The sequence below is a fragment of the Parabacteroides sp. D25 genome, assembly GCF_000307475.1.
Taxonomy (GTDB): Bacteria; Bacteroidota; Bacteroidia; order Bacteroidales; family Tannerellaceae; genus Parabacteroides; species Parabacteroides distasonis.
The window spans coordinates 348,772-406,442 of record NZ_JH976503.1; the positions used below are offsets into that span (position 1 = coordinate 348,772).

The window sequence follows — 57,671 nt, forward strand, 5'->3', positions numbered from 1 at the left end:
TCAAGAAATCAAGCAAAAACTAGCGAAGGTACAAAGCGACGAGCCCGTGGTTACCGTATCCGTCATAGCTTACAATGAGGAGAGGCATTTATTGCCTTGCCTATGGGCGCTGAGTGAGATGAGATGCGAATATCCCGTGGAGATCATCGGCGTAAACAATGATTCATCCGATAGGACCGGTGAGATATTCCGTCTCGTAGGCCTCCCGCATTATTTGGAAAAACGACATAGTTGTGGATATGCCCGCCAATGCGGACTAGACCACGCACGAGGCAGGTACCATATCAATATCGACGCAGATACCATGTACCCTCCCCTATACGTCCAGATCCTAGTAGATCATTTGCGGATTCCGGGAAACGTAGCCTGCTGCTCCTCATGGAGCTATATCCCGGATGAGCGACACTCAAGGCTCGACCTGTTCTTCTACGAGTTGTCACGGGATATCTATCTATACTTTCTATCATTCAAGCGCCCGGAACTAAGCGTAAGAGGGCTCGTTTTCGCCTATCATACAGAGCCGGCCCGGAGAATCGGGATTCGGGTAGATATAAAAAGAGGAGAAGACGGTACATTAGCCATGCATCTAAGAGAAGTAGGTAAGATCGTATTCATTCACGATCGCAAGGCGAGGGCCGTCACAGGGTACGGAACGGTGGGTCAAGACGGCTCCTTGCTCAATAGCCTAAAAGTAAGGGTATACAAAGCGTTAAGGAACATACACCAGCTTTTCACCAAACAAGAAAAGTATCAAGACGAGGAATCTAATTTAATTAAATAAGTAACATTATCATATAATAAGAGACGGGATATACCCCGTCTCTATAACAAACATAATTTTTTAAAGATAATAAATTCATTTTTAAGCAAAAGGTTACTCACCCCAATCTAGTCATAATAAAGAATCAAATTAATCATTTAAACCTACATTAGAAAAAATTATACCATGTTATAAAACAAAATAATTAACCAATAATAATGCTTGCATAAACCAAAACATAACCTTACCTTTGTAAAGAAAGTAGGAAATACAAATAAGTTGATTTAATGAGATACAAAATAAATAATTATTAATTCAAAAAAAGAAGGAAACGTTTCGTTTTCTATTCTTTTATTTTTATTATAAATACCTATTTATATCTTATATAGTGCGAAATGACGTTAAAAAGGGCATTCGAAAAATAGATACCTATTCAAGACAAACCACTATTTAACAGATTGTTAATCCTTAAACCCCCCATTCGATCGGGGGTTCGAAACTAGGTTCGATTCTTTATTTTCACCATTCAAAACAATACAAAGTACAATGAAACAGACAGTTAGCGTCAAAGAGTTAAAAAGTGGAGGTTACACACGTTTTCCGAGGTTATTTATCGACCTATTACTGCAAGATTACTATCCGAAGAACAAGACACGCCTTAAGATCGGCGTGTTCATATACATTTTCGGTAAACTAGCCAACAAGCCTTACAACTATCGATACGCCGGCGGCAAGCGGGTATCTATCTACGAGGGGCAGTGCATCATCCATATCACGACCATGGCCAGGGCATTGGGATGTTCCTTATACGCGGCGAGGAAAGCGCTGAACGAGCTGGCCGAGGAAAACATGATCCATAAGATCAAGGCAGGAAACGGCCTCGCCGTCAAGGTACCCTTCTACAAGTCCCTCTTCATCAAGGAGGAGAAGATACAGAAAGATAACGACAAACAAGAACAGGAGTAAAGCATGGCAAACACGAGCAAAAACAAGAGCGACCGCCCGGCGACACTGCCCGACGGCCTCGCCCTCCCGCAGGAGCAGGAGATCGAGAAAGCGATCTTATCGGGGCTTATGGCCTCCCACCGGCATATGCCCACGCTGGCGGCGCAACTGCTGCCGGAGATGTTCACGCTACCGCAAGTGGCGCTGGCCTTCGAGGCGTACCTGAACATCTACAACCGGGGGGAGAGCGCCGACGCCCTCTCCGTGGAGAAGGAGCTGCGGAGGATAGCGCCCGATAAGGAGACGCTGGCCACCGACCTGTACCAGCTGGCGCTGGGCGGACGGTATCTGGAAACCGGCGACGAGTACATGCTTACCCACGCACGCCACCTGCGGGAGGCCTACGTGGCGAGGCAGTTCATACTGAGCTGCTACGACTCGGCCTTGAAAGCCTCACGGCCGGATCGTGACACGGAGGCCTTGCTGAAGGAGATGGACTCGCACGTGGGCCGGCTGATGGAACGGCTCTCGCACGCCACGAACAGCGTAGGCATGAAGGAAGCCACCCTGCTGGCCAAGGAGCGCATGCTGGAGATACAACGCAGGGTGACGGAAGGACGCACGCCGGGCATACATACCGGCCTGGAGGGATTGGACCGGATGACGGGCGGCATGATGCCGGGCACGCTCAACGTGATCGCCGCACGCCCCCGGGTAGGCAAGACGGCCTTCGCCCTCTTCATGGCGCTGAACGCGGCGAGGAACGGGCACCCGGTCTGCCTCTACAGCCTAGAGATGTCGAAGGAGCAGCTGGTGTTCAGGCTGCTGGGATGCATAGCGGACATAGAGCCCTCCAAGATCCTGAAAGGTACCCTCTCCGCCCCCGAGATGAAGAGGATACAAAGGGCCTCCGACGAGCTGGAGCGACTGCCGATATGGATCGACGAGCGCACGGACCTGAGCGTGGCCGACCTGCGTTACCAGATCTCGCTCCGGCGGAAGCAGGGGCGATGCGAGATGGTGATCGTGGACTACCTCCAACTGATGCTCTCGCCTTCCGAGGACCGCAAGAGCACGAACGACCAGATATCGGCCATCACACGGCAACTGAAGCTGATCGCCAAGGAGAACGACATCCCCGTCGTGCTGCTGAGCCAGCTGAACCGGAATTGCGAGGCGAGACCCACGCTGAAGAACATGCTGTCCGACCTGCGTGACTCCGGCTCCATCGAGCAAGACGCCGATACGGTATTCTTCCTCCGCCGCCTCTCCGTGATGAACATCGACGAGGACCCGGAGACCCGTCTCTCCACCGAGGGCCGGGGTACCCTCTCGATCGCCAAGAACCGGCACGGGGAGTCCGGGGAGGTGCGTTTCTGCCACAACAAGGGGGTTACCCGGTTCACCGACGACCGCACGCCGGTGCCGAACGACCGCAGACCGGCGAAAGCGGAGCTGGATAAAGACCTGTTCGGATGATCACGCATGACACTTTACTGCGGGTACGGGAAACCGCCCGCATTGACGAGGTAGCGGCCGGGTACCTCACGCTACGGCGCTCCGGCAAGGACCTCGTGGCGCTCTGCCCTTTCCACGACGAGCGTCACCCCTCGTTCCGGATCAGCCCGGCGCTCAATATCGGGAAATGCTTCAGTTGCGGCGAGGCGGCGGACCCCATACGCCTCGTGCGCCACATGGAGGGATGTGGCTTCGAGGAGGCCGTACGGCTGCTGGCCCGCAAGTATGGCATCGAGGTGGAGGAGGAACGGGGCACGGAAGAGGCCGGACGGCACGAGGCACGACAGGCGATCTTACGCGGCAACGAGGCCTTCGCCCGCTCCCTCCTTCCCTACGATCCCGCCGAGGGGATAACGGGCGAGGACGAGAACGGCGAGGAAGACCTCAGGGCGCTCCGTGAGACCTTTTCCCACTTCGGGGTAGGTATCTGCCCGCCCGACGCCCCCGAGGGCTTCAGGCGCTTCCGGAGGCGGCTTGTCTTCCCGGTAAGGATCACCGGGGGGCAGATAGCGGGCTTCGCCGGGCGGTACCGGGGAACGGAGGGGGCGGGAACGGCCAAATACGTCAACTCCGATGACAGCGAGGCGTACCACAAGGGACGTATCCTCTACGGGCTGTACGAGGCGGTGAGGGCCGTCCGCGCCGAGGGCGACGTGCTGCTATGCGAGGGTTACAAGGACGTGATCGCCTTCCACGCCGCCGGTATCCGTCACGCCGCCGGGCTTTGCGGCACGGCGCTCACCGAGGATCACGTGCGGATGATACGGAGGCTGACGGGGCACGTCACGCTCGCCCTCGACCCGGACCCGGCGGGACAGGCCGCCACCCTCCGCTCCGCCCGTCTCTTGCTGGCACGGGGATGCGAGGTGGGCCTCCTTCCCCTGCCCGGTGGCATGGACCCGGACGAGGTGTTCCGCCGGCAAGGGGCCGAGGCGCTGCGCAGGCTCGTGCGGACAGAGGCGGTGGATTACCTGAGCCACCGCATCCGGGAGGCGGCGGGGCGGAAAGGCGGGCCCGACGCCGGGGGGATACGGGACGTGCTCGGGGAGATCCGTCTCGTAGGCTCTCCGCTGGCCGTGTACCGGCGGATGGAGGAGCTCTCCAAGGCTACGGGTATCCCCCTCGACGTATTGCGTGAGGAGTTGTCCGCCTCTCCCGGCGAGCCTGTCCGGACAGGGCCGGCGGAAGTGGCGACGGGCCTCCCTCCCGCACGCCTCCGTGAAAGGGCCTTGCTGCGTTTCTGCCTCGCCAACCACGACCGGATGTTCTATGCCGGGGATGGTAGCGGTATCTCCCTTCCGGCATGGGTCGCCTCCGAGTTGTCCGCCGGCGGGATGCCCCTGACGGAACCCGCCCATCTCGACCTGCTGGCTCTCCTCTCGGGAGGCGGCCATCCGGACGGGATCACGGACGAGTCTCTCTCCGCCCTCATCCTCTCCCTCCGTTCCTCCTACCCGGAGGAGGGACCGCCGGAAAGGCTCCCCGACGAACTTTTGCCCGACGAGGCCGAACGCCAGCTCTTCCTCTACGCCGAGCCTTTCATACACGACCGGCTACAACGCACGGCCGCACGCCTCCGCTCCGCTACCTCGACCGATGAGCGGGCGACATGCCTGAAGGAACTGAGGGATTGTTTCGCCTTGAGCGACCGGATCGGGAGGGCGCTGGGAAGCCAGAGCGTGAGGCGGGTGGAGGGCTGACCCGCCAACCATCAGCCGCCCACAAAAAAAAACTACTGTGCTTGGCACCGAACACTATTGCGTTGGGAAGCCAACACAGTAGTATCCGAAGCCAAACACAGTAGTGTTCGGACCGGAAACACGATAGTCCTTTTATTTCATGCTATCCAACCAACGCTTGCCGGATGGCGTGTACATCCAAACGATAAACACCACAAGTATCAATAGCATTACCCCGAAAAGAAATGTCAATGGATTCATAGCTCTTTATTATTTCAAGATTTTATTACCACAGAAAGCTAACCCGACAGAGAACAAGATCCCTACCATGAACATTCCAATCATACTTATCTCTATCTTTTCCGATTGGAATAACATAGCTATTCCACCCAGCACCAATGCCGTGAACGTCAGTTTTGACAAATCGTAAAAATATTTGCCCAACGTCTCACGCTGGCACTTCGCCCGTTCACGGGACTCACCTCTCACGTCTCGCCGCTTGTCTTTCTCTTTCATGCCGTAAATTTTTCATGTCAATCGAATTTTGATTGGGCAAACATACGCTTATTTCGTTAGAAAACCAAGCGTTATTCACTCAAAATCCACCTCTTTACCCCCATTCACCCGACCTCGCCCCCCTTCGTCCCCGTTGACCGGAATCCCACCGGCGGCATGTCGTACCTTTACAACGTAATCAAAAAAACACCAGACATTATGCCGATCAAGTACCGATTAGTCTTACGAAAAGACATGACCAAGGGAGCCGCCGCCGGCTCCAAGTTGTATTACGCCGTGAACAAGTCCACCGGCACCTGCGATTTCGAGGAGCTGTGCGACCAGATCGCCGACCGCAGCACCGCCTCCCGGGGCGACGTGCACGTCGTGGTAGACGGCCTTCTCTACATCCTCAAGCAACGCCTCCAGAAAGGGGAAACCGTCCAGCTGGGCGATCTCGGCCACTTCCAAGCCGTGATCGGCAGCAAGGGCACCAAGCTGGAGGCCGACTTCAACGCCTCCCTTATCAAACGTCCCCGGATCGTCTTCCGTCCGAGCGTGACGCTAAAGAGCGTCACCGGCCTCGCCAAGTTCGAGAAGATCGTGCCCGACGCACCCGCCCCGGGAGGAGGCGACAGCGAATCCCCCGACGAGATCTGACTCAGGGCTCCCCTAGATGAGAAACGATGCACTCCCGCTGACGGGGCGATAAGATCCGTTGGCGGGGATGCCATCCGCACTCCTCCAGCCGCTCCATCAACTTTCCGCTGACACGTATCCACCGGGACAGCTTATCCGAGGCTTTCTTCTTCGACAATAAGGGAAAATAACTCATCGCTATATCACAAAAATAATAGGCGCCGACACCGGTCTCCCGCTTTTCCATACTGATGCTGTTTATTTATTAACTTATTCAAAGATAGTAATTTAAGATTAATTTTCCAAGAAAAATCAAACCATAATTCATAGTATATATCATGAAACAAGCCTATATCTCCACCCACCTTGCCGACGCCCAGTCCGCCGGCGACCGCTTCCACCTAAACCCCGTCATCCTCCTTGCCCAAGCCGCCCTAGAAAGCGGCTGGGGCACCTCCCGCCTAGCCCGGGAGGCCAACAACCATTTCGGCATCACCGGCTACGGGGCGAGCAACGCCTTCTGGCACGGGGGCCGCGTCACCGCCCGATACAAGCGGGGCGAGTTGCTGTTCCGCCGCTACGACTCGGCACGCAACTCCTACCTCGACTTCGCCCGCCTCCTCGTCTGCTCCTACCCGCAGGCCGCCGCCATGAGCCGTTTCCCCGCCGACTACGCCAAGGCCATCGCCTACAGCCCCTACATCAGCGAGCTGAACGGCGACAACCGGGAGCGCTACCGGGAGACGCTGGTACAGCTCTGCCACGAGATCGAACCGATTTACTCATCCCTAAAAAACAACAATTGATATGAATAAGATACGACAAATACTAGCCTTCGTCCGTAGCCTGCTGGATTTCTTGCTAAACCTAGGATCTCACACGCCCCAAAAACAACCGCCCCATGACACGACCGACACTCCCACGGAGCCCACGCCCCCCTTTCCCCCACTTCCGCCTGCTCGCCTTGGCCAGCCTCTTCCTGCTGGCGGCACTCTCCCTCCTGCTAGACATGCGGGAGGCGGCGTTGGCGGCTATCGGGGCGATACTCTCGCTCTCGTCCACCCCTCGCCCGGCCCCTTGAACCTGCTGGGCTGGGGGCTGATACTCTCGGCGGCGCTGAGCTCGCTGGGAAAGATATGGCCCCCTTAGGTGAGAAAAAAACGGCAGAATCAAACTCTTATTGAAAATTATAAGTACTTTTGTAAAAAAAAGCGAATGCACTTGTTGATCTACATAGATATCGCCCTATTCATTTTCATCGCCTTTTTCATAGGCTATGACCTATTTTTTACGTTGGCGTCCTTTTTTCGGAGGAGGCACCGGAAGCACCGGAGCATACGGCTCCAGAAGTTCGCCGTCATCTTCGCCGCCTATAAGGAAGACCAAGTCATACAGGAATCCGTGGAGCGCATCCTCCTGCAAGACTATCCGGCGGACAAATACCGGGTGATCGTGGTATCGGACCATATGCGGGAGGAAACGAACCAAGCGCTCGCCAAGCTCCCGATCGAGCTCCTCACGCCGGATTTCAAGCATAGCATGAAACATAAGTCCATCACCTACGCCTTGGAATACCTGAAAGAGGGAATCGATAAAGTCGTCATCCTCGATGCCGACAACCTCACGGATACGGATTTCCTGACCCGGGTCAACGATATCACGCAAGACAACATCGCCCTGCAAGCGCACCGTACCCTCAAGAACGACAATACGCCGATAGCGGTATGGGACGGTATCTCCGAGGAGATCAACAACACCATCTTCCGCAAGGGGCGGGTCAATGTCGGGATCTCCTCCTCCTTGATAGGCTCCGGCATGGTATTCGACTTCGGATGGCTGAAATCCCACATGCCCCAATGCGGCACTTTCGCCGAGGACAAGGAGCTGGAGATCTATCTCGCCACGGAAAATATCTTTGTCGATTACGCCGAGGACATCCTCGTGTACGACGAGAAGACCTCACGCCAAGAGGTCATGGCACGGCAAAGATCCCGCTGGTTCCACGCCCAACTGCTGGCATTCTCTTTGATCATACGGCATCTCGACCTCCGTACCCTCAACTGGAATTATATGGACAAGGCGGTCCAATGGTTCCCGCTCCCGAGAATATTAAAACTGATCATCCCGTCCCTCCTCGCCTTGGCATGGAGCCTCACGGTTTTCCCGCTTGCCCTGAAATGGTATGGGCTAATACTGGTCAGCATCTTGACGTATACGCTGGCTATCCCCCGGAAGATGCATACCCGGAAGCTCTACAGGAACCTGTCGAGGCTCCCTTTTCTCTTTTGCGTCTTGATAAAAGGATATATAGCCTCCTTGCGCCGGGTGAAGGAGAAGGACACCAGCTTCCAGAGTACTCCTCATGACATAACGATAAAAAATAAAGAAAATAATGGCTAAAAAAGTATCCATCATCACCATCAATTACAATGGGAAGGATGATACCGTAGACCTAATCGAGTCGTTCGGTCGGTACGAGACCTATCCTTATGAGATTATCATCATCGATAATGGCTCGAAAAATCACGGCGAACACCGCGTACTCAGTAAATATAGCCCCAAGCCGATAGTGATTCGCAGCGACAAGAACCTCGGGTTCGCCGGCGGGAACAACCTAGGGATTTCATACGCCGACGGTGATTATATCCTGTTTCTCAACAACGACACGATCATCAACCAACCGATACTGGAGAACCTAGCAAGGGCTCTCGACAACAATCCGCAAATAGGATGTGTCTCCCCCAAGATAGCGTGCTGGCCTGAGAAGAAGCAGCTACAGTACGCAGGCTCCACCCCGATGAGCCCGGTTACCCTCCGCAACGAGAATATCGGATTCGGTCAAACCGACACGAGACAATTCAATAAATCCCGCTATACGGCATTCGCCCACGGTGCGGCCATGATGATCCGGACCACGGATATCAAGAAGTTCGGGATGATGCCTGAATTTTATTTTCTCTATTACGAGGAGCTGGACTGGTGCGTGCAAATAAGGCGGGCCGGGCTGAAAATCTGGTACGAGGCTACCTCCACCGTCTATCATAAGGAGAGCATGAGCGTAGGGAAACAAAGTCCGCTTCAGGTCTATTATCATACCCGCAACCGCCTTTTATTTGCCAAACGATCGATCGATAAAAGGGATGAAAGGATTTACTCATACATCTACCAAACCCTAGTGGCTTTCCCGAAACGCCTCTCGATCTATCTCGTAAAAGGGAAATTCCGGCTGATCGGGGCGCTAGGCAAGGGATTAATAAACGGATTAATCGCAATCAACAAGGATATGAATTATGGAAAAGAGCTGTCAAGTCATTGAGATCCTCTTCTGGATCGGGATCGGGATCGTTTTCTATACCTATCTGGGGTATGGGATCGTATTATACCTTATGGTAAAGATCAAGGAGCTGTTCGTTAAACCCCGGCTCCCCCGCCTTCCCGAGACACTACCGGAGGCCACGTTGCTGATAGCCGCCTACAACGAGGAGGCGATCGTGGCGAGCAAGATGGTGAATTGCAGACAACTGGATTATCCGGCGGATAAGCTGAGACTGGTCTGGATCACCGATGGAAGCAATGACAACACGAATGAAAGACTGAAAGAGTACCCGGAGGTCACCGTACTGTACCAACCGCGGCGACAAGGAAAGACCGCCGCCTTGAACCGGGCCCTCCCCTACGTCAATACTCCCTACGTCATCTTCACCGACGCCAACACGATGCTGAACAAGGGCGCCATCAAGGAGATCATACGCCAGTTCAGCGACCCACGGGTAGGCTGCGTGGCCGGAGAGAAACGGGTAGAGATACAAGCCGAGCAAGGAGCCACCGCCGGAGAAGGCATATACTGGAAATACGAGTCCGCCCTCAAGCGACTGGACTACCGCCTATACTCCGCCGTCGGAGCGGCAGGCGAGCTCTTCGCCATCCGTACCTCCCTCTTCGAGCAGATGCCCCCGGATACCCTGCTGGACGATTTCATCCTCTCCCTGCGCATAGCGATGAGAGGCTACAAGATCGCCTACAGCAAAGAGGCGTACGCCCTCGAGAGCGCCTCCCTGAACATGCGGGAGGAGGAGAAACGTAAAGTACGCATATCGGCCGGAGGATTGCAATCGGTATGGCGGCTACGGGGATTATTGAATATCTTCCGGTACGGGATACTGAGCTTCCAATACATCAGCCACCGGGTACTGCGCTGGACGCTGACGCCGATCATCCTCTTCGCCCTCCTGCCCCTCAACCTGCTCCTAGCCTGTACCGGGCATACCCTTTACACGGTCATCCTTGCCCTGCAACTAGCGTTTTACCTGCTGGGATACTTGGGGTATAAAATGGAAAAACGGAACATCCGGAACAAGCTATTATTCATCCCTTATTACTTTTTATTCATGAATATCAATGTCATACGAGGGTATAGCTATCTCGCTAAGCATAAAGGCACAGGCGCTTGGGAAAAAGCCAAACGAGGCGCAGGATAAAAAAATAAAAAAATAGATGGATAAATAGTAGTTATATGTCGACTTTAATTAATACTTTTGCGCTATTGATACTATTTGAATATCAAGAAAACTAGAACACAATTTAGATACAATGGATAAATTGGCCTCAGAGTATAAAGTTCTTATCGTAGATGATGTCCCTACAAACGTCATGCTAGTACAAGCCATACTGAAGAAAGAGGGATATACGCTTTTGACTTGCGACAGCGGGACAAAAGCACTACGCATAGCTAACGAGAAACACCCAAATCTGATATTACTCGATATCATGATGCCTGAGATGGACGGATATGAGGTCCTCCAGCATCTGAAAAGCAATCCCGAGACTACGGATATACCCGTGATTATCATGTCCGCCCTAAGCGATATGCAAAGTATCGTGAAAGGTTACCAATTGGGCGCCACCGAATACGTCACAAAGCCTTTCCAACGTGAGGAGCTGGTGAAGAGGGTGGCCCACCGCTACGAGCTTTACAGCATCAAACGCATCAAGGCCGAGCTGGAGAACACGATCGAGTCTAGGGATACGCTATACTCCGTTATCGCCCATGACCTGCGTTCCCCGCTAGGCTCGTTGAAAATGATGAATAACGCCATCTTGATGATGGTGGACAAGGAGCGGGTAGGCGACGAGGTGTACGAGATGATCCAGATGATGAACAAGACCTCCGAGGAGATCTTCCTCTTGCTGGACAACCTGCTGAAATGGGCCAAGAACCGCTTGAACAAGCAGCACGTATATAAGCAACAGACCGACATAAACAGCATCATCGATAGTACCGCCGAGATGTATGTCCCGATGGCGGCGCAAAAAGGCGTGAAGATTATCCTAGAAAATCTGGATAAAGAGCTGGTAGGCTTGGTTGATATCGATATGCTCAAGACGATTATCCGTAACTTGATCTCTAACGCCATGAAGTTTAGTTTCGAGGGAGGCACGATCACCTTATCCTCACGCTCCGAGGGGGATTTCGTAACCGTTAGCGTGAAAGATACCGGCAAGGGCATCAAGAAAGAGGATCAAGACAAGCTCTTGAAACAAGACTCGCATTTCACGACCTACGGGACGAAGAACGAGAAAGGCTCCGGTCTGGGATTGATGCTTTGCAAGGACTTCGTGGAGCTTCATGGAGGAAAGCTTTGGTTCGAGTCCGAGGGCGAGGGCAAAGGAACGACCTTCCTGTTCTCGATGAAGGCGCTGAACCAAGAGGCATAGCCGATCGACGTACCGCCTGTCTCTACCGATCGTAGACAAGTGTCGTACAAACAAACTAAATATTTCGTATATTTGCATCCCGGATTAATATCCGGGATTTTTTTGTGTGCCGAGGTGACATTAGGTACATTATTATTTATCGTATAAACATTATTATCGTATGTATACCGTAATTAAACGTATGGAGATCTCCGCTTCCCATAGCTTGAGATTGTCCTACCCCAGCAAATGTGAGAATCTACATGGTCACAATTGGATGATCACGGTTTATTGCCGCTCCAAGGAATTAAACGCCGATGGCATGGTGGTCGATTTCAGTCATATCAAGAGATCGGTGAAATCCCTGTTGGACCACCAGAACTTAAACGATATCTTGCCTTTCAACCCGACGGCGGAGAACATAGCCTTTTGGGTATACGAGCAGATCCCATCTTGTTTCAAGGTAGAGGTAAAAGAGTCTGAGGGTAACACGGCGATCTATGAGGAAGATTAACGAAATATTCTACAGCTTGCAAGGCGAGGGGTTCCATACGGGGACTCCCGCCGTATTCGTCCGCTTCTCCGGTTGCAACCTGAGATGTAGCTTCTGCGACACCCGCCACGAGGAGGGCGTAATGATGACGGACGAGGAGATCGTGGAGAAGGTATCTTCCTTTCCCGCACGGATAGTGATCCTGACGGGAGGAGAACCTAGTCTGTGGATCGACAAGGCGCTTATATCCCGCTTACGTGAGGCGGGGAAACAGATCTGTATCGAGACGAACGGCACACGCCCCTTGCCCGACGGCATCGACTGGGTGACTTGCTCGCCCAAGGAGAACGCCCCGGTGGTATTGGAAAGGATCGACGAGATAAAGGTGGTTTATACCGGGCAAGACCTGTCCGCATACGCCGAAATCCCCGCACGGTACCATTTCCTGCAACCCTGCTCCTGCCAAAATACGAAAGAGGTAGTGGATTACATCCTCCGGCATCCCCGGTGGAGGCTAAGCCTGCAAACCCATAAACTGATCGATATCCAATAGATAGGGTGAGACGGGGTATCTCCCCCGTCTCTACTACTATAGATAACGGACTTCTTTACCTCTCACGGCGTCATTCACCACTCCATCGCCATAGGCCAACTTGCCATTCACGAAAGTCTTCCATACGCCATGGTGGAACGTATAGCCCTCGAAAGGAGACCAACCGCATTTGTACAAGATATTCTCCTTCGATACCGTCCAAGTCCTCTCCGGATCGATCAATACGATATCGGCGTAGTATCCGGGACGGATGTATCCCCTCCTATCGATACGGAACAGCTCCGCCGGCATATGCGCCATCTTCTCGACCACCTTCTCGTACGTGAAACGGCCTTCCATCGCCAGCTCCAACATCGTGATCAAGGAGTGCTGGATAAGCGGTCCTCCGGAAGCCGCCTTCAAGCAAGAGCCTTGCTTCTCCTCCGGTAGATGCGGGGCATGGTCGGTAGCCACGATATCGATCGTATTGTTATTGACCGCCTCACGCAGCGCCGCGCGATCCTCGATCGTCTTGATAGAAGGATTCCACTTGATACGATTACCGAATTGGGCGTAGTCGCCGTCATGAAACCACAGATGGTGCACGCAGACCTCGCCGGTTATCTTTTTCTCGCTCAAGGGAAGATGGTTACTGAGCAACGATAATTCCTTCTCCGTGGAGAGATGCAGGATATGCAAACGGGAATCCAAGCGGGTAGCCAGTTCAACCGCCTCGGCCGAGCATTGGTAGCAGGCCTCCTCGCTACGGATCTTGCTATGGAAAGAGATATCCAGATCCTCGCCATGCAGGTTCGTGTAATACTGGATATTACGCCGGATCACCTCCTCTTTCTCCGCATGGATGGCGATCAGCATACCGGCCTCGCCGAAGATACGCTCCAACGAGTCTTTCTTGTCCACCAGCATATTTCCCGTAGACGAGCCGAGGAAGAGTTTCAGTCCCGGCACACGGCTACGATCCAGCCTGCGGATCTCGTCCATATTATCGTTTGTCCCACCGAAGAAGAAGGAGTAATTCGCACGGGAGACCTCGGCGGCACGGTTGAATTTCCATTCCAGATCGGCGATCGTCGTGGTCTGTGGCTTCGTGTTCGGCATGTCCATGAAGGTCGTCACGCCACCGGCCACGGCCGCACGGCTCTCGGTCCCGATATCCCCCTTATGGGTAAGCCCGGGGTCCCGGAAATGCACCTGATCATCGATGACGCCCGGTATCAACCATTTCCCCGTAGCGTCGATCACTTGGTTCGCCTCGGCACGCACGTTCCCGGGAACCTCTCCCTCGAACACCGCCGCGATCTTATCCCCCTCCACCAACACCGAGCCGATAAAAGAACGGCCCTCGTTGATGATTCTCGGATTTTGGATTACTATTTTATTCATCTTTCTTATTCTATTATAAATTGTCAAACTCTGTTTTCATTAGGCATGGCTCGCATGTTTCCTCGGATACTTCCTGAAGAAACTCCACCATTTCAATTGAAGGACGCCGAATAAAGCCTCCCCGAATATCGAAGAGTTCATCTTGGAGACACCCAAGGCACGGTTGATAAAGATGATCGGCACCTCCACGAGCTTGAAGCCGCACTTATAAGCCGTAAACTTCATCTCCACCTGAAAGGCGTATCCCTTGAAATGGACACGGTCCAGATCGATCGTCTCCAGCACCTCACGGCGGTAACATTTAAAGCCCGCCGTCGTATCCTGTATCTTCATACCCGTGACGATACGGACATACACCGAGGCGAAATAAGACATCAACACACGGCCCAACGGCCAGTTCACCACATTCACCCCGTTGCAATACCTCGACCCGATGGCTACGTCGGCACCCTGCGCGGTACAAGCGGCGTATAGCTTCGGCAGGTCATTGGGATTATGACTGAAATCGGCGTCCATCTCGAAAATAAAATCATATTTATGCTCGATAGCCCATTTAAAACCCCGGATATAAGCGGTACCCAATCCCAGCTTCCCTTTACGCTCCACGATAAAAAGACGCTCCGGGAACTCCTTCTGCAAGCCCTTCACGATAGCCGCCGTCCCATCCGGAGAGCCATCATCGATCACCAAGATATGAAACACTTTCTCCAGCCCGAACACGGCACGAATGATATTCTCAATATTCTCCTTCTCGTTGTATGTAGGAATAATGACGATACTGTCTGACATATACTTTAATCAATTAATTTTTTAGCTCATTATATATACGACTGTAAACCATTTGTAAATTACTCTCCAAAGTTACATATTTTTTCTGTGTAAATCTATCATCCAGTTAGCCCATTCGTCTGTTCCATGATAAGCAAATGTATTTTGGCTTTTCACCCAACTTCTCCGATTTCCCCCTAAATGCCTAATACTCAAATTAAGCTGATTTATTCTTCCACTTTTATTCGATTATTCCAGCGTTTTTCCGTAAGTTTGTCTTCATTAATTTCTAACGCTTGTAAAATTAAGTACTATGAATATACAGCAACTCGAATATATCCTAGCGGTGGATACTTATCGTCATTTCGCAAAGGCAGCAGAGCATTGTAGGGTGACACAACCGACATTGAGTATGATGATCCAAAAGCTGGAAGACGAACTAGGTATTAAATTGTTCGATCGAAACCTACAACCCGTTCGCCCCACACCTGCCGGACGTAAGGTTATTGAGCAAGCGAGAAATGTCCTCTATCAGGCTTCTCTTATCAAAGATATCGTGAACGAGGAGGAACAGTCATTGAAAGGTACGTTCCGCTTAGCGGTGCTACCGACTATCGCCCCTTATTTACTACCTCGCTTTTTCCAGCAATTATCGGAAAAGCATACGGATCTTGACATCCGTATGCTGGAAATGAAAACCGCTCCCACTATGGCCGCCCTGCAAAACGGGGAAATCGACGCCGCTATCATAGCGAACCAACCCACTGAATCCAATTTACAAGGAGATATATTATATTATGAGCAATTCTTCGGATACGTGGCTCACAACGAATCTATATTCAAAAAGGATTTGATCCGTACCGCCGATATCAACGACGAGCGGTTGTGGCTGTTGGACGAGGGACATTGCTTCCGTGACCAGCTGATGCGTTTCTGCCAGATGGAGAAGGTAAAGGTTCGCCAAGCCGCTTACCGTTTAGGTAGCCTAGAGACATTTATGCGTATGGTGGAAAGCGGTAACGGTATTACGTTCATCCCGGAATTGGCTACCCTGCAGTTAAGTAAAGAGCAGAAAGAATTGGTACGTCCGTTCGCCATTCCCAAGCCGACACGGGAGATCGTCTTTGTCACCCGTAAAGATTTTATCCGGCATACCGTAGCGGGTATTTTAATAGAGAGCATCAAGAAAGCGGTACCTAAAGAAATGTTGACTTTGCAGCCCGGACAAAAGGTTGTGTGATTTTTTTGATAAATCCCATAGGGTATTTCTTTCCTGGGCGATCATATAAGTACAAAGTGATTATTTACCATTAAAACAATACAAATATGAAAGCGCTCTGTAAACAAACTATGGGATTTATCCTGATGATACTGTTGGCTTGCGGTGTAACCTCTATAAAGGCACAGGATAGCGCAGACGATGAGTTTATCACTGTCAGCGGTGTAGTAAAAGACAAGCAAACACGAAAAAAACTGGAATACGTAAATATCTCTATTCCGGGAACCAACGTGGGAACGATCACCAATAATGACGGTGAGTTCTCTATCAAAGTGAAAAACGGCCTCCATGCCAGACAAGTAGAAGTATCGCATATCGGATATTTGAATGGCTTGATCCCCGTAAACGATAAGGACATATTAGAATGTACGGTATTACTCGAACCGAACATGAATACGCTCAGCGAAGTCATTATCCGGGCCGGAGATCCTCGATATATCGTAGAGGAAGCGATTGAGAAAGTAAATAAGAATTACATTACCACGGGTAGCATGCTTACCGGGTTCTACCGGGAGACCGCACAAAAAGGCCGTCGCTATATCAATATATCGGAAGCGGTTATCGATGTTTACAAAACTCCCTATAAGGACAGGAACGTGGAACGGGATCGGGTACAGATCTATAAAGGACGTAAATTATTGAGCGAGAAGGCTAGCGACACATTAGCCGTGAAATTATTGGGAGGCCCTAACCTATCCGTTTACGTGGATGTGGTGAAGAATCCGGATTTATTGCTCGACCCGAATATCTTACCTTATTACGCCTTCCGTATGGAAGAAAGCGTGATGTTAAACGACCGACCGCATTACGTAATCAGTTTCCAACCTCAAGCGATCTTGCCTTACGCTTTATATTACGGCAAATTATATATCGATAAGGAACGGCTTTCCTTCAGCCGTGCGGAATTCGCCCTCAGCATGGATGACCGGAATAAGGCTACCGAGGCCATCCTCCGCAAAAAGCCTTTTGGCTTGCGATTTAAACCCGTGGAGGTAGCTTTCCTCGTAACTTACAAAGAACGTGACGGCATGAGCTATCTGAGTTATATCCGCAATGAGGTTCGCTTTAAATGCGACTGGAAACGAAAACTCTTCTCTACCAACTACACGATCGTATCCGAGATGGTCGTTACCGATGGTAAAGAACAAAATAACTCCATCCCCTACCGGATGTCTTTTAAAGCGGATCAGTCTCTATCCGACAAGGTATCGGACTTCGCCGACGAGAACTTCTGGGGAGCTTACAACATTATCGAGCCTACCGAGTCTTTGGAGAATGCGGTATATAAATTAAAGAAGCAACATAAAAATTGACCGTGTAAATATACTATCGACAATGATATGGACAAATCATTATCTTTGTCCATTATCAATTATCTGTTGAAACCAAATTATTATGGATTTGTTCGTACTCAAAAAGATCAAGGAAGGGGATATTAAAGCATTCGAAAGTATTTTCAGGCTTTATTATACCCCTCTTTGCCTGTACGCGACCAGTATAACAGGAGAGCAGGAAGTCGCGGAGGAGATCGTTCAGGACTTGTTTTATGTATTCTGGAAAGAAAGAGAATCTCTTCCAATCTTACGTTCCATCAAGAACTACCTTTATGGAGCTACCCGGAACCGGTCCTTACAATATCTGGAGCATCGGGAAGTACGATACCGATACCGGAATACGGTTTTAGCCGGAGAGAATCCGGAATCCGAATCGTATACCCCGCAAGATCAACTTGAGTACAAAGAATTGCAATCCTTGGTCAACCGGGCATTAGGTAAATTGCCCGAACGCCGCCTCCGGATCTTTCGGATGCACCGTTTCGAAGGAATGAAATACGCGGAGATAGCCTCCAGCCTCTCATTGTCCATAAAGACAGTAGAAGCGGAAATGACCAAGGCACTACAAACACTAAGAAAAGAAATCGAGAATTATACCTAACAGTTATGAATCAAATAGAAAAAAATAAATTGAAGACAGACCAAGCATGGGAACAATTATACACTCGCTTGGAGCAAGACGGGCTGCTGGATAAGCCAATTTCCGGTACACAAATCCCATACCGGATCGGACTTATGAAATGGGCCGCCGCTATCGTTATACTCTGTGTATCGGTAGCTACGGCTATTTTCCTTGGACAAGAACGGACACCGGAAACCACTCTGCTCACCCTGCATAATAACGAGGCTTCCACCACCTTGGTCACGACTTTGGAAGACGGGTCTATCGTTTATCTGGCCGATAACAGCCAGTTAAGCTATCCGGAACATTTCCAAAGAGAAAAAAGAGAGGTGTCTCTACTAGGAAACGCCCTTTTTGATGTAAGCGGGAATAAGGAACGTCCTTTCCTAATCGAGACAGAGCAAGCCCGGATCGAGGTATTGGGAACCTCATTCAATATCAAAAGCTCGGATAAAAGCGCCTTTGAATTGGCCGTTCGCCGGGGATTAGTGAAAGTGACACTCAAGAAGAACGGAGAACAAACGCTGGTAAAGGCCGGTCAAACCGTATCCTTATTCTCCAACCGTTTACAAGTAGCTCCGACTCAAGATAACGAACAATTTTCCGATTACACCCGCCGTATCCAGTTTAAGGATGAGCGCTTAGGAGATATCTTGCATGTAATTAATCTGGAGTATCCGATGATGCCATTGAAGACAACGGCTGATTTAGAGAATAGACGGCTGACCGTTAGTTTCTATAATAACTCACCCGCAACGATGGCTGAACTGATCTGCGCGGCGTTAAAACTAAAATGTACGCAACAAAATAATATATGGATGATTTCCGAACCTTGAGACAGCTGATCGTAGGATGGTTGCTGTTACTCGTAGCTCTCATCCCTATGAATGCCCAGAATGGTAACGTACTGGGACAGGTCATACGATTGCCTAAATCAAAAGGAAATATCTACCAATTGCTGGGACTCGTCACGGAACGTTCCGGCTATCTTTTTATATACGACAGTAAGATTATCGATAATGAACAAACAACATCGATAAAAGGTGGAGATTATACGATACAAGAAGCTATATACGCTATTACCGGTAATAAAAATCTGGCGATCCGTGCGATAGAGAACCATCTCTTGCTTTATCTGCCAGAGAGTCCCTCCGCTCCTAAAAGCGCATCCGTAACTCCCGATTCCATACAAACCTATTTCTCGATAGAAGGTTCTTTACAGGATCAATATACCCATGAGCCAATCGCGTTCGGATCGGTAGGAATCGGCGAGGCCGCTATCGGCACCATCACCAACCAGAATGGAGAGTTCCGATTGAAATTACCGGACTCACTCCGATTATCCAAGGTACGTTTCTCTCATATCGGCTATCTTCCCCAAGAGATAGATGGTCGGGAGTTAATAGATAAACATACCGTCTTATCCCTAGAGCCTAAAGTAATCTCCATCCAAGAAGTTATCGTGCGTCTAACCAATCCGAAACGCTTATTACAGGAGATGCTGGACGAGAGAAGAAGCAATTATTCCCAGCACCCGATTTACCTTACCACATTTTACAGAGAAGGCGTTGAACGTAAAAAAGGACTCGTAGGACTGACCGAGGCTGTTTTTAAGGTATATAAGGCATCTTACCACAGCAATGCCTTGGCCGATCAAGTGAAACTACTAAAGATGCGCCGCATCAGTAACGAGCAGGAAAAGGACACATTGATCACAAAAATGAAGTCGGGTATCTACTCCTGCCTTGTCTTGGACTTGATGAAACAGTTACCGGAGTTTCTGGATCCTAGCCCGGATTCACCCTATACATACGCCCATACCGACATCACGGTAGTGGATGATCGACTTGCTAACGTCATCTCTTTCGAGCAACGAAAGAGTATCAATGAACCGCTTTATCGGGGACAGATATATATCGACATGGAAAATAATGCCTTATTAAGAGTGGACTTTGAGGTCAATCCCCAATATATCGAGCAAGCGGCCGGCATGTTCGTCGAGAGAAAAAGCCGGAATTTACGGATCACGCCCCAGAAAGTAGCCTATACGGTATCTTACAAGCAATGGAATGGCACCTACTACATTAACCATATCCGGGGAGATCTGCATTTTAAAATTAAAAAAAGAAGACAACTTTTTAACACAAATATTTTACATACTTGGTTCGAAATGGTTACCTGTAAGATAGATACAGCCAATGTGAACCGCTTCTCACGCATTGAATCCCTTCCCACCCGCACGGTTTTCTCGGATACTCACTTCAACTACGACGAGGGTTTCTGGGGAGATTTTAACGTAATATTACCCGAAGACAAACTGAATGAGGCTATTAGCAGAATCACCTCAAAGATAGAGGAAACGAACTACTAATCCCTTGAAAATCATAAAGAGAGCCTTTTCGCAAAGGCTCTCTTTATAGGTTTTTAATAGGTATTAGTCTTTAAGGCAAAAAGATTGTTTAGGTTATCTGCATGCAAAGATGGGCTAATTAATATAATTGAGCAAATAAAAAAAGATATTGTACAACACATTTTTTTAAGTTTATCGAAATTTCTTTGCAGCTTGTGTTACTTTTTAACAATTACAGACTCCAATAGATCATCTGATGGATGCTACCTCGATAGACTCCTTTCACGTCCGCCAACACGGCATGTTCATTCGTGATCGACATGAAGTAGGACTCATCCAGCTTCAAATAAGTCGTATGAGCGACAGCTACCACTACCGCATCATATTTCTTCCCGGGCCTCTCTACTAACCGGATACCGTACTCTTGCAATACTTCCAAAGGGGAAGCGAACGGATCCATCACATCGACCTCGGCTCCGAAGTCCTTAAACTCATTGATAATATCGGCTACTTTCGAGTTACGTATATCCGATACGTTTTCCTTAAAAGTCATACCCATCACCAACACATGCGCTCCTAGGATATTTTTCCCCTGCGAGATAATCTTTTTCACGACCTTCTTTCCGATATACCGTCCCATGGAATCGTTCACGTAGCGACCGGAGTTGATCATCTTCGTGTGATATTGCAATTCTTTGGCTTTATGCACCAGATAGTAAGGATCTACCCCTATACAATGCCCACCTACCAATCCGGGAGAGAAAGGCAGGAAATTCCATTTCGTTCCGGCGGCTTTCAATACATCAAACGTATTTACCCCCATTCGATCGAAAATAATGGAAAGCTCGTTCATAAGGGCTATATTCACGTCACGCTGGGTATTCTCGATAATCTTGGCGGCTTCGGCTACCTTGATACTAGGCGCACGGTGCAACCCCGCTTGAACGACCAGCTTATAGACTTCCGATATCGTTTCCAAAGCTTCGGCATCGCAGCCGGAAACGATCTTCACGGTATTTACCAAGGTATGTACCTTATCACCCGGATTGATTCGTTCCGGTGAATATCCAACCTTAAAGTCCTCTCCTACTCTCAACCCTGAAACCTCCTCCAAGATCGGGATGCAATCCTCTTCCGTACATCCCGGATATACGGTAGATTCGTATACTACATAATCGCCTCGTTTAAGGACTTTGCCTACCGTGCGGGTCGCACCCAACAAAGGGGATAGATCCGGCTCGTTATGGCTGTCTATCGGGGTAGGAACAGCTATAACGTAAAAAGAAGCCTCCCGCAACTTTTCTATAGAAGAAGTAAATGTGATATCTTTATGTTCAAATACCTCAGTAGGAAGCTCACCACACGGATCAATACAGTTCCGAAGCTTGTCCAAGCGATCCTCGTTGATATCAAATCCGATAACGGAAACATGTTTAGCGAATTCCATCGCGATAGGAAGCCCGACATATCCTAGTCCGATTAGGGCAAGTTTCGTTTGTTTATCTAGTAACTTTGTATACATCTTATTATTTCATCATTCTACTTAAAAGTCCGGGTTCCAAGGAGTGTCCCAAACAGACGAGATTGTATGCAAATGTAGCAATCTTCAGTTTACCTAACGGAATAAAGGATGTTTTATTTCATAAAGAAGGTCCCTTATCTCGTTTCCAAAATAAGGGACCTTGTCTTCTAAGTATAAATATGTTTCTTTTACTGCAAACGCCGGATACCTATAGCCTTGTTATATTGGGCTAAAGAAGCCTTTTGCTGATACCAAGTCTGGATCAAGCTACTGTAAGACTGAATCCATGACAATTGGGCGGAGAGCACATCCAAGATCGGTAGTTTACCCTCGTTGTAGCTGAAGGTATTCAAATCAAGGTTCTCCTCGGCAATCTTACAAGCCTCTTCCGCGACGGTAATTTGTTTCGTATACTCGGTTAGGCTTGTCCATGCGTTCGCTACCTCTTGAGCGATCTTATCACGCGTATTGTCCAAGGCGTATTCCTTACTACGAAGGATGGCCTTCTGGGAATTTACCTCCTTGAAACGGGCTCCCCAACGGAACAAAGGTATCTTCAAGGAAGCGAAGACGGCCGGAGTCCACAACTGGTCCGAACCTTTCACGTTCAACATCGGCGTACCCCAAGTACCTTGAAAACCGATCGCCAAAGACGGGTTATATTTCGCCTTCGACAAATTGATCTGTCTCTTTTGATACTCTATGTTCAACTCGGAAATAGCGTAGTCCGGACGATTCCGAAGAGCTACATCCTCTCCTACTTGCAACGGCAAGGCCAGATAGGTCGTAATGGAATCTTCCACCTCGATCGGGTCTAACGGAGACACACCCATCAATGAGTTCAAGTTCTGTAACGCGATCTGATATTCCTTATAAGCCGAGCTTTTATTCAATTCCGCTTCTTTCAAGCGGGACTCCACTTGCAATAAATCGGTCTTGCTGATCTGGCCGTCATTGAAACGGATCGTCAACACGTTCGCCAACTCCCCGACAATGTCTACATACTGACACATCACATCGTACATACCTTTACGTGCGGCGGCCGTCCAATAGTTCAAATCGGCGGAATAAACGATATTATCCGTTGTCAATTCTTCCGCTTGCTCGGTGATCTTGCCTTGTACCTGAGCTGCCTTATAGTTATTATAGATCTGTCCGCCGGCATAGATGGGCTGGCTCACCGTAGCGCCTAGGCTATACGTATTATGGTCCATCTCTACGGACATGCCCGGTCCGAAATCCAAATCATATTTATTGATACGGTACTGATAACTGCCGGAGAAGTCCACCGAAGGGAAGAAACCGGTCTTAGCGGCCTTGATCGCATGCTGCATAGCGATACGCTCCTCAGAGCTTTGCTTGATCTGACGGCTGTATTCAAGGACCCGTTCCTTATATTCCACAGCCGATAGCCGGGCGTCTTGCGCTTTAGCGGACAAGGCACCCAACAATAAACAACCTATGATTATTTTATTTCTCATACCTTTTACTCTGATTTAATCTTAAAGAAAACACAATAAGTAACCGGAAGCACGAAGATCGTCAAGATCGTAGATACGAACAGACCACCCATGATGGTAGCCGCCATACCGGCGAACATAGCGTCACCCAACAACGGCAACATACCTAAGATCGTCGTACCGGAAGCCATCGTCACCGGAACGATACGGGTTTTCGTTGCCTCTATCACGGCATTCACCGGAGACAAGCCCGCGTTCAATTGCAAACCGATCTCGTCCACCAGCACGATCGCATTCTTGATATTCATACCGATCAAGCCCAACAGACCCAGCATAGCAAAGAAGTCGAGAGACTTACCGAACACCAACAATCCCAATACCACACCAATGAAGATCAACGGCAGCATCGCCATGATCAATACCGGTTTCCGGTAATATTTCGGGAATAAGAATAACAAGGTGACATAAATCAAACCGAACATCAACGGGATATTAGCGGCGATCGCCTTATTACCTTTATCTTGCTCGGATTGCTCACCGAAATACGTCATCTTATATCCTTCCGGCACCTGAATCTTCTCCTGTACCTCTTTCCACAAATGACTGAAAGCAGCCATCGTATTGGCGCCACGCTTCGGCTCACACTGCATAAGCATACACGGCTCACGGTTGAATCGTCTCACTACGTTAAACTCATAATCCAGCGAGAAATCATCGATCACCTGCTCCACTTTTACCGAACGGCCTTTAGCGCTATAAACCGGCAAAGTCTTTATATCATTCAGACTGATAGAATCCTTATCCGCATCTTTCAGTAAGATCGGCATAAACACGTCGCCCTCACGATACTCACCCAAAGGTACGCCATTCGTAGCCGAACGCAAGGAATAAGCCACCTGCTGACGGGTAATACCTAGACGCAAACCTTTCTCTTGGGAATATAGCGGCTTCCATACCGGAACCTTGTTACCCCAACTATTGCGAACCTCCATCACCTGATCATAATTCCGGGCGATCTCCTGCGCCCTTTGCGTCAAGGCAACCAACGTGTCTACGTTATCGCCGATAAAACCGATCTCGATCGCCGCATCCGGAACCGGAGACAAGGCGAACAAAGCCGAACGGGTCAATATATTCGGATAGTTAGCGACCATATAATCGTAGAACTTACCCTCTTCCGCTTGCGCATCCTCCGGATCTTGTGTCTCGATCAACACATTGGCGAAGTTTGGCTTCGGACCGATAGAAGAACTGGCCAAGTAATAACGTACCGGCGAACCTCCCAAGGTAAACGAGTATGATTTGATATTCTCATTCTTGCTGAGATATTCCTCCTCTATCTTCTTCACGTTCGTCTCCACGTCGTAGATGCTATATCCTTCCGGGAAGATCAAGTCCGCACGGAAATAAGGCTTGCTCATGATCGGGAAGAAACTCTGCGGCATGATGCTCATCACGAACAAGGAAAGGAATAACGTAGCTACCACGGTAGAGATCGTTACATATCTACGCTTGATCAAACGGCCCAATACCGACTCAAATTTATGATACAGCTTCGTATCGTACGGGTCTTTGCTCTCACCCGGTTTCGCCTCTTTCAAGATAAAATTACCGAAGGTAGTCGTTTGCGTCAAGGCCAAGACCCAGCTTAATCCCAAGGATACCGCCAATACGATAAACAACGGTTTCACGATCTCGGCCACGGATGCCGGTGCCAAGTACATCGGCAAGAAAGAACATACGGCGATAAAGGTAGCGCCCAACAACGCCCACTGCGGTTTCGTCGCGCCATCGATCAACGCCTGATAACGGGAAAGTCCCCGCTTGATACCGACTTGGGCATTATCCGTCACCACGATAGCGTTATCCACCAACATACCCATAGCGATAATAAAGGCCGCCAACGAGGTTCGGTTCAAGCCGACACCCCAGATCAACATGATCAATAAGGTACCACCTACCGAGAACAACAACGAACTACCGACCAACATACCGGCACGGGACCCCATCACGATAAAGATAATCACGATAACGATCAATAACGACTCGATCAAGTTCAAGATAAAACCGTTGTTCGCCTCATCCGCGATCTTGTTCTCCGGATAGATCGTTTTCAGGTCCATACCCACCGGGAACAGCTGCTCCATCTCCGCTAAATGATCCGCCACGGCGTTACCCACGGCAACCACATCGTCTTTCGAACCGGTAGCGACACCGATACCGATGGCACGCTTACCGTCCACACGCATCAGGTTCGAGGGAGGGTCCATATAACCACGCTCTACCGTAGCGATATCTCCCAAACGAACCTCACCGCCACTTTTCGTCACGATCAATTGGTCCCGGATATCTTGTATATCCTTATACGTACCTTCCGCACGCAAACGCAATTGATAATTACCGGTATTGATATCTCCCGTATTCACCAACAAGTTCTGCGTTTGCATCACCTGCTGGATAGCGTTCGGGTCGATACCTAGGTTAGCCAGTTTCGGGATAGAGATCTTTACGTTGACAACTTGTGTCTGTTCACCGAATAGGTAGACCTTCTGTACACCCGGTACAGGAGATAGCTCCGTCTTGATCTTTTGCGCCCAATTACGCAGGTCGTCGTAAGTATATCCCTCATCGGCCGTCAAGGCATAATAAATTCCGAATACGTCACCGAAGTCATCACTAACGGATATCGAGGAGGCGCCAGACGGAAGGCGGGGCTGTATATTCGCCACCTTACGACGCAACTCGTCCCACTTGACCGGCATATAATCCGGAGACAAGGTAGGCTGCAACTCAATAGAAATCTTGGACATACCGAAATAAGACTCAGATTTGATCTGGAACACATCCGACATAGCCTGAATCTCCCGTTCGATCGGCTCAGTCACCAGCTTCTCCACCTCCTGAGGTGTCGCTCCCGGATATTGGGTAACCAAAACCGCTTGCTTGATTACGAAGGGAGAATCTTCCTTCTTCGGCAATTTAAAGAAAGAATATATACCTCCTATCAGCATGACCGCTAGGAAAAAGTATATAATCTTCTGATTCTCTAAGGAATATTTTGGAATATTCATTGTTTATCTCTTAATCTGTTAATACTTTTACCTGTTGTCCATCCACCAAACGAGTGGCTCCGGCTGAGACAACCTGTTCGCCGGGTCGCAAGCCATCCGTTACGATCACGCCATCCTTGCCGATCAGCATAGACTCGGTAATCTTGCGACGCTCAACCTTTTGAGACTGCCCATTATAAACAAACACATACTTATCGCTATTGGCATCGTCAGCCACGACAGCGGCTAGCGGAACCAATACGGCGCCTTGCGTGAAACTCTCGCTATCCACGTTCAAGATCACACGGCAAGAGAAACCTACGGCTACCTTATATTTCTCTAAATTAAAGTTCGGATCATCGATATACAGATATACGGGAACGCCGGAGCCATCGGGAGAGGCTTCCACGTATTCTTTCACCTTCGCCTTGAAGCGAACGCCCTTGTAATTATCGAATTCCACATAAACAGAATAAGGAGAAGAGAAGTAATTGATATTACTCTCCGGCATCGTAAACACGACCTGTAACTTATTCGGGTTGATCAAGCAAACGATTCCTTGTCCGGCCTGTACCTTCTGGTAATTCTCCACATATTTCTTCTGGATAAATCCATCGAACGGCGCACGAAGCTTTGTCTGGTTCAATGTATTTTGCGCATACTCGAAAGCCGCCTTGGCATTTGAGTAAGAGGCTTCCGTAGACTCATACTCTTGCTTGGAGATAGCTTGTTTGGACAATAACTTCTTCGCACGTTGCAATTGCGCCTCAGCGGTCTGGAAAGACGCTTTCTTCGCCTCATATTCCCATTTAAAGTCCAGCGGATCAATCTCGGCCACGATCTGTCCCGTACGGACCTTCTGGCCTTCATCCACGTTTAATGAGATCAGCGGGCCGGACATCTTAAACGCCAAATCACTGAATTGATCGGGCGATACCACTCCACTGAATGATTTCTCAACCATGTTCAGAGAAGTAACGTCCGCCAATTTAACTGGACGAGGACCTTGCTCCTTAACGGGTGGTTGACTACAGGAAACCAATGCTGCCAAAACAAACACAGGGATTAATTTTCCTTTCATGATAACTTGCATTTTGTTATTTAATTATGATTTCTTTTTCTTCACAGTAAATATAAAACATTCTCGCCTAGAGATTGTTGAGCATAACGTGCCTTAAAAAGACCAACTACCATCATTCACGTATGCTTCCATCGGATTTTCTATCGAATCAGGCAAAGAAGGGAAAAAATCAATTCCGGTAACCTTCTCAACGCTATCGATAGGGATCATCATCGATTTCAACGGAGTCTTTCCATAGTCTTTATTATCAAACAGAAAACCTACCCCTTCTGGTTTACCGTTCGTTATCGTACAGATTACCTTATAAAAGGTCTTCGGGATTCCCACCCGATTCTTACCTAACCGTTTCAGGTCGTCCGTGATCACCGGGCCGGTCACGATCAACAAAGAGCCATTCTCTTTCGCCCACAAACGAGCCTGCTCTTCCAGATCTTTCCAGATACCCCGGTTCAAGCCGGGCTTTTGCGGACAGATATTACTTAGGTAGAACGATTCCCGCATGGCCTTGGCGGACCATTTCATATCGCCGGCAGGCGCCATATGCCCTCGGTCATAGCCGGAACGGGTATAGTCCTCGTTCATGGCGGTAGCCCCTTTCACCATGGGGTCCGAGACGAACTTATTAGACCGCTCGTTCTTCTTACTTGTCGCCTCTTTCGAGGTCAGTTCATAGGCTACCCAATTGGCGATCTTATAATCGGAATTATAAGAAACCGTATAGCCCTCATGCTTTATAACCTGCTCTTTTTGTTTATTCTTTAGTCTCGGTATCTCAGCTCCCCCTTGAAAAGTATAAGCGGAGGTCTCTTTCTTTGGGTTCGTCGTTTGCTTGTTTTTCGTCGCTTGTGCGGCTTTCTTACCCGATGTTCCGGAGCCGCCTTTGTCCGAGATCTTCGGACGGACTATTGCCTCCGCCCGATCCTGTTTCTTCTCTACAAGCCGTGTCTTGGATACCGGATAAAACCAGTTATATATGAATAATACACCGATAAAACAAACAACTACCGCAAAAACGCCAAGAAGCATCTTCTTTACAGAGGACATGAATGATGATGCCCGCTTCTTCTTGCTTTTCCGGGGTTGAGGCTTACCTTTCTTTTTTGCCATACCTAAAACTTCCTATTCTTAACCTTTCGTATTGGGCGCAAAAATAGATAAATCCGGCATGTTATACAACACTATTCTAGGATAGTATTGGTCTCGATTACTATAAAAGACGGCTTAATTTAATACGCCGCTTCATTTGACCTTGCTTTCAAATCTAACTTCGAATCAAACTTTCACTATCGTCCGAATAGTGTACCGCATTCTTTTGTACGCATTCCCTACTTGTATTGGCATAACAATAGACACAGAAATGGCGGCAAGTGTTATACCTACCGATATCTTTGCTTATCATGCAACCACAGGCTTTCCGTTGGCCTTTGTCTTTTAGCTCTTTGCGTTTGTCGGGTAAAGCGGGAAACGTACCAAAAAGATCCGGTTCGGGTAATTGGCCTGTTCGAAGATAATAAACCAATTCATAATCCTCCCCAAACACACGCTCCATTAAATCACCGTCGATACACCGGTTATGCTCAATGCCATAAACCGCAAGGTCAATGTCCTCGGCACAAGTAGCGAGTGTCACATTCCAACCAGTAGAAGCCCAAATTTCCCTCAACTTCACCAATCCCTCTACAGTTTCTTGACGTTGCGTCGCATTCATCTCAGCGGTTTCCACATCCTCTTTCGTAAAGCAATTCGTCTCTTTTATAAGATTGTTCTGTACCTTACGATACGCCTTTACATCTACGAAACTGAACACGAGCTTATCAGTATATCCTTTCAACTGATTGCCGATCTTCCAAATACGGCTAAGCAGGACACGAGGCGTGATAGATGGAGTTATAATCAATGGGTCGAATCGCCAGATCACCCGTTCCTTCCCTATCATTTCCGACAACTCCCGAAATGTCTCCACCCGTTGCGTAACGCTCGGCACATTCGGCTCAAAGCCTTCGCTCACATAGTCGTTCAACGTGAACTGGAAATAATAATGGATACCCCTCCTATCCAACTCATGCAAATAAGGTAATATCGGCTTCGGGTTCTTTGTCCAAAACACGATTGCCTTACACCGCTCAAACGACACATACATCTTCCGCCGATTAAACGGATTATACCAAACACAATACCCCTTGGCCAAACGATTAAAGAACCACTTGGCATAAAAGGCCGGAATATCCGTTGACCGGCTGGCCGAAATGATGATGGGAGCAAGTGCCTCGACTTGCTCACCGGAGTCCGTTGTGATCATTCTTCCGTATTATTATGTAATTAGGGTCATAACATCCGTAATTTGTCTACCGCAAGATAGGGATTATCTCGCTATTTTTGTATCCTAAAAATGAATGTAGAACCTAATAAATAACAGTAAACATGAAAAATGTATTGATTTTATCTTCCAGCCCCCGTCGTGGAGGCAATTCCGATACGCTATGCGATGAGTTTATGCAAGGGGCGATCGAAAGCGGTCATCGTGTGGAAAAGGTTTTTCTGCGAGACAAGACCATTCACCCCTGCACGGGATGCGGCGTGTGCAGCCAATACAAGAAGCCTTGTCCACAAAAAGATGACGCGGCAGAGATTATCGGAAAGATGCTTGCCGCCGATGTGATCGTGATGGCTACGCCGGTCTATTTCTATGCCATGAGCGCACAGATGAAGACGCTGATAGACCGTTGCTGCGGTCCTTATACCGAAATGAAAAACAAGGAGTTTTACTTCATCGCCACGGCCGCTGAAGACGATAACGGCATCATGGATCGCATTGTGGCCAACTTTATGGGATTCCTCGACTGTCTGGAGAACCCGACCGTGAAAGGAACGCTATTCTGCGGTGGTGTGTGGCACGTGGGCGAGATCGAAGGGAACCCGACCTTGAGGCAAGCATACGAGCAGGGAAAACGAGTATAATACTCTTGATCGCGACCAATACGTTCGGGTATAATCCATACAAGCGACCTACTTCTATGGGGAGCGAATACGGTAGTCCTTTTCTACGAGACCTTTTCCTCGTCTTACAGCTATACCCGTTTAGGGAAGATAGAGAATCCCGCAGGGTTGGTCGACGTACTTGGCAGAGGAAACGTGAGGGTTGCCCGCTTCTCCCTAAGTAAATAATGCTCCGATACCGCATAAATACCTTATCGGTAGCAGATGAATTCTTGTTCGCATACTGTATAATTCTACAAACCACGACGTGGTCTGTACAGATCAAGACGTGGAATATACAAATCACGACGTGGTCTATACATTTCACGGCAATAATTTGGAAATAGATCAAGTAATAAGTATATTTGTATATAGTAAGAAGAATGTTTTTTACTGGAAAATACGAACAATTATACCTAGTAGCAGTTATGGCAGAATATATCAAGCAAGAGATGTGCGACCTGAACGGGACGGGGGAAAAGCCTGTGTATTATCGGATGAAGATACAACGGAACATGGACATGGAGGATTTCGTGGAACGGATCACCTACCCCGGATCGGGCTTGAGCAAGGGTAACGTCATGCAAGTGATGACGACAGTAGCAGAACATCTGGCCTATTGCATGGCGGAAGGGCAGTCGGTCACGTTGGATGGCATCGGTACGTTCACGCCCCGCCTAGGTGTGGTGAAGGACAAGGAGATCGACTCGCTGGATGGTGACGAACCGAAGCGTAACGCACGGAGCATCGAGGTGAATGGCATCAACTACCGGGCCGACAAGGAACTGGTACGGGAAACTAACCTGCGTTGCGACTTAAGACGGGGAGGTATCAGCCGTGTATGGAAATCGCCCTTCACCGAAGAGGAGCGCCGGACGCGGGCATTGGATTACCTTCACGAGCACCCATTCTTGCGCATACAAGACTACATGGCTATCACCGGACTAAAACGCAGTAGCGCAAACCGGGAGCTACTACGACTCAGCAGCGATCCGGCGAGTGGGCTCACCATATCGGGTTATGGAAGCCACCGGGTGTATGTCCGCAGGAAAACAGAGGGCGATCGCTAATCCACCCAATGGTGCCCCGGGCCGAGATGCTTGCGGGTACCATTTGGCTTTATCAGTTCGGCGGAGGTGCCTTCCGGGATTTGGAGATCGAACTTCATTCGCTTGCCTTTCTTCTTGATACTTACTTGGATGGTTCCATAATGAGTCTCTAGGCTGGCAGAGGCTTCCGATAAGGAACCCAATTGAGGCGAGATCTTAAAGGTACGGAAGCCGGGAGAGGTTGGCTCGATACCGCAGACCTTCTGGCTCAATAAGGTAAGCGGGCCACCGCTCCAAGCGTGATTGATCGTGCCGCCACCGAAGCCCTCGGCTCCGATGCCCCATCCCTCGAACAAGGTCGTGTATTCGGCATAATCCAGCATACGGGTGTAACGTTGCTTCATCCGTTCCAAGGCAAACGCCGGCTCGCCCATCTGGAAAAGGGCCTCTAGGACATACTTCTCCATATAAGGGCTGGCGTGATACTCCTTTTTAAGTACCTTCGTCAGCGCCGGATACTTATCTTTCGAGGCCAGCCCGGAAACAACCGCCATGGCTTGGGAGCGATCGTCCGTCTCCCCTTTATAGCCGGGGGAGCGATAGGCGGAACCTGTCCAGAACTTCGTGTCGAAACAACGTTCTATGCTACGCATCATCCGGGAGATCTCATCGGCATCCTTATCCCTGCCGAGTTGCAGGGCGAAGGCTCGCTCCGCTTTCAAGGCCAGATAATACCAGCAATTGGTCAATACACCCATATCGACGTGCTCGCCCCAGTCGCCCCAACTCCAAGCGCCTTGACGCTCGATCACCAAGCCACTCTTATCGACTTGCCAGACCTCGTGCAGGTAACGGCGCATCCGGTCGTATATCACCGGAACGAAACTACTGTCGGCACTATAATAATATTGTGTATAAAAACCGTACCAACCGATAGACGCCAACATCTGTAAAGGAAGCTCCTTATCCCAATTACCCGCCGGAACCGGAGAGTAGAGCGTTCCGTCCTCCCGCTGCCAATTCATTAATTCATGGATGCCTTTTACGGCTAGTTTCTGCCCGGACGGAGAAAGGGCGTAGAAAGCCTCGCCTAGCTCATTCACCTCGTCACCCCACCATTGGGCACGTTCACGGTCCGGACAGTCCATATAATTATCACGCATCGTTATGTATAAGGTGCGGGCAGAACGTTGCCAAAGCTCGTCGTAGAACGGGTCGTCACAATGGAAAGAGCCCGCGAGGTCCGTGTTGTAACCGGTCTCACGGTATTTCACATCCAGCACCTTCACGCCCTCGGGGATGATGTAATAGACCTCATGGCCGTTCATCCAGCCATAGCTTTCGTATTCCTGCTCACCCTCACGGGTGATATATTCGGCACGTACGTTGCGCTCGCTTCCTCCCTCGTAATTATCCATCCGGATGTGGATAGTCTTCCCGGCTTCCGCCTCTACTTTTAGATACGGAGTGATCTGGGCATTATAGGGCAAACGACAGAACAGGGTATCACCTCTCAAGGATTCCCGGACGGATACATAGGATAACAGGCCGCTGTTTTTCCACTGGGGTATCGGACGTTCCACCAGCTCCCCGAAAGGAGCTTTCCCCGCCTTACCGACGCAGACCGCCCCCGGAAGGGAACCTTCGAAACTCGTACGGTTCCAGTTTGTTATCGCTTGACGGGCATCGAAGCGGATATTACTCTCCGGCATACGGTAATTCGGGAAAGGGGCCTCGGTATTTTGATAGGCCTCATACAAGGCGCACTGCCAGCTCGCGTCGGAGACGATCTCCAGTCCCGGAGCGATCGCCTCGAATAACAAAGCTGCTTTCCCACTGTTGATATGACTGAAACCGTCTTTTCCGAAATGCCAGAGCAAGACGGCGATGGTATTCGTGCCCTTTGTCAGGTAAGGGGCGATATCTACCGGATCGTAATAAGTCCCGGAAGGAGAAGGTCCTCTTTTCAAGCCACCCTCGAAGATAACCAGTTGGTCGTTGATCCAAAGCCAATACTTGGAATCGGCGGCGATACGGGCGATGAGTTGATTCGGGACATCCGTCACGCCGAATGATTTACGGTAGATCAACCAAGTGTTCGTGGCGCTTTGGCAACGCTCGGTATTGATCCATTGGGCTTTCCAAGGGAAGGATTCGGGATGAGATGAAGCTGTCGCCTTTATCCAGCCGAAAGGCAAGAGGAACAAAAAGAAGGCAATGAGTAGCTTATTCATAAATTTAATCTTTAAAGTTCAACAGTTTATAATTATCTGGTTGTAGAGACGGGGCGTGCCCCGTCTCATCTCCCCAAAAGGTAACTTAAAGATACTATTAGCCGGTGGGAGACGGGGCACGCCCCGTCTCTACAACTAAGTATATTAAGCGGGATATGTAAATGTATGCGTACCGGCGGATACGGTCTCGGTCTGATCGCCTACCACGATATCGGCGGAGCAATCAGCCGGAATCGTCACGGTAAGCATAACCTTATCCCCTTCCCGTTTCCATTCGCTTGCGATACGGCCGCGTACGGAATGGTACTCACCTTTCGCCCAATCCAGTTCTTTCACGAAATGAGGAGTGATACGGATATGACGGAAGCCCGGATCCGAGTCGTCATGATTGATACCGGCCAGCTGGTTCATCATCCAAGCGGAGACATCTCCCATAAAGACATGGTTCAAGGAAGCGTCGGCAAACTTCGGACTAAGTGTCCACGTCTCCGGCAATGTGGAGTAACCCATCGTCTCTACCCAATATCCCCAAGAAGGTGCCTCGGTCTTCGTGATCATCTTCATGGCATCCTCGATATAGCCATATTTCGTAAGCATGGCCGGAACGGTCTTACTGCCTAATAGACCAAAATCCAAGAAATAGTTATTTCCCGCTACCACCTCACGCAGCTTATCCGCCACAAGTTGTTCCTTTCCTTCCGGTACAAGTCCCAGATACAAGGCCAAGGCTTGCGCCGTTTGGGTTCCTTCGGCATACACACTGGTCTCGGCGTTGAAGAACTTCTGGTTGATCAAGGATTTGAGCGTATTCGCTTTCTCTTGATAAGGAGCGGCATCCTTGCCCAGTAAAGAGGCGAAGCGAGCCATCAACTTATAATCCAGATAATAGTAGGCGGTAGAGGTATATTCATTATTCGTCGTAGCTTTCCAATACACCCAGTCACCCAAGCCAAAAGGCAAGTAACCGTCTTTCTCTTTCGTCTTCAAATAATCCAGATACCGCAGCATCGTAGGATATAAGCGCTCTATACTACGAGACTCGCCATAATAATCATACAAGGCGTTCGGGATGATAAACATGACAGCGTCCCAAACCGGACCCGGCCACTCGCCATATCCCCAACCGCTGGAAGGAATGATACCGGAAATCTCACCCGCCTCACGCTGGTTATCGATAATATCATTCATCCATTTCTCATAAAGCGTGATACCATCGAAGCCCAGCAAACCGAGGTCGATCGCGATATGCGCGTCGGCTGTCCAGCCATTCTTCTCCCGTTGCGGACAATCGGTCGGGATACTGTGCAGGTTACTGCGGTAAGCCTGCATCGTAGCCTCCCATATCTTATTCAATAGAGGATTCGAACAAGCGAAGGAACCGGACGGACGGACATCGGTATGCATAAACAAGCCGGTCAAGTTCTCTTCCGTTAAAGTAACGGGACGGCTACTCTCCACCTCCACGTATTGGAAACCGTGATAAGAGAAGGAAGGCATGAAGATCTCCTCCTCTCCCGTACCTTTCAAGGTAAAGACATCCATCTGGAATACCTCGTCCGGTTTGACCGGATGATAATATACATTGATATTGCCTTGCTCCAAGCGACCATCTTTCTTCAACAACTCACCATGTTTTAACGTGATACGGGTTCCCGCATCGCCTTTCACCTTCAAGCGGCAAAGGCCGGACATGTTCTTCGGGAAAGAATATACGTACAACTGATCGGAGAAACGTTTCATAGACACGGGTCTCACCTCTTCCGTGATACGGATTCCCGGCATTTGCTGGGCTACCAACAGAGGTGCCGGAGCCGGAGCCGGAAGTGCCGCTTCCCATTTACTATCGTCGAAATGAGCGGTTTTCCAGCCGGCCTCTTCCAGCCGGGCATCGAATTTATCGCCGCTGTATATATTATTATAGGTATAGGCCCCGGTGGAAGTCTTCCAAGTCTCGTCCGAGCCAATCACCTCCGTCGTACCATCCGTATAGGTAATACGTAACTCACATAGCAGGCGGGGACGATCCCGCCAGCGTGCCTCATGGAAATTCCAGACCGCCACGGACTGCTCGTTGTACCAGCCGTTTCCCAAAACAGCGGCCACGGCGTTGTCGCCTTGCTTCAGCAAAGAGGTAACATCATGCGTCACGTACAAGATACGTTTGTCGAAATGTGTATACCCCGGGTCCAGATAATTCGTTCCGACCCGCTCGCCATTGATGAATAGCTCATGATACCCGGCGGATGCTACGTACACACGGGCATCCTTCACTTCCTTGCCTACCGGGAAAGACTTGCGGAACAGAGGTGCAGGCTCGAACTCCTTATCCTTATGATCGGTAATCCAAGAGGCGGACCAATCCGAGGGATCGAACTTAGCGGTCTCGAAAGAAGCCGTCTCCGAGGTAGCGCACGGACGCCCTTCACCATCCCATACCGTAACATTCCAGTAATAACGGGTATGAGGTTTCAGGGCCATTCCCTCCGCATAGGGCCGCAAGTCGCCCGGACTCGTACCGATCCGTACCTCATAGCGGGAAGCCTTAAAGCCCTCCTCATTTCCGGAGTATTCCCATGTAAAGCGAGGAGACGAAGTATACAAGCCGATAGGCTCCGTAAGGTATTCCGTACGGAGATTCGTAGGTATCGTTAATTCATTATTGCTTTTACAACCGCCTAATAAGAGGGCGGCGAAAGCGTAGATATAAATAGACTGTTTTATTCGCATAGTAGCATCGTTTATTTTATTATTCATATTTGTTTTTAATCCATACAAACACGGATTTCTTCAGGAGCGTTGATATGGCTTATCACCCTACCGTCCGCACCTTTCTCATGTCGGATCTCAATCACCCCATAAGGCGTGGGAAACGTACCTTCCACCCATTCGAGATCTCCCAGATGTGGGATGATACGTACCGTACGGCAACCCGGTTCCACCACTTGTACGCCCAATACGTACTCGCTTAACCACGATGTGGGGCCCGAAGCCCATCCATGGCACAAGCTATGGCGGAAACCTTGATAGCAATACGCTCCATAATCTCCATGAATATCTTTCTTTCCAGCGGGGACCAGCTCATCAATACGCCCTGCATCCGGAAGCCATTCCATATTGAAATCCTCCCAAAACGTAGTAGCACCTACATCCAGCATAGCTCCCCAATACGTACGGATCACATCTAACGCACCTTGGTAATTACCAGCCAACGCCATTGCCCGTAGCATATAATACCCGTAAAACGTAGAGAAGCCTTTCGCCCCGTCCACTGCCAAGCAACGCTCGTTCGCCTCCTTAGCATCCATGATACCCGCCAGAGCCATCAAAGCGGCGGCCTGTTTGTCCCCGGGCGTAATCCGATCTTTCTCCGAAGGGAACCGGGATTTCTTCCGAAGGGAAAACTCAATAGCCTTGGAAGCTACCATACGGCATTCCGAGGCCAACGCATCCTCGCCTAAAACGGTACATAACTCCTCTCCCGCACGCATGGCTTGTATCATCAGCGATTGAAGGCCGGCATCGATAGCGGGTGTATTCTCACTGGAAGGCCAATCCAAGAAACGGTTCCCATCCAGTCTCTCTTGTCCGCTTGGGTCAACCTTCGAGATCAAGTGACGCAACAAAGCAGTCATATAAGAGCGTTGCTCTTGTAGATACGCAAGATTCCCTTGGTAATAATACCAATCCCGCTGAATCAACAACCACCAGATCGAGTACGAACTGATACCGTTCATCCAACTAGGCAGCGGCGTAATATCCCGAATCAAATCCAAGCTCTTAGGAACCACCTCATTATAACCGAAGACGGTACTGACCGTCATTACCTCCGGATGTAAATCCCCCACCCAGACCAGACGATCCCGTTTTACGCCGTCCCATAGATATTCCTGCATATTCAAGTGGACCGTGTACGCACCTGTCTTCCAGATCCGGTTCAACCGCTCGTCATTACAACGGAAAGAGCCCAGATAAGGAATATCCCGAAACGTGGAGATCGCACGGACCTCTTTTAATTGCAACTCCGTAGAATCACCCAATACATCAATACGCACGAAACGGAAACCGGAATTACCGATCTCCTGCACGCCCAGCCAAGGGAGCGATACCACGAAATCCCGCATCGCATGATCGTTGCTCGCCCCGTTCGCACCATCTATCTCGCACATAGCCTCACTAACGGACTCGCCGAAACGAACCCGTACGGAAACCGGATCGTGAGACGGCGGCATACCGGTCACCAGCTGAAGGCCGCCTTGCAACTCCTTCCCGAAATCAAGCAGCAAAGCGGGATGTTCGGTTGGCGTACTTTTCAACACACACAACCGATTATTCGCCAAATCCGACTGTCCGTTGCCCGGAACAAGCAAATGGTTCGCTCCCGTAATTCGCGAACTATCTTGCTGCCAGACAATACGGACCGGAGCGATATACTCCCGTGTCCGATGGTCTCGCTGCTGGGCGAACAACGTGAACGAACCGATCCCTATGAATAGAATGATTAATTTCTTTCGCATACGCTAGAGTCCAAAAGCCGGAACCAAGTCATCCAATTGCTGCTCCGTCATACCTTCCGGCTCGTAACCGGTCATGCGGGCACTGAAATAGATCTGGGCGGATTTACTCAACGTATCGATCGCATCGAAGCACTCGATCAGGTCCTCACCGACGGCAAGGATACCGTGCTTCTCCCAGAACACCACGTCGTGCTCCTCCAACTGACGGATCGTAGCGTGCGCCAACGCCAAAGTGCCCGGTATCTCGTAAGGAACGATACCGACCCCTTTCGGCACGATAATCCGACATTCCGGGATCATACTCCATAACGTGCGGGTAATCTTCTCCGAATCCAAGAACGGCTTACAATGCGTCATGCCGATAATATCCGTCGGATGCGTATGCAATACCACCCGGTTATCCCGTCCCTTCGCACGCAAGAAATTGTGCATCAACAAATGGGAAGGCAATTCGGAAGTCGGTGGGATCGGTTGCTCCGCTAGGATATCATACGATTTCCCATCGGCGGCGATACGGATCAAAGAGCCGTTGGCGAAAGGATCTTTCGCCACGTAACGCATCCGTTTTCCGGTACCCGTCACATAAAAGACGTGCCCACATAAGGCCGTCATCGCCTCTTGCAAGGGGATCGAGGAAACCAAAGCCGGCAACGCCTTCTCCTCCTCGCTCAATAAAGTAGTCAGGTTCACCGATATATTCCCGCCGTTTCGCTCAGCCCAACCCTTGGTCCACAAATAGCCGGCGACCTCGGCGATACGATCTATTTCCGCCATCAGGCGTTCATTGTTTCTTAGTATTATCATGTCTATTTTAATTAAACTATATTCGGATATAATAAGGAAAGGATCAAGATACACATGCCGGTAATCAATACCACGATTGTCCGGCGATCCACGCCCTTCCATTCTTTTAATAAGATGCCCCAGACATTACTGAAAATAACATTCAACGACATCAGGATACTCCACGAGAAAGCCAGCATAACCGGGGAATCCGAGAAATAGCTCTTTCCCATCCCCAGTCCGAAGAACTGCGAGTACCAAAGCACGCCTGCCAAAGCGCAAAATAAGACATTATTCAGCAATGTACCTCCCGATACCGAGAAATAATCCTTGCCCGTCCCATTTTTCACGTTCTGGAAAATACAATACACAGCGTTCGTACAAAAGCCGCCCAAAGTAACCAACAGTATCACGGGATTCAAGGCGAACAGATCGCTAGCTCCCGCCTCTCTCGCTTTCGCCAGCACCTCGTTTCCCGATTCCAAACCCAAATTGAAGCAGGCGCTCATCACACCGGCAAGCAAGGCTACCGCCAAGCCCTTAGTCAAGGCAAAATCCTTCACCGCCGCTTTCTTCTCCTCCTCACTCATATTCCGGGCCCGCAGGCTTCCGGCGTAACCGATCACGGCGATACCCGCTAAGGTAATGCAAACACCGGTCAACAGGATCAATCCGGTTCCCTCAAACAGATTCGTTCCACCGAACAAAGCCGGGAAGAGCGTACCAAAACCGGCGCATGTACCCAAGGCGATGCTCTGTCCCAAAGCTACGCCCAGATAACGCATACTCAACCCGAAAGTCAACCCGCCGACACCCCAGAGCATGCCATAGATAACCGCTCCCAAGCTACCCGGCGAACACCATAGCTCCAGCAAGGTACTCCCTTCCGGTACCGCCAACATCGCCCCGAGATAAGGGAAAACCAACCAAGCGAAGATACCTTGCACCAACCAAAAGCTTTCCCAACTCCAATCCCGGATCTTATTGATCGGCACGTACGAGCTACTCTGCCCGAAACTGCCGATCGCGATGATCAACAACCCAATCCCGATCTCTATCATTGCCGTCTTGAGGTAACGTCGGACTCATATTTCTCGATCTCAGCGATATAAGACTCTCCTACGGGGACCCCACTTTGTAGACAATACATATCCCAAACCGCCCCCCAAGGCAGACTCTTCGCTTCCTCCTGCAAGGCAAGACGCTGGAAATACTTACCCTCATCCTCGTACTGGCGAAGCAAGGCGATCGGCTCTAGCAAAGCGAGCATAAAGGCTTTTTGCGTAGCACGGCTACCAATGACATAAGCACCGATACGATTGATGGTAGCGTCGAAATAATCCAAACCGATATGTACCCGGTCCAAGGCGTCGCAACGCACGATCTCACGAGCTAAATCCTGCACATCGTCATTCAAGATCACGACATGATCGCTATCCCAACGGATCGGACGACTTACGTGCAACATGATCTCGGGCGTAAACAGCAATAACGAGGAAACCTTGTCGGCGATACTTTCCGTCAAATGGAAATGGCCAGTGTCCAAGGTAACGATCTTGTTCTTTTTCGCCCCGTAACCCAAATAGAAATCATAGGAACCTACCGTATAACTCTCCAAGCCGATACCGAAGAGTTTCGCCTCGATACAATCTTTCATCCATTTATATTCGGTAGCGAATATCTCATCCAGCGATTCCTCCAAGATACGGCGATAACGTAAGCGGCTGGCCGGTACTTCCTTGCTCCCGTCATGTATCCAAAGGTTCATCATGCAAGGATCGTTCTGGGCTTTACCCATCTCATCGCTGATCCAGCGACAACGCTTCGTATGCTCGATCCAGAAGTTACGGATATCATCGCTGGGGTTCGCCAAGGTCAAATCTCCGCTTTTAGGGTGCGAGAAAGAGGTACTGTTGAAGTCTAGCTTGAAATCATTCTCTTTCGCCCATTGTATCCAGCTCTCGAAATGACGGGGTTCTACCTCGTCACGGTCTACTTTCTCCCCTTGGAAATCCCCGTAGATCTCATGCAGACTAAGCCGATGATTACCGGGGATATAGGATTTCGCCTTCAATACATCCCGGCGCAACTCGTCGATAGTACGGGCACGTCCCGGATAATTGCCGGTCACTTGTATACCACCAGTCAAGGAGCCGCCTTGGTTCTCGAAACCGCTTACGTCATCGGCCTGCCAGCAATGCAGGGATAGGGATATTTTCTTCATATCCTCTAAAGCTTTACGAACGTCTACACCTACGGCCGCATAGCGTTCTGCCGCTACTTCAAATGCCTGTTGAATTAAACTGTCTTTTGTCATGGTATGATGTTTTTAAATTTATATGATTTGAAAGTGTATCACCTTTCCGGATAAAATTCCTTGGGAGGGAATGCGGTGGCTATCAGTCTTCGCATCTCCCAACAATCCGTCAGTAATCCTGCCGACTTAGCCTGTATCAAGCAATTTCCAATGGCAGTCGCCTCAGACGGGCCTGCCAATACGGGAATACCGATAGCGTTGGCTGTCAACTGATTCAGCAGATCGTTCCGAGAGCCACCACCTATCACATGCAATCGTTCAATCGGATGTGGCGACATCGATTTGAGTATTTCCAGCACCTCTTTATAACGATTCGCCAAGCTATAAAATATACAATGTACATAATCGGCGTCCGAAGCGGGAACAGCCTGTCCGGTTTCCTCACAATAGGCCGTGATCTCACGTAGCATACTCTCAGGATTGGCGAAACGAGGATCATCCGGATTGATCAAAGAAGTAAATTCGCTCAACTCCGCCATCCGAACCATATCATCGTACGAATAATCCAATCCGGACCGCTTCCATTGCTCCCGGCAACGTTCCAAGATCCACATACCTGTAATATTCTTCAAAAAGCGAGTCGTACCCTCGATACCCCCCTCATTCGTGAAATTATTCTTGAAAGAGACCTCGTTGATGATCGGCTTCTCCACCTCGATACCCATCAAGCTCCAAGTACCACTACTCAAGTAAGCGAAATTAGGAGAAGAAGCAGGAACAGCGGCTACCGCCGACGCCGTATCGTGACCAGCCACGGCGATTACCGGGATTTCCCCGATTCCTGTCTTACGGGCGATCGACTCGCTCAACCGCCCGATCAACGTCCCCGGCATCACCACCGGACACATCAAAGTAGGAGATACACCTACGGCCTCCAAGAGCTTGTAATCGAATTTATGGGTTTCCGGGTTCAATAATTGAGACGTGGAAGCGATCGTATATTCACATACCATACGCTCCGTCAACATATAAGCCAAAAGGTCCGGTATGAATAATATTTTTTCCGCCACTTCCTGCGGTATGAACGAGTCTTGCCCCGCCCTAAAAAGCTGGAACAAGCTATTAAACGGCATCACTTGAATACCTGTCCGCTTATAGACCTCTTCCTTGGGAATCCGTTTGAAAAAGTCCTCGGGAGCGCCGTCCGTATAAGGATCTCGGTAAGCACGAGGTAAGCCCAATAGAGAGCCATCCAAAGCCACATACCCAAAATCCACTCCCCATGTATCTATTCCGATCGAGTGCAACCGGATTCTTTGCCGGGCGCATATCGTCAAGCTTTCTATAAGAGAAGTATAAAGATGATAGATATCCCAATAAAACCGTCCGTGTAATTCCACCATCGGATTCGGGAACCGATGGATCTCTTTCATTTCAAATTTGGCATCCTTTAAGGTTCCGAGCACGGCCCGTCCACTGGTAGCCCCTATATCAAAGGCTAGAAAATTATATTCCTTCATGGCTTAACAAAGTTATTTGTTTGACAAAAGCAAAAGTAGAAGCATTATTGCTATATTTGCTTACGAAAATGATTTTAAACCTTTCAAATCTGACATGAACGAACTGCGGAATGATTTACTACGTTACTTGACGATCAGCGCTACGGATGAGGAATGGGGAATCGTCGTCACGACGGTCGGATATCAATTCATCCCGCCGGGTTGCGCCTATCCGCTTTCCCGGCATCCGGAGAAGTATAATTTCAAGCCTCAGACCGGGCGCATCCTGAATGAGTATCAATTGGTATATATAACGAAAGGTAGCGGGTACTTTTCCTCCCAGTCTTGTAAATCGCAAAAGATAAACGCAGGGACGATGATCCTCCTTTTCCCCGGGGAATGGCATAGTTATTATCCGGACCGGGAAACGGGATGGGATGAGTATTGGGTAGGTTTCCGGGGCATTCATATCGATAAACGTGTGGAGAAGAAATTCTTTACCAAGGAAGAGCCGCTACACCGGATCGGGCTGAGCGCTACGATCGTCGGACTTTATGAGGATATACTGAAGTTCGCCTCGGAGGAGAAATCCGGTTACCAACAGATGATCTCCAGTATCGTGCTTCATATATTAGGCTCCGTATATTATAAGGAAAAGAACAACTCCTTCACGAACACCTATGTCGTAGATAAAATCAACGAGGCACGTATATTAATGAAGGAGAACATCGAGGACCCATTAAGTCCGGAAGAGATCGCTGCCCGTCTTGGTTTAGGTTATTCATGGTTTCGCCGGATGTTTAAGGAATACACCGGCGTCTCCCCCGCCCAATATCAATTACAACAGAAGCTCCTTCGTGCGAAAGAGCTTCTGACTAGCACCCCTTTGACGATCTCCGAGATCGCCTATAGCCTGCATTTCGAGAATGCCGGCCAATTCTCCACATTCTTCAAGAAGAAAGAAGGGGTCACGCCCTCGGAGTTCAGGGATCGGACACATTGAGATAATATTAGAACTCAGCCACGACCATCACCGGGAAATGATCCGAAGGTGTATGTCCGTATAATGTGTTCGTTAATACACCGTATTTATCAATTTGGATACTGTCGGTTACCCAGATATAATCCAGACGCTCCTCTGTCTTGATCGTACTATCATATCCGTGATAGGTACAGACCGGACCGAACGGGGCTTCCTTGGTGATCTTATAAGAGTCGTTCAAGAAACCGCTATCATTTAAAATACGGATCGGTTCTTCGGTAGGAAACGCATTGAAATCGCCTGTCAGGAATACAGGCTGATTACCGGCGATACTTTTGATCCGTGAGATCATTAAGTTAGAAGATTCCCTACGGGCCACATCTCCCTCGTACTCATAATGTACATTAAAGAAATAAAATTGTTTATGGTTCTTCAAGTCCTCAAACTTCCCCCAAGTACAAATCCGGTTACAGCAAGTACCATCCCAACCTCTACCGGGTTTCTCGGGATGTTCCGATAACCAGAAATCGCCTTGATCCAACACCTTGAACCGATCTGAACGATAAAATATGGCGCAGTGCTCTCCGGCATCTTTTCCATCATCCCGTCCTACACCAATAAACCGGTAGTCGCTTAACCGCAAGATATCGTTTAATTGATGCGTAAATCCTTCTTGAGTCCCGAATAAATCGAAACCATAAAAACGGATTAAGTCATTCACCATATCTTTCCGGTGAAACCAAGCGTTCTCCCCATCGGATGGAGTATCCATCCTCAAATTAAAAGTAGCGATCTTTAAGACCTCCTTATCTTCCGCTTTTCCATAAGCCATCGCCAAGAACAGCAATGACACGAATATAATTAACTTTTTCATGATTCATTCTTTTTTTAGTTACCAACCCGGATTTTGTGTCAAGTTCGGATTCATGATAATATCCAAGTCCGGAATAGGATATAGATAATGCTTATCCTCCCATACCCGGGGAATATTATTCAACCAAGTCAATTCTCCTTTCGTATTCCCTGATAAACGCTGCGGATTTACCTTACCGGCCTTCATCTCGGAAACGACCACGTAGGTCACTCCCGATATCGGGTTCTCCACGTTCTCATTCATCGTAAAACATACATCCAAGATACCATCTTCATTTAAATCCATCGGCTTATCCAATTCCGGGACATAGAAACCATTCCAAGGCATTGTCATCAGATTCCCTTTTTTCCAACGTAACAAATCACTGAAACGCAAACCCTCGAATACCAATTCGATACCTCTCTCACGACGGATCTCCAGCAAACTGGGATCTGTTATTTCCGGGAAATAATTCGCTTGCAGGTAAGGATCAGCCTTTGTCGGTCTAGCTGTCAAACCTCCTGTTATCCCCGCTCTACCCCGTAAAGCACCGATCGTTTTTTCCCAATCCGCATCCGTGAAGACTCCAAGCTCCGCTTTCGCTTCCGCATAGTTCAATAATACCTCGGCGAAACGAATCAAAGGAATCGAATTATCATTATTCGCACCGCTATCATAAAACACATCATCCAGGCAATACTTAATAGGTTGATAACCGGTATAGGTATAAGAGAAGATCGGAGGAGCGGGCGTTTGCACCCCCCCATCAATACGCTTATAATCCCCCATACGGATGGTTTGTTGCAAACGTTTATCACGATTCTTCACCTCATCCATAAAGACCATGGTCTTATATCCCTCCTTGTCCGTAAAAGGAGTACCGTCCTCCATCAAATAAGTATTCACGAACGTACGGATCAAATTCAGACGGGGACCATATGTAGCGCTTGTCCAATACCAGTTAGCGTCATTCAATACGCTCAAGGACTTATCACAAACAGCGGCAAGCATAACCTCCGTAGTCACCGGCTTCACACTGATAAACAAATCCCGGTACGATTTCGTCGTACCGTTTGCCGTATACAATTTAAAACCAGAGTTAGCGATCACATCCTCTGCCGCTTTAACCGCCTCGTTCAGCCAAGCATTCGCCGACTCTTTCAGCCCATATTCCGTATGATACTTACGAAACGTCCCCTCGAACAGGCATACTCTCGACTTGAAAGCCTGAGCTACATACTTCGTGATCAAGGAACTGGTCTGATCACTCGTCAAGGTAATATGCTCGCAAGCGAAATCCAAATCAGCCAAGACCGAATCCATCACCAAGGTTCTCGAATCCCTTGCCGCATACAGATCGGGGTCATCCACCTCCATCGCCTTATTGATCCAAGGCACGTCGCCAAAGCGTTTCACCTTATCAAAGTAGAACCAAGCACGGAAGAAACGAGCTAAACCTATATAATTCATCCTAACGCTTTCCGATACCCGTGGGTCCGTACAATTCTGGATAAAGTAATTGATGTTCCGAAGCTTTTCCCAATCCCAGCCATCGCTCTGTTGAGGACCATAGGCATCCGCCAATATAAAATTAGGAACCAACGCCCTCGCCGCATAATCACACATATTATCCGCTTGGTGAGCGGCCGATGGAGTCGGTAAAATCTCATAGAACGAGTTCGCGTATAATTCCAATCCATTCTCCGTACTGAAAACCGGTTCCTTGGAAACCTCTGAAACAGGAACCTCATCCAAATCGCAAGAGAACAAACCTATCACACTGATGATATATATTAATGTCTTTTTCATACTATAGCACTTTTTAGAATGTAACTGACAAACCAAAACTAACACTCTTCAATATCGGATAGCTATATCCATTACCCGACGTACCCTCCGTTAAATCCCGGTCAGAACCTCTGACCGCCTCAACGTCTAAGTCTTTAGAATATTTATAGAAAGGAGACCAACTCCAAAGATTCTCGCCCGAGACGTATACCTTGGCATTCTGCATCCTTAGTTTCGAGATAAAGCTCTTCGGCAAAGTATACCCTAACTGAATATTCTTCATACGTATATAGGCGATATTCTGTAAGTAACGGGTTTGTTTCAAGTTCAACTCGGCATAAGGCTCCTCAGAGGAGTATCCTCTCAAACGGGGGAAATAGGTATTCGGATTCTCCTCCGTCCAGATATTCCCCAAATGAGATTTAGGCATATCATTATACGGACGATTATACATACCCCAGAAATAAGAGGCTTCCGATCCCGGCCACCAATCTTGTTTACCTACACCTTGGAAGAAAGCGGAGACGAAGAAGTTATTCCAATCACCGCTCAAATTGATACCATAGATGAAACGAGGCTCGCTATTACCGATTATCTTCTGGTCACCCGGATTATCCACCGTATTGTTTCCATAATCAATCACGCCATCGCCGTTCAAGTCCTTGAACTTGATATCGCCCGGAAGCCATTGTCCAGCCGTAGCACCCGCGTAGAAATAGGGTTGTTTAGCGTGGCTATCGATATCAGCTTGCGAGGTAAAGAAACCTTCAGTCTCGTATCCCCAGATCTCACCTACCTTCATACCCTCGTAATAGTAATCATCGCCCAGTTTCTTTTCCGGGTTATTGTATTTATCAATCGTTGACTGGTAATCGGCGAGCGTGAAACGAACCTCGTAATTGAACGGTTTACTTGCCAACTGGAACTGATCCCGCCAAGAGACACTCAACTCAAAACCTTTTGTCGTAAGATCCGCATAGTTACCTTTCGGCACATCCGTACCGAACACCGCCGGCAATGACATACCCACCGTAAACATATCGGTTGTTTTCCGTTGATAGATATCGCCCGAGAATTGCAAACGGTTCGATAGGAAAGCAAAGTCCAGACCAAGGTTCAAGGTCGTAGATTTCTCCCAAGTCAAGCCCAACGGAATAACCGCCGGCTGGCCCGTATACTGCGGACGTATGCCATTCAACACCAAACTGGATTGCTTGATCTTAAATAACTCTTGGAATGAGTACGGATCAATATTACCATTACCCAAGGAACCATAAGAGGCACGTACCTTCAGATTCGAGAAGATTTCCTCGGGAACCTTCCAGAACGGCTCTTGCGAAACCCTCCAACCCGCAGAGACCGATGGGAAGAACGCATATTGAGAATCCGACGGGAATTTGGAAGAACCATCTAACCGACCATTCACTTCCAATAGATAACGATCATTAAAGACATAATTCAAACGGAAGAAACCTCCGGATATACGCCATTTGGAATAACCACCCTCGGTATTAATCGTTTGTCCCAAGGCCATATTCAAATCCTCGGCATCATCAAAGATCAATCCGTTTCTCAATACCTTTACATTCTTCATACGGGATTCCTCGTAGTTATATCCTACCATCGCCTTGAAATAATGCACTTCTTTAAAGGTATCCTCGTATTCTCCGTAAATATTGCTAGCCAGATAACTAGTCGTCTTATTCGTATTCTGGATATCATTCTTGGAAGAACCTACGTACTCAATCACACCCGGACGGCGGCTGAACGGCACCGGTACCCGGATCTGGGTTTGGTCGTTGTCATTGTTCTGGAACGTAAAATCACCTTTGATACGCAATTTATCCTTCAAGAAACTAGCCGTAGTGCTCACCGTATTCTTCAAGATCCTTTGCTCGGTATCGATACCATTCTTTCCGTACCAGAAATCACCAACCGTATAAGCGGCAGAGTGCGTCAAGGTACCATCCGGGTTAAACATCGGAGCCAAAATATGCCCCTCATCCGCGATATTACGCCAGATACCGCCACCTTCACCTACATTCAACGGATTATGATAAGTCATGCTGGAATACTCCAAATTGTCCTCCACCTTCAACCAATCAAATACCTGCACCGCTCCTTTCGCACGCATATTGAACAACTTATAGTCGTCCGTATTATATCGGAACAATCCATCTTGCCCATAATAACGGCCCGTTACATAGAAACTGGTCTTGCCGCTACTTCCGGACACGGAAATATTATGATCCGTAGCGAACGTAGATTTCTTATACAATTCCTTGTACCAATCCGTATTTCCATAATATACATAATCCCCATTCGGACCGATCTCTACCTCCGGTAATCCCGAGATGCCGGAACGACGCTCCAGTTCCTCCAGATACTCCTGAGAGAATTTCAAGGTCTTATTAATGTTCTGTGGAGTTTGGGAATAATCGTAATAAGCGCTCCACGCCTCATTAAAGTATTTAGCGTATGTATATCCATCGGTAACGACATCCGGTACCTTCGTCGGAGATTTCATCGTAAAATTACCCGAGTACGTCACGGAAGTCTTGTCCTTGGACGGATTCTTCGTCGAGATTAATACGACACCAAATGCGCCTCTCGCGCCGTAAATGGCAGCCGAAGCCGCATCCTTCAAGACAGATACACTGGCGATATCATTCGGGTTCAACATACTGGGATCACCCTCCACGCCATCGATCAATATCAAGGCGCTACCCTTTTGTCCGATAGAGGTCGTACCACGTATATTATATTCCGCCGTACGATTTGGTTTACCATCTGTCATCGAGATATTCAGATTAGGGATCGTACCTTGAAGCGCTTGGGTAACGTTTGAGATGGAACGGTTATCGAACACCTCACTCGTCACTTGTTCCACCGCACCCGTCAGATTCACCTTCTTCTGGGTACCGTAACCAACCACGACTACTTCATCCAATTTCTGGGTATCCTCACGGATCGTCACGGTCAGCTCGCTCTTCCCTTTAACAGCGATATCCTGAGGCATAAAACCGATATAAGAGACTTGCAAGATATCATTGTCCGAAGCCTCCACCGAGAAATTTCCATCCATGTCCGTTATGGTACCGTTCGTCGTACCTTTCACCACGACATTCGCCCCGATTACCGGATCACCCAAAGGATCTAGTATCGTACCGGTTATCTTGCGGGAAGGTTTACCGGCTGACGCACTTGCATTTTGTCTCGGAAACAAAGCGATCTGCTTACTGGTGATCTCAAAAGAGAGGTCCGTGGTCCTTAGCATTGAATTTAAGGCAGACTCTATAGGCTGATTCGAGACGTTCAAACTTACCTTTTGAGTCAAGTCTATCTTGTTACCGTCATAAAAGAACGTATAACCGCTAGCGACCTCAATCTCATGGATCGCCTCTTTCAACGGTAGGTTCGAAAATGAAACTGATATCTTCTTGTCGACGGCTTCAACAGCTAACAAACGTAAAGAAAAGAATAGAAGAAAGAATATCGCATACAAACAATTTCTTCCTTTCACAAATTGTCTTTTATTATTCATATATTTGCGAAGTATTTAAAGTTAACATCCTTACAGCTTTAGACAAACGGCCAAATTTGAACAAGCTGTAATTAGATTTTAATTTGGATTAGGGATTTGTCCCCGAAAGGCTTAAGTTACCGCTTAAGCCTTTTTTGTTGTCTTATGTCATTGGGATAATCTCATAGGCATTACTTTTTAGAAGGTTCAACATGCATTATTTGTACGTGATCATCCTCGTCGAACGTATAAGCGATCGGGTTTATGCGCGACATGATCCGTAAGATCACTTCCAGTGACTCATCCTTGATTGTGAACGTATAGGCTTGTGAATCCGGGATGGTAGGATCTACCTCGATCTTAACATTATACCATTTCTCCAGATAACGAGTTATGTACCGTAACGACTTCGCCTCAAACCGCACACTCTCGCTTGCCCAGAAAGACTCGTAAAACATATCGGCGGAGGTTATATTCAAGGTCTTATCCCTTTTATTCAAAGCGGCGATCTCCCCCGGATACAGATAAGCCTCCTTACCTCCGGCCTCCAAAGAGACTGAACCCCGGAAAAGGGTCACCCGAATGTTTTCTTCCTTTGGATAAGAGTTCACGTTAAAGCAGGTACCATGTACCTTTACTTTCACCTCCGAGGCCAAGACCACGAAAGGATGCCGGTTGTCTTTCGTCACGTCAAACAGGGCCTCGCCGTTCAAAGCCACTTCCCGGTTCTCCATGAAATCTGCCGCATACTCCAAGGTAGAACCGGAGTTCAACCAAACAACGCTGCTATCCGGCAATACGATCCTCGACTTACCGCTTAAAGCGGAATAAGACAACTTATTGGAATAAACGGCCCGGTCTCCTCCAGTATACAAGAAAGAGAAGGTCAACGAAATGATCAATAATATGGAAGCCGCGGCTACCGCCATACGGAATTTCCAGATAGAGACGACTTTAGGAGCCTTGTTCTCTTGGGACATACGACTTTCCAGTTGTTGCCAATAAAAAGCGGTATCCGGCGTATAGGATGAAGCCTCCTCCCGGATCTCTCTCCATAATCCCTCTAGTTCTTGATATAAATGAGCATTCCCTTCTCCTTGAAGCCATTCCTCGAACAACTTCTCACCTCTCTCATCTTGTTCATCCTTCAGACGAGATATAATTAATTGCCATGGTATATGTTTATTCATGAAGTGCCATTTTCTAGTGTGACACATCAAATGACGATAACCCTACATAGTTTTCATTATTTTTTTTAATCTTGTGGAAATAAAATCACCATAAGTAGTGATAGGCATCCCCCAAATAGGCCCGGATCTGTTTTAACGCTCTGGAAATATGCCCTTCCACGGCTTTAACGCTTATATTCATTTGCTCCGCTATCTCCTTATTTGAAAGGTTGTCCATACGGCTCTTATTGAATACATCACGGCATTTCGGGGGAAGGGAGAAAATAGCCTCATGAATCAGGCGTTGCAACTCTTGAGTTTCCAATGTCTCGTCATTCTCGAAACGTTCCAAAGAGGAAAAATCGTCCGTTGAGATAAAACGCTCGTTATCTCTTAGGTAATTCAAGGCCCTATTCCGTGCGGACTGGAATAGATAGGCTTTCAACGTGATCTGGATTTGTAAGGTCTCCCGTCTTTCCCAAAAGCTGGCAAAGATATCGACTACGATATCCTCGGCGGCTCCCGGTTTCTTCATATATAAATGTACGAAGCGGCATAAAGGAGTGAAATATAACTCAAACAGATGTTTAAAAGCCAGTCTATCACCAGCTTTTATCAGTTTTAGAATAAACAAATCGTCTATAGTTTTATCCATTATTCCATCTCCCTTAGCGTCAAGATATTTGCAAACATAGACATAAAAAATCAAATGGCAATAACTCGATAAACTTTAAATAGATTCATTCTACTTGATCGAGCCTCCTTGAGAGAATCGCATCTATTTGTAATATCCCGGTTATTTTCCCCAGATATATTTTGCTTTAATCCTAGTAAATACATATTTTTACTTCAAATTAAAATTTTAAGTTATGAGGATCACTTATCTTTTACTCTCTCTTGTACTTTGTCTCTGTCCGGTCATGCAGGCGCAAAATACGACGAATCAATTTATGAAACAGGCACAAAGCAGCCTAGAAAAAAAAGACTACACCAAAGCTCGTTATCTTTTTTTACAAGCTTACAAGAGCTTATCCCAACAAGGTGATTACAAACAGGCAATCGATGCCGGTACGCAGGCGGCTTATCTATATTATTGCGAGAATTATTACCAAGAGGCATTCGATCTTTGCCGCCAGATGAACCAATTCATCTTAACCGAAGAACTGAAGTTGCAAAAATCGCTCTATGAACAACGCTTCCAAGTAACGAAAGAGCGGTTGGAAATGTATATTAAGCTAAAGAACGCCGCCCAAGCGCAAGTTCAACTCAATACATTAGATAATCTGGCCAGCCAAGCGGGTGATGAGAAGTTATCGAACAATTTATTATATACCCAAGCGGGTTATTATTATACGTTCGGGCAAAACGAGCAGGGGGACGCTGCTTTCCAGAAACTGATCAACCAGTATAAGGAGAAAAAAGAATACGACAAGGTGAACGATTGCTACCGGAACCTGATCTCTATCGCTCGTAAGGCAAACAACGCCCCACTGATGGAACGTACCTACGACAAATACATCGTATGGACGGATTCCGTAAAGGCTCTTACGGCAGAGGATAAACTAGGGGCATTACAACAAAAATACGATCAGAGCCTACAGACAATACAGGAGAAAGACGATAAATTGTCTGTTAAGCAATATATGATTGTCGGACTTATCACATTCGTGGTAATCCTTATAGCCGCCTTACTTTTCTTAGGATTCCTTTTGCTGCGCTTCATCGTGCTGAACAAGAAATTAAAGAAAATCATCCAGACGACAAATGAGCATAGCGAACAACAAGCCCAATTCATCCAAAACATATCGGTTCAGATGGAGCCTACCTTGAACAAGCTTAGCGCATCCGCCAAGGAATTACAGGCGGTAGCTCCGAAGCAGGCCGAGGATGTATGGACACGGGTAGAGGCTTTGAAACAGTTTACGGTTCATATCCAAGAGCTTTCCTCCTTGGAGAATACGTTGATGGAACCGTATGAGGTTAGTTCTTTTAATGTAGGAAACTTCAGTAAGAAAATCGTGGAGAAGGTTAAAGGGGATATTCAACCGGAGGTCAATCTCGTAACAGACGTGCCCCAATTGGAGATTAAGACAAACGCCGAGCATCTGGAACAAGTCTTATTGCATTTGTTAAAGAATGCCGCATTATATACTTCCAGCGGTAACATCCGTCTGGAATTTAAACGGAAAGGCGCTCATGTTTGCCAATTTATCATTACCGATAATGGTACAGGCATACCGGATGATCTAAAAGAGAACTTATTCAAGCCATTCAATGAGGCGAAGGATCTAGCGCAAGGCGATGGTTTAGGATTACCCATCTGCGCACTGATGGCTAGCAAATTAAACGGAACCCTATCTATCGATAAGGAATATAAGAAGGGATGCCGGTTCGTCTTGGTATTGCAGATATAAAATAGACTCACCTTGTTTGTCTTTTTACCGCGATGCGGATGCAGTGACGCTGCAATCCGGGTTGCAGTAACACTGCATCCACATCGCGGTATCACTGCAACCCGGGTTGCGGTAGCTTATTCCGGCAAATGCTTCCGTAAGAACTCAATCCAGTTACCAGAGGCGATACGGTTGATAGCATCGTCCGTAAAGCCACGGTATTGAAGGATCGGGAATATCTTTTGGAGATCGGCGATCGTTACTAGGTCATACGGGCATTGCTCCGTACCGAAAGCACCATCCAGATCACTGCCGATAGCCACATGGTTCGCATTTCCGGCCAATTGGCAGACATGATCGATATTGTTCGCCATAATCTCCATACCACAGTTCATGCCTCTTGGAGTAGACTCGCCTCGCACCCAGTTCGGTACCATCATCCAAGCGTCTAGGGCGATACCGATCACGGCGTCACGCTCTATCAACGCCTTGATCATCTCGTCGCTAAACTGACGGTTGTGATCTACGAAGGCCCGACAGTTGTTATGGCTCGCCCAAATCGGTCCCTTATACAAATCCAACGCATCCCAGAAAGCCTCATCACATAAATGGGTCACGTCAAGAATCATACCCAAGCGATCCATGGTACGCAACAACTCTTTCCCCATGGCATTCAGATGACCGGTAGAATCCGTACCGTTGGCATACCTTCCGGGGCCGTAATGTGCCGGGCCAACCGCCCTCAAGCCATAAGCATACGCCCTTTCCACATGATTCACCGTGATGAACGAGTCGGCTCCCTCGATACTTAATACATAACCGATCGGCTTCTTGTCGGCGGGTTCACCGTCTTTCCAAAGAGCCAGATGCGCTTCCAAGGCCTTCTTATCCCGGATCATGGCCATCTGACCCTCCTCTTCCATCGCCTTATACCAAGCGAGTTGGCCTTGGGTCTGCGCCCAAGCTTGTTCCGGGGAATGCCAACCGGTAAGGGGGTTATCCGGTCCGACGTAACGACCGATTTGGGTAGCTACCACAAGTCCTACGTTACCCTTACGTAGTTCCTCAAACGATATAGTGGCGTTTCCACGGTCGGGCTTATCGGTCATACCGATTTCTCTCCGGTTTATTTCCTTTAGGGGTTGACGCAGATCCCGGTTCCACTCCAAAGCGTTCATGCTAAGGTCGAGATGGGCGTCGATAATAAATGGCATATGCATGTTAATTGAAAATTGAAAGTTGAAAATTGAATTTATACTGTCTCGTTGTTCCGTTAATAGGTGATGCGGCGTGAACGGGCAATGATAGGCCATTCGCCGATCGCCTCACGATCCCTGATCACATAAGCCTTGTCGTATAAAGCGACCGTAGGACAAATATGAACGGGAATGCCATAGAATACGGAACCTAATGGATAGAGCCGACTGTCTGGGACTTCCAAGACCAGATGCTCCTCGCTCTGGGAGATAGGTTTCGCCTCCGGATGGTTCAAGAAAAACACACGGGGCAAAGGACTTTCCGAGGCTACCGCCTTGTAACCAAGATCTACGCAAACATGATGCTCATCCAGCACGGAAATGACCCGGGTTATCAATAAGGCGGCTACCTTGAACGGCATATCCGGATAAGCGTTTCCATACCCCCAATCCCAGAACACAAACGTGCCGGGACTGCATTCGCAATCCTTCCGCTTCGCGTACATCGGGAATGTAGGAGTACCTCCCATCACCTTAACCAATGGATAGGCGAACTTGCGGGATATCTCCCGGAACACACGTTCGGTCAAGGCGTACGCAGCATCCGCACCTTGGCAACGTACCGAGAGCTCCGCGTCATGTATATGTCCGTCGTAGCCATGCAACCCGATAATCCGCAGAGACCTCAGCGGCAGGATGGCATCCACCAGCGCCTCCGCTCTCTCCGGGAGGACTCCGGTACGATTCATTCCCACGTTCAGATCGATAAAGACATCCAAGGTGATATTCCCGGCCTCGCAAAGAGCCGAGATCGCACGGGCATTCTCCGCTTGATCTACCAAGCAGGAGTAATGGGTGGCGGGATATGCCTTTATCAAATCTAATAAGCGGGAAATCTTCGGACCTACCGGCTGATAGGCTAATAATACATCTGGGGCATTCATATGCCCCAGCATCTCGGCCTCGGCAATCGTAGCGCACTTGAACTTCCGGATTCCGGCATCCAGCAGCATGCGGGATACCTCAGCCGCCTTATTCGTCTTCACGTGCGGACGAAGCCGGTTCGTATCGCCTATGATCCTCTTGGCCAACTCGATATTGCCGGAAATACGATCCGGATAGAACGCCAAGGCTGGCGAGTCTATCCGGTCTACATTACTTATGACGTACCAATCGTCCATGGCTTATTCGTATAATTCGAACAAAGCCTCTATCTCTACAGGAATATTATCGGGAAGAGAACCGAATCCTACGGCGCTACGGGTACCTACACCGTTATCCGGCCCCCATACGGCGGCGAACAACTCGCTACAGCCATTGATCACATAAGGATGCTTTCCGAAATCGGGCGTACAATTTACCATACCCAATACCTTGATCACTCTCTTTATCTTGTTGAAGCTACCAAGGTTCGCCTGGATGGTCGCCAACATGGTAAGTCCTACTTGCTGGGCGGCGAGTTTGCCTTCATCCATCGTCAAGTCCTTGCCGATACGTCCGATGATCAAGGACTTATCATTCCGCACAGGCCCGTGACCGGAAAGATACAGGTATTTGCCATCTATCACACAAGGCTTGTAAACTCCGGCCGGAGCCGGTGCGGGAGGTAAGGTCAACCCTAATTTCTCAAAATTCTCATCTGCGTTAATCATGCTCATAATTTCTTTCATTTATATGTTAGTAAAAAAATATATTGATCTATTTCCTGACTCTTTCCGTTACCGGTTGATTCGTGGCGACAGAGATTCCTTGTAGCTCTACATACTCGACGCTTAAAGGATTCTTGGAGCTGGCTTTAACGTAGAGGGATTGGAGAATCGCCTGTTGGTTGTTGATCGTTATGTAGCATACATAGCGGGAATCACGTTTGGTAATCGTCAACTGGCGGGAGGGATAAGCGGTCAATGAGCATACACAAGCATTATCACTCGCCGAGATCAGTTTATACCCATAAGCCATTTTCCGTTGGATATAGCTCAAGCCATTGGTTTCCCCCGGATGCTTTTCCCGATTGACCCAATAAACGTTCAAGGGATCATGTGTATCCAGCTTACCATCCCTCAGATTCACATCGTAACAAACCAAGTTCTTATTCACGCTTCGTGCTATATGAAAAAGCCTCCCGACCGTTGGATAAGTACCTTCCTCCGGGTCCGCCGCAAACGAGGCGACGAAAGGGAAAAGCATAATAACGATACTAAGCAGCCATCTCTTTCTCATTGCTCAATCATTCTTTTATTATACAATCATATTTAAGATCATTACCCCGATCAATCCTACGACCGACACGATCGTCTCCATGATAGACCATGAGCAGATCGTATCCTTTATGCTTAGGTTAAAATATTCCTTGAACATCCAGAAACCGGAATCGTTGACATGCGAGAACATCAAGCTACCCGCTCCTAAAGATAAAACCATCAAGTTCGGGTTCGCACCCGTTTGCGTAACTAAAGGCATCACCACGCCCGCCGCCGTCAACGCCGCCACCGTAGCCGATCCCACGCACAAACGGATCACGGCAGAGATCAACCAACCCAAGATCAACGGATGAACGGGCAATTGCTCTAGGCTTGTCGCCAGCTCATTGCTTACCCCGCTATCCTCCATGATCTGCTTGAAGATACCGGAACCCGCGATGATCAAAAGGATCATAGAGATATCTTTCACGGCCTCCCCATAGACTGCCATAACCGACTTGATACTACGTCCCTGCCGGATGCCCAGCGTATATGTAGCGAACAACAAGGCGATCAGCATTACAATGGAAGGAGCACCAATAAAAGAGACTATCCCGCTCGCCATCTCGCCCATATCCTTAAAGCAATAA

At 48.7% G+C, this 57,671-nt stretch carries 49 protein-coding genes (2 of these 49 only partly in view); 22 read left to right on the top strand and 27 right to left on the bottom strand.

Going from position 1 to position 57,671, the window contains the following annotated elements; translation table 11 throughout:
- The 4 genes from HMPREF0999_RS12055 to HMPREF0999_RS12070 form a co-directional block, all read left to right on the top strand.
- Positions 1–781 carry the 3' portion of a glycosyltransferase family 2 protein gene (locus HMPREF0999_RS12055; protein WP_005856553.1) on the top strand. The gene continues 68 nt to the left of window position 1, outside the view, so only the last 781 of its 849 coding nucleotides appear in the window; its start codon lies off the left edge, out of view; it ends in the stop codon at positions 779–781.
- Between the two features lie 525 nt (positions 782–1,306).
- Positions 1,307–1,726, top strand: coding sequence for a hypothetical protein (locus tag HMPREF0999_RS12060; RefSeq protein ID WP_005856551.1), 420 nt, complete (start codon positions 1,307–1,309; stop codon positions 1,724–1,726).
- Positions 1,727–1,729: 3 nt separating this feature from the next.
- Positions 1,730–3,184 carry a replicative DNA helicase gene (locus HMPREF0999_RS12065; protein ID WP_009276013.1) on the top strand — a complete coding sequence of 485 codons (1,455 nt, stop codon included), beginning with the start codon at positions 1,730–1,732 and terminating at the stop codon, positions 3,182–3,184.
- On the top strand, positions 3,181–4,923 hold the full coding sequence (locus HMPREF0999_RS12070; RefSeq protein WP_009276014.1) for a DNA primase: 1,743 nt from the start codon (positions 3,181–3,183) through the stop codon (positions 4,921–4,923). Before HMPREF0999_RS12065 ends, HMPREF0999_RS12070 begins: the two co-directional genes overlap by 4 nt.
- A 249-nt stretch (positions 4,924–5,172) precedes the next feature.
- On the opposite strand, the gene HMPREF0999_RS12075 is transcribed toward HMPREF0999_RS12070, so the two are convergent.
- Positions 5,173–5,418 (bottom strand): DUF6722 family protein, encoded by a 246-nt coding sequence (locus HMPREF0999_RS12075; RefSeq protein ID WP_005868368.1) that lies wholly within the window; start codon positions 5,416–5,418, stop codon positions 5,173–5,175.
- A 198-nt stretch (positions 5,419–5,616) separates the two neighbouring features.
- Between HMPREF0999_RS12075 and HMPREF0999_RS12080 the strand changes: the two genes are divergently transcribed.
- A complete protein-coding gene (locus HMPREF0999_RS12080) occupies positions 5,617–6,057 on the top strand; it encodes an HU family DNA-binding protein (RefSeq protein WP_009276015.1) in 441 nt (146 codons plus the stop codon).
- A 1-nt stretch (position 6,058) separates the two neighbouring features.
- On the opposite strand, the gene HMPREF0999_RS12085 is transcribed toward HMPREF0999_RS12080, so the two are convergent.
- Positions 6,059–6,283, bottom strand: a complete 225-nt coding sequence (locus HMPREF0999_RS12085; protein WP_005856539.1) for a DUF4248 domain-containing protein — start codon at positions 6,281–6,283, stop codon at positions 6,059–6,061.
- Between the two features lie 91 nt (positions 6,284–6,374).
- Here HMPREF0999_RS12085 and HMPREF0999_RS12090 point away from each other — a divergent pair, with 91 nt between their 5' ends.
- From HMPREF0999_RS12090 to HMPREF0999_RS12125, 7 genes are all read left to right on the top strand, one after another.
- A complete protein-coding gene (locus tag HMPREF0999_RS12090) occupies positions 6,375–6,842 on the top strand; it encodes a glucosaminidase domain-containing protein (RefSeq protein ID WP_009276016.1) in 468 nt (155 codons plus the stop codon).
- A gap of 409 nt (positions 6,843–7,251) precedes the next feature.
- The gene (locus HMPREF0999_RS12100) at positions 7,252–8,436 is read left to right on the top strand and encodes a glycosyltransferase (RefSeq protein ID WP_009276017.1); all 1,185 of its coding nucleotides are present in this window, start codon (positions 7,252–7,254) and stop codon (positions 8,434–8,436) included.
- Entirely contained in the window at positions 8,429–9,352 is a 924-nt protein-coding gene (locus HMPREF0999_RS12105; protein ID WP_009276018.1) for a glycosyltransferase family 2 protein, read from the top strand. The genes HMPREF0999_RS12100 and HMPREF0999_RS12105 overlap by 8 nt, the downstream gene beginning before the upstream one ends.
- Positions 9,327–10,514, top strand: a complete 1,188-nt coding sequence (locus HMPREF0999_RS12110; RefSeq protein ID WP_009276019.1) for a glycosyltransferase family 2 protein — start codon at positions 9,327–9,329, stop codon at positions 10,512–10,514. Before HMPREF0999_RS12105 ends, HMPREF0999_RS12110 begins: the two co-directional genes overlap by 26 nt.
- A 112-nt stretch (positions 10,515–10,626) precedes the next feature.
- Entirely contained in the window at positions 10,627–11,751 is a 1,125-nt protein-coding gene (locus tag HMPREF0999_RS12115) for a hybrid sensor histidine kinase/response regulator (RefSeq protein WP_005856527.1), read from the top strand.
- A 160-nt stretch (positions 11,752–11,911) separates the two neighbouring features.
- Positions 11,912–12,244, top strand: a complete 333-nt coding sequence (locus HMPREF0999_RS12120; RefSeq protein WP_005856525.1) for a 6-pyruvoyl trahydropterin synthase family protein — start codon at positions 11,912–11,914, stop codon at positions 12,242–12,244.
- Positions 12,231–12,776, top strand: coding sequence for a 7-carboxy-7-deazaguanine synthase QueE (locus HMPREF0999_RS12125; RefSeq protein ID WP_005856523.1), 546 nt, complete (start codon positions 12,231–12,233; stop codon positions 12,774–12,776). Before HMPREF0999_RS12120 ends, HMPREF0999_RS12125 begins: the two co-directional genes overlap by 14 nt.
- A 36-nt stretch (positions 12,777–12,812) precedes the next feature.
- Here HMPREF0999_RS12125 and HMPREF0999_RS12130 read toward each other — a convergent pair whose 3' ends face one another.
- Positions 12,813–14,159, bottom strand: a complete 1,347-nt coding sequence (locus HMPREF0999_RS12130; RefSeq protein WP_009276020.1) for a dihydroorotase — start codon at positions 14,157–14,159, stop codon at positions 12,813–12,815.
- 39 nt (positions 14,160–14,198) lie between these two features.
- Positions 14,199–14,948: a polyprenol monophosphomannose synthase gene (locus HMPREF0999_RS12135; RefSeq protein ID WP_008780511.1), complete on the bottom strand. Its 750-nt coding sequence runs from the start codon at positions 14,946–14,948 to the stop codon at positions 14,199–14,201.
- Positions 14,949–15,240: 292 nt separating this feature from the next.
- On the opposite strand from HMPREF0999_RS12135, the gene HMPREF0999_RS12140 reads away from it, so the two are divergent.
- The 5 genes from HMPREF0999_RS12140 (at position 15,241) to HMPREF0999_RS12160 (ending at position 20,533) form a co-directional block, all read left to right on the top strand.
- Positions 15,241–16,167 carry a hydrogen peroxide-inducible genes activator gene (locus tag HMPREF0999_RS12140; protein ID WP_005856517.1) on the top strand — a complete coding sequence of 309 codons (927 nt, stop codon included), beginning with the start codon at positions 15,241–15,243 and terminating at the stop codon, positions 16,165–16,167.
- Between the two features lie 86 nt (positions 16,168–16,253).
- A complete protein-coding gene (locus tag HMPREF0999_RS12145) occupies positions 16,254–17,519 on the top strand; it encodes a carboxypeptidase-like regulatory domain-containing protein (RefSeq protein WP_005856515.1) in 1,266 nt (421 codons plus the stop codon).
- Positions 17,520–17,601: 82 nt separating this feature from the next.
- On the top strand, positions 17,602–18,141 hold the full coding sequence (locus HMPREF0999_RS12150; protein WP_005856513.1) for an RNA polymerase sigma-70 factor: 540 nt from the start codon (positions 17,602–17,604) through the stop codon (positions 18,139–18,141).
- A 5-nt stretch (positions 18,142–18,146) separates the two neighbouring features.
- Positions 18,147–18,998 carry a FecR family protein gene (locus tag HMPREF0999_RS12155; RefSeq protein ID WP_009276021.1) on the top strand — a complete coding sequence of 284 codons (852 nt, stop codon included), beginning with the start codon at positions 18,147–18,149 and terminating at the stop codon, positions 18,996–18,998.
- Positions 18,977–20,533: an STN and carboxypeptidase regulatory-like domain-containing protein gene (locus tag HMPREF0999_RS12160; protein ID WP_009276022.1), complete on the top strand. Its 1,557-nt coding sequence runs from the start codon at positions 18,977–18,979 to the stop codon at positions 20,531–20,533. The genes HMPREF0999_RS12155 and HMPREF0999_RS12160 overlap by 22 nt, the downstream gene beginning before the upstream one ends.
- Before the next feature lie 211 nt (positions 20,534–20,744).
- Here HMPREF0999_RS12160 and HMPREF0999_RS12165 read toward each other — a convergent pair whose 3' ends face one another.
- From HMPREF0999_RS12165 to HMPREF0999_RS12190, 6 genes are all read right to left on the bottom strand, one after another.
- Entirely contained in the window at positions 20,745–22,034 is a 1,290-nt protein-coding gene (locus HMPREF0999_RS12165; protein ID WP_009017917.1) for a nucleotide sugar dehydrogenase, read from the bottom strand.
- A 188-nt stretch (positions 22,035–22,222) separates the two neighbouring features.
- A complete protein-coding gene (locus tag HMPREF0999_RS12170; protein ID WP_009276023.1) occupies positions 22,223–23,515 on the bottom strand; it encodes a TolC family protein in 1,293 nt (430 codons plus the stop codon).
- Between the two features lie 5 nt (positions 23,516–23,520).
- Positions 23,521–26,565, bottom strand: coding sequence for an efflux RND transporter permease subunit (locus HMPREF0999_RS12175; RefSeq protein WP_005868335.1), 3,045 nt, complete (start codon positions 26,563–26,565; stop codon positions 23,521–23,523).
- Between the two features lie 10 nt (positions 26,566–26,575).
- Positions 26,576–27,625 (bottom strand): efflux RND transporter periplasmic adaptor subunit, encoded by a 1,050-nt coding sequence (locus tag HMPREF0999_RS12180; protein ID WP_008778321.1) that lies wholly within the window; start codon positions 27,623–27,625, stop codon positions 26,576–26,578.
- Positions 27,626–27,718: 93 nt separating this feature from the next.
- Positions 27,719–28,732 carry a DNA/RNA non-specific endonuclease gene (locus HMPREF0999_RS12185; RefSeq protein WP_009276024.1) on the bottom strand — a complete coding sequence of 338 codons (1,014 nt, stop codon included), beginning with the start codon at positions 28,730–28,732 and terminating at the stop codon, positions 27,719–27,721.
- 154 nt (positions 28,733–28,886) lie between these two features.
- Positions 28,887–29,924 carry a DUF1848 domain-containing protein gene (locus tag HMPREF0999_RS12190; RefSeq protein WP_009276025.1) on the bottom strand — a complete coding sequence of 346 codons (1,038 nt, stop codon included), beginning with the start codon at positions 29,922–29,924 and terminating at the stop codon, positions 28,887–28,889.
- Positions 29,925–30,046: 122 nt separating this feature from the next.
- Here HMPREF0999_RS12190 and HMPREF0999_RS12195 point away from each other — a divergent pair, with 122 nt between their 5' ends.
- From HMPREF0999_RS12195 to HMPREF0999_RS12200, 3 genes are all read left to right on the top strand, one after another.
- Positions 30,047–30,583 carry a flavodoxin family protein gene (locus HMPREF0999_RS12195; RefSeq protein ID WP_008780503.1) on the top strand — a complete coding sequence of 179 codons (537 nt, stop codon included), beginning with the start codon at positions 30,047–30,049 and terminating at the stop codon, positions 30,581–30,583.
- Between the two features lie 33 nt (positions 30,584–30,616).
- The gene (locus tag HMPREF0999_RS22705) at positions 30,617–30,790 is read left to right on the top strand and encodes a cyclophilin-like fold protein (RefSeq protein ID WP_309568411.1); all 174 of its coding nucleotides are present in this window, start codon (positions 30,617–30,619) and stop codon (positions 30,788–30,790) included.
- A gap of 239 nt (positions 30,791–31,029) precedes the next feature.
- Complete coding sequence (locus HMPREF0999_RS12200; RefSeq protein WP_010182892.1) at positions 31,030–31,671, top strand: hypothetical protein; 642 nt, start codon at positions 31,030–31,032, stop codon at positions 31,669–31,671.
- On the opposite strand, the gene HMPREF0999_RS12205 is transcribed toward HMPREF0999_RS12200, so the two are convergent.
- The 7 genes from HMPREF0999_RS12205 to HMPREF0999_RS12235 form a co-directional block, all read right to left on the bottom strand.
- Complete coding sequence (locus tag HMPREF0999_RS12205; RefSeq protein ID WP_009276027.1) at positions 31,668–33,884, bottom strand: alpha-L-rhamnosidase C-terminal domain-containing protein; 2,217 nt, start codon at positions 33,882–33,884, stop codon at positions 31,668–31,670. The two genes, HMPREF0999_RS12200 and HMPREF0999_RS12205, sit on opposite strands and share 4 nt — an antisense overlap.
- Positions 33,885–34,028: 144 nt before the next feature.
- On the bottom strand, positions 34,029–36,611 hold the full coding sequence (locus HMPREF0999_RS12210) for a family 78 glycoside hydrolase catalytic domain (RefSeq protein WP_009276028.1): 2,583 nt from the start codon (positions 36,609–36,611) through the stop codon (positions 34,029–34,031).
- A 35-nt stretch (positions 36,612–36,646) separates the two neighbouring features.
- Positions 36,647–38,398 carry an alpha-L-rhamnosidase C-terminal domain-containing protein gene (locus tag HMPREF0999_RS12215; RefSeq protein ID WP_009276029.1) on the bottom strand — a complete coding sequence of 584 codons (1,752 nt, stop codon included), beginning with the start codon at positions 38,396–38,398 and terminating at the stop codon, positions 36,647–36,649.
- A 3-nt stretch (positions 38,399–38,401) separates the two neighbouring features.
- Positions 38,402–39,202 (bottom strand): rhamnulose-1-phosphate aldolase, encoded by an 801-nt coding sequence (gene rhaD, locus HMPREF0999_RS12220; protein ID WP_009017902.1) that lies wholly within the window; start codon positions 39,200–39,202, stop codon positions 38,402–38,404.
- Positions 39,203–39,213: 11 nt separating this feature from the next.
- On the bottom strand, positions 39,214–40,239 hold the full coding sequence (rhaT, locus tag HMPREF0999_RS12225) for an L-rhamnose/proton symporter RhaT (RefSeq protein WP_085931158.1): 1,026 nt from the start codon (positions 40,237–40,239) through the stop codon (positions 39,214–39,216).
- On the bottom strand, positions 40,239–41,498 hold the full coding sequence (locus HMPREF0999_RS12230; RefSeq protein WP_009276030.1) for an L-rhamnose isomerase: 1,260 nt from the start codon (positions 41,496–41,498) through the stop codon (positions 40,239–40,241). Before HMPREF0999_RS12230 ends, rhaT begins: the two co-directional genes overlap by 1 nt.
- A 38-nt stretch (positions 41,499–41,536) precedes the next feature.
- A complete protein-coding gene (locus tag HMPREF0999_RS12235; protein WP_009017900.1) occupies positions 41,537–42,958 on the bottom strand; it encodes a rhamnulokinase in 1,422 nt (473 codons plus the stop codon).
- Between the two features lie 94 nt (positions 42,959–43,052).
- Here HMPREF0999_RS12235 and HMPREF0999_RS12240 point away from each other — a divergent pair, with 94 nt between their 5' ends.
- The gene (locus HMPREF0999_RS12240) at positions 43,053–43,940 is read left to right on the top strand and encodes an AraC family transcriptional regulator (protein ID WP_005856470.1); all 888 of its coding nucleotides are present in this window, start codon (positions 43,053–43,055) and stop codon (positions 43,938–43,940) included.
- A gap of 7 nt (positions 43,941–43,947) precedes the next feature.
- Here HMPREF0999_RS12240 and HMPREF0999_RS12245 read toward each other — a convergent pair whose 3' ends face one another.
- The 5 genes from HMPREF0999_RS12245 to HMPREF0999_RS12265 form a co-directional block, all read right to left on the bottom strand.
- Positions 43,948–44,793 carry an endonuclease/exonuclease/phosphatase family protein gene (locus HMPREF0999_RS12245; RefSeq protein ID WP_005856468.1) on the bottom strand — a complete coding sequence of 282 codons (846 nt, stop codon included), beginning with the start codon at positions 44,791–44,793 and terminating at the stop codon, positions 43,948–43,950.
- Positions 44,794–44,811: 18 nt separating this feature from the next.
- Positions 44,812–46,581, bottom strand: a complete 1,770-nt coding sequence (locus HMPREF0999_RS12250; RefSeq protein ID WP_005856466.1) for a RagB/SusD family nutrient uptake outer membrane protein — start codon at positions 46,579–46,581, stop codon at positions 44,812–44,814.
- Between the two features lie 13 nt (positions 46,582–46,594).
- Entirely contained in the window at positions 46,595–50,104 is a 3,510-nt protein-coding gene (locus tag HMPREF0999_RS12255) for a TonB-dependent receptor (protein WP_009276031.1), read from the bottom strand.
- A 170-nt stretch (positions 50,105–50,274) separates the two neighbouring features.
- The gene (locus tag HMPREF0999_RS12260) at positions 50,275–51,273 is read right to left on the bottom strand and encodes a FecR family protein (RefSeq protein ID WP_005856462.1); all 999 of its coding nucleotides are present in this window, start codon (positions 51,271–51,273) and stop codon (positions 50,275–50,277) included.
- 85 nt (positions 51,274–51,358) lie between these two features.
- The gene (locus HMPREF0999_RS12265) at positions 51,359–51,907 is read right to left on the bottom strand and encodes an RNA polymerase sigma-70 factor (protein WP_005856461.1); all 549 of its coding nucleotides are present in this window, start codon (positions 51,905–51,907) and stop codon (positions 51,359–51,361) included.
- A gap of 214 nt (positions 51,908–52,121) precedes the next feature.
- On the opposite strand from HMPREF0999_RS12265, the gene HMPREF0999_RS12270 reads away from it, so the two are divergent.
- The gene (locus tag HMPREF0999_RS12270) at positions 52,122–53,666 is read left to right on the top strand and encodes a sensor histidine kinase (RefSeq protein WP_008780491.1); all 1,545 of its coding nucleotides are present in this window, start codon (positions 52,122–52,124) and stop codon (positions 53,664–53,666) included.
- Positions 53,667–53,782: 116 nt separating this feature from the next.
- On the opposite strand, the gene HMPREF0999_RS12275 is transcribed toward HMPREF0999_RS12270, so the two are convergent.
- The 5 genes in view from HMPREF0999_RS12275 to HMPREF0999_RS12295 are tightly spaced (at most 53 nt apart) and all read right to left on the bottom strand, a layout consistent with a single transcriptional unit that may run on beyond the window.
- The gene (locus tag HMPREF0999_RS12275) at positions 53,783–54,865 is read right to left on the bottom strand and encodes a dipeptidase (RefSeq protein WP_010182876.1); all 1,083 of its coding nucleotides are present in this window, start codon (positions 54,863–54,865) and stop codon (positions 53,783–53,785) included.
- 53 nt (positions 54,866–54,918) lie between these two features.
- Positions 54,919–56,022, bottom strand: a complete 1,104-nt coding sequence (locus tag HMPREF0999_RS12280) for a D-TA family PLP-dependent enzyme (RefSeq protein WP_009276033.1) — start codon at positions 56,020–56,022, stop codon at positions 54,919–54,921.
- Positions 56,023–56,025: 3 nt separating this feature from the next.
- The gene (locus HMPREF0999_RS12285) at positions 56,026–56,499 is read right to left on the bottom strand and encodes a RidA family protein (protein WP_005856453.1); all 474 of its coding nucleotides are present in this window, start codon (positions 56,497–56,499) and stop codon (positions 56,026–56,028) included.
- 40 nt (positions 56,500–56,539) lie between these two features.
- Entirely contained in the window at positions 56,540–57,061 is a 522-nt protein-coding gene (locus HMPREF0999_RS12290) for a DUF4833 domain-containing protein (protein ID WP_005856451.1), read from the bottom strand.
- A gap of 18 nt (positions 57,062–57,079) precedes the next feature.
- Positions 57,080–57,671, bottom strand: the 3' portion of a protein-coding gene (locus tag HMPREF0999_RS12295) for a gluconate:H+ symporter (RefSeq protein WP_008780488.1). It continues 728 nt past the right edge of the window; 592 of the gene's 1,320 nt are visible here — the last part of the coding sequence; the start codon falls outside the window, past its right edge; the stop codon is at positions 57,080–57,082.

What these genes read in the sequence shown, in the direction of transcription:
- HMPREF0999_RS12130 (WP_009276020.1), bottom strand. Translation starts at nt 14,159, where the DNA reads ATGAATAAAATAGTAATCCAAAATCCGAGAATCATCAACGAGGGCCGT.
- HMPREF0999_RS12070 (WP_009276014.1), top strand. Translation starts at nt 3,181, where the DNA reads ATGATCACGCATGACACTTTACTGCGGGTACGGGAAACCGCCCGCATT.
- HMPREF0999_RS12215 (WP_009276029.1), bottom strand. Translation starts at nt 38,398, where the DNA reads ATGCGAAAGAAATTAATCATTCTATTCATAGGGATCGGTTCGTTCACG.
- HMPREF0999_RS12125 (WP_005856523.1), top strand. Translation starts at nt 12,231, where the DNA reads ATGAGGAAGATTAACGAAATATTCTACAGCTTGCAAGGCGAGGGGTTC.
- HMPREF0999_RS12245 (WP_005856468.1), bottom strand. Translation starts at nt 44,793, where the DNA reads ATGAAAAAGTTAATTATATTCGTGTCATTGCTGTTCTTGGCGATGGCT.
- HMPREF0999_RS12185 (WP_009276024.1), bottom strand. Translation starts at nt 28,732, where the DNA reads ATGGCAAAAAAGAAAGGTAAGCCTCAACCCCGGAAAAGCAAGAAGAAG.
- HMPREF0999_RS12290 (WP_005856451.1), bottom strand. Translation starts at nt 57,061, where the DNA reads ATGAGAAAGAGATGGCTGCTTAGTATCGTTATTATGCTTTTCCCTTTC.
- HMPREF0999_RS12230 (WP_009276030.1), bottom strand. Translation starts at nt 41,498, where the DNA reads ATGACAAAAGACAGTTTAATTCAACAGGCATTTGAAGTAGCGGCAGAA.
- HMPREF0999_RS12210 (WP_009276028.1), bottom strand. Translation starts at nt 36,611, where the DNA reads ATGCGAATAAAACAGTCTATTTATATCTACGCTTTCGCCGCCCTCTTA.
- HMPREF0999_RS12140 (WP_005856517.1), top strand. Translation starts at nt 15,241, where the DNA reads ATGAATATACAGCAACTCGAATATATCCTAGCGGTGGATACTTATCGT.
- HMPREF0999_RS12145 (WP_005856515.1), top strand. Translation starts at nt 16,254, where the DNA reads ATGAAAGCGCTCTGTAAACAAACTATGGGATTTATCCTGATGATACTG.
- HMPREF0999_RS12235 (WP_009017900.1), bottom strand. Translation starts at nt 42,958, where the DNA reads ATGAAGGAATATAATTTTCTAGCCTTTGATATAGGGGCTACCAGTGGA.
- HMPREF0999_RS12175 (WP_005868335.1), bottom strand. Translation starts at nt 26,565, where the DNA reads ATGAATATTCCAAAATATTCCTTAGAGAATCAGAAGATTATATACTTT.
- HMPREF0999_RS12075 (WP_005868368.1), bottom strand. Translation starts at nt 5,418, where the DNA reads ATGAAAGAGAAAGACAAGCGGCGAGACGTGAGAGGTGAGTCCCGTGAA.
- HMPREF0999_RS12115 (WP_005856527.1), top strand. Translation starts at nt 10,627, where the DNA reads ATGGATAAATTGGCCTCAGAGTATAAAGTTCTTATCGTAGATGATGTC.
- HMPREF0999_RS12100 (WP_009276017.1), top strand. Translation starts at nt 7,252, where the DNA reads ATGCACTTGTTGATCTACATAGATATCGCCCTATTCATTTTCATCGCC.
- HMPREF0999_RS12170 (WP_009276023.1), bottom strand. Translation starts at nt 23,515, where the DNA reads ATGAGAAATAAAATAATCATAGGTTGTTTATTGTTGGGTGCCTTGTCC.
- HMPREF0999_RS12060 (WP_005856551.1), top strand. Translation starts at nt 1,307, where the DNA reads ATGAAACAGACAGTTAGCGTCAAAGAGTTAAAAAGTGGAGGTTACACA.
- HMPREF0999_RS12265 (WP_005856461.1), bottom strand. Translation starts at nt 51,907, where the DNA reads ATGGATAAAACTATAGACGATTTGTTTATTCTAAAACTGATAAAAGCT.
- HMPREF0999_RS12285 (WP_005856453.1), bottom strand. Translation starts at nt 56,499, where the DNA reads ATGAGCATGATTAACGCAGATGAGAATTTTGAGAAATTAGGGTTGACC.
- HMPREF0999_RS12150 (WP_005856513.1), top strand. Translation starts at nt 17,602, where the DNA reads ATGGATTTGTTCGTACTCAAAAAGATCAAGGAAGGGGATATTAAAGCA.
- HMPREF0999_RS12275 (WP_010182876.1), bottom strand. Translation starts at nt 54,865, where the DNA reads ATGCATATGCCATTTATTATCGACGCCCATCTCGACCTTAGCATGAAC.
- HMPREF0999_RS12165 (WP_009017917.1), bottom strand. Translation starts at nt 22,034, where the DNA reads ATGTATACAAAGTTACTAGATAAACAAACGAAACTTGCCCTAATCGGA.
- HMPREF0999_RS12135 (WP_008780511.1), bottom strand. Translation starts at nt 14,948, where the DNA reads ATGTCAGACAGTATCGTCATTATTCCTACATACAACGAGAAGGAGAAT.
- HMPREF0999_RS12155 (WP_009276021.1), top strand. Translation starts at nt 18,147, where the DNA reads ATGAATCAAATAGAAAAAAATAAATTGAAGACAGACCAAGCATGGGAA.
- HMPREF0999_RS12090 (WP_009276016.1), top strand. Translation starts at nt 6,375, where the DNA reads ATGAAACAAGCCTATATCTCCACCCACCTTGCCGACGCCCAGTCCGCC.
- HMPREF0999_RS12200 (WP_010182892.1), top strand. Translation starts at nt 31,030, where the DNA reads ATGGCAGAATATATCAAGCAAGAGATGTGCGACCTGAACGGGACGGGG.
- HMPREF0999_RS12240 (WP_005856470.1), top strand. Translation starts at nt 43,053, where the DNA reads ATGAACGAACTGCGGAATGATTTACTACGTTACTTGACGATCAGCGCT.
- HMPREF0999_RS12180 (WP_008778321.1), bottom strand. Translation starts at nt 27,625, where the DNA reads ATGAAAGGAAAATTAATCCCTGTGTTTGTTTTGGCAGCATTGGTTTCC.
- HMPREF0999_RS12255 (WP_009276031.1), bottom strand. Translation starts at nt 50,104, where the DNA reads ATGAATAATAAAAGACAATTTGTGAAAGGAAGAAATTGTTTGTATGCG.
- HMPREF0999_RS12250 (WP_005856466.1), bottom strand. Translation starts at nt 46,581, where the DNA reads ATGAAAAAGACATTAATATATATCATCAGTGTGATAGGTTTGTTCTCT.
- HMPREF0999_RS12205 (WP_009276027.1), bottom strand. Translation starts at nt 33,884, where the DNA reads ATGAATAAGCTACTCATTGCCTTCTTTTTGTTCCTCTTGCCTTTCGGC.
- HMPREF0999_RS12080 (WP_009276015.1), top strand. Translation starts at nt 5,617, where the DNA reads ATGCCGATCAAGTACCGATTAGTCTTACGAAAAGACATGACCAAGGGA.
- HMPREF0999_RS12260 (WP_005856462.1), bottom strand. Translation starts at nt 51,273, where the DNA reads ATGAATAAACATATACCATGGCAATTAATTATATCTCGTCTGAAGGAT.
- HMPREF0999_RS12110 (WP_009276019.1), top strand. Translation starts at nt 9,327, where the DNA reads ATGGAAAAGAGCTGTCAAGTCATTGAGATCCTCTTCTGGATCGGGATC.
- HMPREF0999_RS12160 (WP_009276022.1), top strand. Translation starts at nt 18,977, where the DNA reads ATGGATGATTTCCGAACCTTGAGACAGCTGATCGTAGGATGGTTGCTG.
- HMPREF0999_RS12120 (WP_005856525.1), top strand. Translation starts at nt 11,912, where the DNA reads ATGTATACCGTAATTAAACGTATGGAGATCTCCGCTTCCCATAGCTTG.
- rhaD (WP_009017902.1), bottom strand. Translation starts at nt 39,202, where the DNA reads ATGATAATACTAAGAAACAATGAACGCCTGATGGCGGAAATAGATCGT.
- HMPREF0999_RS12270 (WP_008780491.1), top strand. Translation starts at nt 52,122, where the DNA reads ATGAGGATCACTTATCTTTTACTCTCTCTTGTACTTTGTCTCTGTCCG.
- HMPREF0999_RS12195 (WP_008780503.1), top strand. Translation starts at nt 30,047, where the DNA reads ATGAAAAATGTATTGATTTTATCTTCCAGCCCCCGTCGTGGAGGCAAT.
- HMPREF0999_RS12065 (WP_009276013.1), top strand. Translation starts at nt 1,730, where the DNA reads ATGGCAAACACGAGCAAAAACAAGAGCGACCGCCCGGCGACACTGCCC.
- HMPREF0999_RS12105 (WP_009276018.1), top strand. Translation starts at nt 8,429, where the DNA reads ATGGCTAAAAAAGTATCCATCATCACCATCAATTACAATGGGAAGGAT.
- HMPREF0999_RS12085 (WP_005856539.1), bottom strand. Translation starts at nt 6,283, where the DNA reads ATGGAAAAGCGGGAGACCGGTGTCGGCGCCTATTATTTTTGTGATATA.
- HMPREF0999_RS12190 (WP_009276025.1), bottom strand. Translation starts at nt 29,924, where the DNA reads ATGATCACAACGGACTCCGGTGAGCAAGTCGAGGCACTTGCTCCCATC.
- HMPREF0999_RS12280 (WP_009276033.1), bottom strand. Translation starts at nt 56,022, where the DNA reads ATGGACGATTGGTACGTCATAAGTAATGTAGACCGGATAGACTCGCCA.